Origin of the sequence: Caulobacter vibrioides (assembly GCF_002858865.1) — a bacterium.
Lineage (GTDB): Bacteria > Pseudomonadota > Alphaproteobacteria > Caulobacterales > Caulobacteraceae > Caulobacter > Caulobacter vibrioides.
In genome coordinates this window covers 110006-164503 of sequence record NZ_PJRR01000009.1, presented here as the reverse complement: position 1 = coordinate 164503, position 54498 = coordinate 110006, and the positions used below count along the sequence as shown (strand labels likewise).

Genomic DNA, 54498 nt, shown 5'->3' with positions numbered 1-54498 from the left:
GGAAGCCGGCGTCACCGAGATCTGGCGCGTAGGCGGGGCCCAGGCCGTCGCCGCCCTGGCCTATGGCGCGGGACCCATCCAGCCGGTCGACAAGATCGTCGGTCCCGGCAACGCCTATGTCACCGCCGCCAAGCGCCGCCTTTACGGCGTGGTGGGCATCGACGCCCTGGCTGGCCCCTCGGAGATCGTCGTGGTCGCCGACAACAAGAACAATCCTGACTGGATCGCCGCCGACCTGCTCAGCCAGGCCGAACACGACCCAGCCGCCCAGTCGATTCTGATCACCGATGATGAGGTCTTCGCCGCGGCGGTCGAAGAGGCCATCGCCGAGCGCCTCAAGACTCTAGCCACAGGCGAGGACGCTGCGGCCTCGTGGCGCGACCACGGGGCGGTGATCATCGCCCCGTTGGACGAGAGTCCGACCCTGGTCGACGCCATCGCGCCCGAGCACGTCGAGTTCGCGCTCGACAATCCTGAGCGCCTGTCCGACCGGGTGCGGCACGCCGGCGCGATCTTCCTGGGCCGTGTCACGCCCGAAGCCATCGGCGACTATGTCGCGGGCTCCAACCACGTGCTGCCGACCAGCCGCGCGGCGCGGTTCCAGTCGGGCCTGTCGATCTACGACTTCATCAAGCGCACCTCGATCGTGAAGTGCGATCCAGCCTCGTTCGCCGTGCTCGGACCGCACACGGTGGCCCTGGCCAAGGCTGAAGGGCTGCCGGCGCACGCCTTGTCTGCGTCAGTGAGGTTGCCAAGCGGCGACTGACGCGCGAACCTCCTGCGCCAGATGAGCACCGACGCCCGCGCCAACCACCGGATCAAGTCGATCGAGATCGACGAGGAAAGCCTCGCGGCCGCTTCGCGCGACCAGGAGCAGGAGCGCCAGGTCGCGATCTTCGATCTGCTTGAGGGCAACTACTTCGAGCCCGCCGAAGCCGGCGAGGGCCCCTACGATGTGCGCCTGTCGCTGATCGAGAACCGCCTGGCGTTCGACATTGCAAGCGCCGGTCACGCGCGCCGCCACCTACTGTCGCTCTCGCCGTTTCGTGGCGTGATCAAGGACTATTTCCTGATCTGCGACAGCTACTACTCGGCCATCCGCAACTCTTCGCCCCAGCAGATCGAAGCCTTGGACATGGGGCGACGGGGCCTGCACAACGAGGGCTCCAACCTCCTGCGCGAGCGGCTGGAGGGCAAGGTCAAGACCGACCTTGATACGGCGCGTCGCCTGTTCACCCTGATCTGCGCGCTGCACTGGCGGGGCTGACCGTGCCCCAGTCGTTGCCGGACGCGGTGCTGTTCACCTGCAACTACAACCGCGTGCGCTCGCCGATGGCCGAGGGGCTGTTCAAGCGATTCTATGGGACGCGAGCCTATGTCGACTCCTGTGGGCTCAAGTCTGATCCGGCCGGGGAGGGGATCGACCCCTTCGTTGTGGTGGTCATGGACGAGCTGGGTCTGGATGTCTCCGATCACAGGCCCAAGACGTTCGCGCAGCTTGAGGACGACAGCTTCGATGTCGTCGTCTCACTGACTCCGGAAGCGCAGCATCGGGCAGTCGAGCTTTCCCGTGATCGGGCGGTCGAGATCGAGTACTGGCCGACTCACGACCCCACCCTGACAGACGGCTCCCGCGAGGCGCGCCTAGAGGCCTACCGCGAGGTCCGGGACGCCTTGGCGGCGGCGATCAAGCGACGTTTCGGCGCGCCATCGACGTTTGGGGGGTAATTGCGTTATAGAGGCGCCTCGCCGCGAACGGCTCGTCCCGACAACCCTGTCGGGCGTACGCTCGCGGCTATCTGATTCGTCCCTTTGAGAGGCCTGATGGCTAAGGAAGAACTGCTCGAGTTTCCCGGCACGGTCAGCGAATTGCTGCCGAACGCCACGTTCCGCGTGAAGCTGGAAAACGATCACGAGATTATCGCTCACACCGCCGGCAAGATGCGCAAGAACCGCATCCGTGTTCTGGCGGGCGACAAGGTCCTGGTCGAGATGACCCCCTACGACCTGACCAAGGGCCGTATCACCTACCGCTTCAAGTAGGACGCCGATGGCTCCGAAGACGGCCGCCCCAGTGGCCGCCGGGCCGGCGCTGGTGCTGGCCAGCGCGAGCCCCCGGCGCCTCGATCTGCTCGCCCAGGTCGGCGTTACGCCCGACCGGGTTGATCCCGCCGACATCGACGAAACCCCGCTTCGCGACGAGACGCCCCGCCGTCACGCGCTCCGACTCGCGCTCGAGAAGGCGCGGGTGGTCGCTGCGCGCGCGCCGGGCGATTTTGTCCTGGCCGCCGATACCGTGGTGGCTGTGGGCCGCCGTATCCTGCCCAAGGCCGAGACCGAGGCGGATGTCCTCTATTGTCTCAAGCTCCTGTCGGGCCGGAATCACAAGGTTCTGACCGGCGTCGCGCTGATCGCGCCCGACGGCCGCGCGGCCACCCGGCTGGTCGAGACCAAGGTCGGCTTCAAGCGCCTGTCCGACGCTGAGCGCGACGGTTACGTCGCCAGCGGCCAATGGCGGGGCAAGGCCGGCGGTTACGGCGTCCAGGGCCTGGCGGGCGGATTCATCACCGACCTGCAGGGCTCCTACCCCAGCGTGGTGGGTCTGCCGCTCTATGAGACCCTGAACCTGCTTTCCGGACTGGGTTATCGCCCATGAGCGCCAAGGCTGCCTCCGTGCGTCGCGCCTATCTCTACAAAGGGGTGGGGGAGACCGTCGGCGTTGTGACGCTGGACGGGCGTCCCGAGCGGCTGATGATCGAATGGCCCGATGACGATCCGCTGGACGCCGAAGGCGTTCACGGCGTGGCCCGGGTGCGCAAGATCGAGAAGGCCTTCTCATCCGCCTTTGTGCAGTTGCCGGGCGGCCGGGATCTCATCCTGCCGCTTCGGCCAGACATGCCGGCCTTGGTGGAGGGCGGCGTCGTCGAGATCGAGATCAAGACCCCGTCTCGCGCGGACAAGGCCGGTGTGGCGCGCTTCGTGGCCGAGGGGCAGGGCGAGCCTCGGGTGCTGGCCCAGGGGCCATCGATCGAGGAGCGGCTGCGCCAGATCGTGAAGGCCGGTTCGCCGACGACGGGCGAAAAGGCCCTGCTCGCCGTCGAGGAGGCCGAGGGCGATGCGCTAGCGACGGTGTTCAGCCTGCCCGGGGGCGGGGACATCGCCGTGGAGCCGACTCGAGCTCTCACCGCGATCGACGTCGATCTGGGCGCCCGCGACGGCGCCGACTCCAAACGCGCCGCGCGCCTGGCCAACATGGCCGCCATCAATGTCGCCGCCCGTGTTCTCAGGCTGAAGGGCCTGGCGGGAATCATCATTTTCGATCTGGTCGGCCGGGGGCATGACGCCCAGGCCCTGACGACGGCCGCCCGTAACGCCTTTGCGCCTGATAATCCTGGCGTGGGAATCGGGCCCATCAGCAAGTTCGGGACGCTTGAGATGATCGTGCCTCGGCGAGCACCGCCGATTCTCGATCGGCTGCTCACGAGGGACGGCGACGTCGAGCCGCGCTATGTCGCGCGACGCCTGGCGCGCGCGCTGGAGCGTGAGGGCAGGGCGGACCCGGGAGGGCGCTTGACGGCCCTCTGTGCCCCCGCCGTCGCCGAAGCGTTCCAGGCCGAGCTGGACCAGGGCGTCGCCGAGCGCCTGGGTCGGCGGTTCGTTGTCGAAGCCGCGCCTGCATGGCCTGTTGAACGATTTGAGGTGTCCGCGAGATGAGCGCGAAATGTCCCATCTGCGCCAAGCCCGTTGATTCCGCGTTCCGCCCTTTCTGTTCGAAACGCTGCGCGGACGTGGATCTCCAGCGCTGGCTGAGCGGTCGCTACGTCGTGGTGGGTGGGGACGACGATGAAGAAAATCCGCCATCCCAAGACATCAACAGGGAATGATAAAACGGCGCTGGACATCCTTTCGCGCCTCCCCTATAGACCCGGCTCCTCGCTGCACGGCGAGGTCGCCAAGGCGGTTTCACCCCGCCAAAGCCCGGATGCCTGGGTAGCTCAGTTGGTAGAGCAGCGGATTGAAAATCCGCGTGTCGCTGGTTCGATTCCGGCCCCAGGCACCACCTTCCCTTCCAGTGTCGACGTCTAACGTTCGAGGGGCGTTGATTTTCAACGCCTGTCGTCCCGCGACGTTCAGGGCCGATCGTTCACAGCGAACGCTTTTGACGGCGCGGGTTGCGCGTCACAAATGGCGATCAGGCCTTTCGTCGGCGCCCTCAGTGGCCGAGCGCGTCGCCGAAACGGGAGAGAAGATGGGCGGTGCTGTTCTCTATCGCAGCGCCCCTTAGCCCCAACGTATCGAACGCCGACGAACTGCGCAGCATCGCCAATCCATGCAGGCCGGACCAGATGAAGAGCGCGTCAAGAACGATGGCCTCTTCAGCCAAGCTCCGCCCCTGCTCAGCGGCCTTTCGCCGGAGCGCGCTGAGCAGCATGTCGAATGCGTGGCGCGCCTTGGCCATCATTTCTGGATGCGTGTCGGTGCTTGGCAGAGGGGTGGCGAACATGAGCTGATATTGCAGGGGATGCTTGGCGGCGTACGCAAGATAGGCTTCGCCCATGAGGCCCATGTCGCGGTCCGGATCGCTGCTCTTGGGGTGCGCATCAAGATGGCGGGCGAACTCCTCGAAGGCGCGCGCGACGACTTCGGCCAGGATGTGGTCCCGGCTTGGAAAATGCCGGTAGGGCGCCTGATGCGACACCCCGAGCCGTCGCGCCACGTCCCGCAAGCTTAGCCGCTCCACGCCCTCATGCTCGATAATGGCCAGCGCCTCCTTGAGGCAGGCCTCTCTCAGGTCTCGTTCCGGTCTCGGCACTCTCGGCCTTCCGCTGCAGATCTCGACGAGAAAAATGCACGTGCCTGTTGACGCTGTCTACTCACGCTCCATATTGTCGTGTTGACACTGTCTACTAGGAGGTCTGTGATGCAGAAGCTGAGTTTGCTTGCGATCTTGTGCACGCTGAGCGCGACGTCGGCTTTCGCCGGCGACTTGACGGTGAAGGTGAGTGGCGTCGCCGGGGCCACGGGCCAAGTTGGATGCGGGCTTCACGCCAGTGGGGCAACCTTTCCGATGGGCCAAACGCCAGCCCAGGTCTGGGTTCCCGCCAATCCCGCCGGTGTGACGTGCCGCTTCGAGGGGGTGGCGCCCGGCGCCTATGCCGTCGCCGTCTCGCATGACCTGAACGGCAACCGAAAAACGGACACGAACTTCCTTGGCATGCCCACAGAAGCCTGGGGCGTTTCCAACAATGTTCGCCCGGGCTTGCGGGCGCCGCGCTTCGATGAGGCGCGCTTTGCCGTTCCGGCTGAAGGCGCGACGATTTCCGTGCGGATCGCCCGATGAGCAAGTCAGTTCAGAAAAGGTCACCACGCTATGGCGCGACCGCGCTGGTCACCGGCGCATCCGACGGGATCGGCGAGGCCTTCGCACGTGAGCTCGCACGGCGCGGCTACAACCTCATCCTCGTCGCGCGCCGGGAAGACCGGTTGCGCGCCCTGGCGGACGCGGTGCAATCCAAACACGGCGTTCAAGCGCGCGTCATCGCCGCCGATCTCGGCAGGGCCGAAGACGTCGAGCGCGTGATCGCTGCAACCGCCGCCGAAGATGTCGGCTTGTTGGTGGCTGCGGCGGGTTTTGGAACGTCGGGCGCGTTTGTCGAGCAGCCGATTGAGCCCGAGCTCGACATGATTGACGTCAATTGCCGTGCGGTCGTTGCGCTCACCCATGCCTTTGCGCGGCGCTTCATTCGACGCGGCGCCGGCGGTATTGTGTTGTTTGGATCGCTGGTTGGCTTTCAGGGCGTTCCGCGTGCCGCCAACTACGCAGCGACCAAGGCCTTTATCCAATCCTTTGTTGAAGGCTTGCGCCCAGAGTTAAAGCAGTTCGGCGTTGACGTGATCGCCGTGGCGCCGGGGCCGGTCGCCAGCGGTTTCGCCGCCCGGGCCAACATGGTCATGGGCGCTGCTGCAAAGCCTGGACGTATTCCGCGCGAGGCGCTGGCGGCCTTGGGGCGCAAAACCACGGTGCGTCCGGGGTTCTTGTCGAAAGCTCTCGAGGCGCTGTTCTTTGGGCTGCCGCGCGGCGCGCGCACTTTGATCATGACGCAGGTCATGAAATCCATGGCGCGCGGGACAGCGGACGGCATGCCCTCACCCCCGGGGCGATAGACGCGGCGGCAATTGCTCCAAGCTGTGAATTCCGTACCCGACGCCGGCCGAAACCGGAGAGGAAGTTTGGCGGGCGAGGCGGTCATCGGATGCAGTGGCGAAGCTTCGCCCAAGGATGATCCTGTTCGGGTGGGAATCTTGCTCATCATCCCGGGTGGTCGTCTGTCCGACGACCTGGGCCAGTGAGCGGGCTTTGGCGCCAGGCTTCCGACAGGCAAGACAGAATATGGCCTATGGGCGGGATCGAAGTCTCGCCCCGGCAATCGTACGGCCGCCCAAAAGATGACAGCCACGTGACAGCCACGTGACGGCGCGGCGGCGCGGTCCGCAAAATTGAAGCCATGGCTATCCGTCAATTCTTTGATCCGTTCGATTCCGACCCCGGTCGCATTGCCCGGCGCCCGCCTCGCGTCATCGGCGGCCCCGCTTGTTTCCGCCGTACGGACCTCCCATCTGCCGTGCAGACAGGCGCCTTTCTTCAAAGACCCGCGTTTTGTTGCCTTGCTGCAATGCAGCATGGTTTTTCTCTTTGGTAGGGAAAAACCGCCCCGAAATCCGGAAAACCGTTTTGTGCACTGCGGCAAACGCCAGGGGGGCGGGGGCGTGACGATGAATTTGTGCCCAAATGAGACCCTTGACGGTACGAAAAGGGGTTGCCAAAGGACCCCAGCCGCAATTCTAACATTGCGGTAAGACCGGAGCCCCAAAAGGGCGTCGGTTGCACGCGCTTCGAAACGATCCTTCTGGAGGCTGGTCCTCGTGAGGGGCGTAACGGGTCGAGCGCAGCGAAGCGGGTCCGCTGGGGGGGAGAGCTATCGAGCTCCAGGCGGACTATTCAGAGTTAGGGTGGAGACGCTCTCGCGCGACGACCCTCGGTCCAAACGTGCTAGACCAATCAGGAACTGGCGACAGATGCTCGACATTAAACGGAAGACCCCCTTCATCGCTCTCGTCGGCGCCATGGCGCTGATGGCGAGCGCCCCGGCTTTTGCCCAGGACGCCGCGGCTCCCGCCGCCGCTACTGCTGAAGCTCAACCGGCCACCGACGCCGCCGCCGCTCCGGCCGCGGACGCCGCCGCCGCCGCCCCGGCTCCCGAAGCCGCTCCGGCCGAAGAGGCCGCTGCGCCGGCCGCTCACTCGCTGACCCCGATCGGCATGTTCATGCAGGCCGGCGTCGTCGTTAAGGTCGTCATGATCGGCCTGGTGCTGGCCTCGGTTTTCTCGTGGGTGCTGCTGCTCACCAAGATTTTCGAGTTCGCCGCGCTCAACAAGCAATCGGACAAGTTCCTGGAAGCCTTCCGCGGCGCTCGCTCGATCGCCGACATCGCGCGCATCAGCTCGTCGGAAGAGTTCGAAGGCAACCCGATGGCCGACATGGCCGCCGCCGCCTCGCAGGAAGTTGAGCTGTCGCGTCAGGCCGGCCTGGCCGTCGCCGGCGAGCACCGCGACTCGACCCTGAGCCGCGCGACCTACGCCATCAACGCCGTTCAGTCCTCGCTGGCCAAGCGCCTGTCGGGCGGCATGGTGTTCCTGGCCTCGGTCGGTTCGGGTGGTCCGTTCATCGGTCTGTTCGGTACCGTGTACGGCATCATGACCTCGTTCATCGGCATCGCGAACACCAACACGACCAACCTCGCCGTCGTCGCGCCGGGTATCGCTGAAGCCCTGCTCGCCACCGGTATCGGTCTGTTCGCCGCTATCCCGGCCGTTATCTTCTACAACTACTTCCAGACCCGCATCTCGGCCTACGGCACGCGTTCGGAAGGTTTCGTTGCTGAACTGATGAACGCCATCTCGCGCCAGCTCGACAAGGGGGCGTAACACCCATGGCCGCCAAGCTTTCAGGCGGTGGGGGCGACAGGTTCAACGTCGAACAGAACAGCGAGATCAACGTTACGCCCTTCGTGGACGTTATGCTGGTGCTCCTGATCATCTTCATGGTGGCGGCTCCGCTGGCCTCCGTGTCGGTCGAAGTGAACCTGCCGCCGGCGGTGGCGAAATCCTCGCCGCCTCCATCCAAGCCGGTTTACGTCTCGATCAAACAGTCGGGGCAGCTCTACCTTGGTGACAACGAGACCAGCATCGATGAGCTGGGCTACGACATCACCAAGAACATGGGCCGTCGCGATCCGAGCAAGGAGCGCATCTTCATCCGGGCCGACGAAAAGGTTCGCTACGGGGCTTTCATGGAGGTGATGAACACCCTCCAGGATAACGGCTTCTATAGCGTGGCGCTCGTCGGACGGGATGATAGCCAGTAGGGGGTGATGCATGGCTGATCAAAATACGCCCGAGCATCGCCGCTACGATCCGCTCACGTCGGAAGGCCCACGTCGCAAGAAGGGTTTCGGTGCCTTTGGTATCTCCCTGACCGTCGTGGCTGGTCTGCACGCGCTGCTGTTCGCTTATCTGGCGAAGCAGAAGTTCGAAGCGGTGTTCCAGGAGTACTCGGACGACGCGACGGTTGTGGAGCTGCCTCCGCCGCCGCCGCCGCCGCCGCCACCTCCGCCGCCGCCGCCGCCGACCAATGAACCGCCGCCGCCTCCGGCCGTGGTTCAGCCGCGCCCGCCGGTGGCTCCGCCGCCGGACGTGACGCCGCCGCCGCCGCTGCCGATCCCGCCCGTTGAAAAGCGGGTGGAACAAACGGCTCCGCCGGTGATCTCGCCCACGCCGCCGGTTCCTTCGAACCCGCCGGCTCGTGCGTCGGTCATCACGCGTCCCGACTGGGCCCGTAAGCCCTCGGGTGAAGACATGGCCCGGTACTATCCGGACCGTGCTCAGCGGATGGAAGTCAGCGGTCGCGCGACGATCTCGTGCACCGTGACGGCTAAGGGCACTCTGGAAGGCTGCTCGGTGGTTTCCGAATCGCCGGCGGACATGGGCTTCGGCGATGCGGCTATCCGCTTGTCGCGCCTGTTCCGGATGAAGCCCAAGACCCTCGACGGCGCGCCCGTCGACGGTGGCCAGGTGACCGTCCCGCTGGTGTTCCAAGTCCCGCAATAGGGCCTGGATCACAGCGAAAGTTAGGGAACGCCCCGGAGTTTCGACTCCGGGGCGTTTTCCGTTCAAAACATCGGGATCGGTGCTTGATCCCGAAGGGCGATCCCACTAAAGACAACGCCTCGCGATGAGCCGGCTTAGCTCAGTTGGTTAGAGCGCTAGATTGTGGATCTAGAGGTCCTCGGTTCGAGCCCGAGAGCTGGTACCATCGCAAGTCCTTGAAAAGCCCGGCCTAGCCGGGCTTTTTTCGTTTCTGACCTCGGTGTCTGCGGCGCTGGTCGTTCACCTTCTCGCGGGCGCTTGACGACCTGGGCGCTGTCTTGATGGCCCAGCGATCACCCGCTGGCCTCAAGGGGATGTCGCGGCCAGGCCGGCCAGTCGGCCCGCCAGACGAAGATCGTCCACGAAAGAGCGGTAGGCGTTTTCTCTCGCCGCAGCGTCAGGCAGGCGCAGCAGGTACGACGGATGAAAGGTCACGAGCCCCTGGACCCCGTCCGGCAAGGGAAGTGGGCGTCCTCTGGTTTCACGGACAGGCGTTGGCCGCCCCATGACGCCGAAGGCGGCGGTCGCGCCCAGCATCACGATGACCGTCGGCCTGACCAATCGCCGCTCCGCGTCCAGCCACCATCGACACGCGCTCACCTCGCCCTGGGTGGGGGTCTTGTGGAGGCGGCGTTTCCCGCTGAGTTCATGCTTGAAGTGCTTCACCGCGTTCGTGACGTAGGTCTGCTCGCGCCGCACACCCACCTCGGCGAGCGCTCGGTCGAATATCTGTCCTGCAGGACCCACCAAGGGGCTGCCCGCGAGATCCTCCTGATCGCCGGGCTGTTCGCCGACAAACATCAAGGGCGCGCTGGGCGCCCCGTCACCCGGAACGCCCTGAGTCGCCTCCCGCCACAGATCGCAGCGCCGACAGACGCTGACGCCGGCGCGCACGGCGTCCAGAGTGGTCGGCGCACCAGCGTTGTAGGGCGCATCCCGAGCATGGCGCTGCGCGGCCTTCAGAGCGCGTTCTGACGGGGGACGCGGCGGCGTCGTGACCATGGCGGCCGCGCGATCCTGGGCGGCTTCGATAAGGCCTGGAATGAGCGCGGCCTCTGGGAGGTTTCGCCAGTACCGCTTGGGCATTTCCTGGCGCATCTGGCGTGGGTTGAGACGGGCCGGATTGAAGATCGACGCGTAGTAGGTTCGCCAGAGCGCTTCCTGGGCGTCTTCGGACGGCGCGTCGGCGGGATCCGCGCCCTCCGAAACCAATAGCCGCTGCCCGTTCCAGGCCACGCAGACGTCGGGTGTCAGGATGGTCCAGTTCATGTTGGAGAAGCGGCGTGCGAAGAAGGGCGCCGTAGCCTCGGTCACCCGGTGGGCGGGTTCGAACCAGGCCGCGTAGGTTTCCTTGGCTGCGTCCTCCACCCGGCGAAAGCGGACGAACGCCTTCATCTTGTGGGCGGCGCGGCTGACGGCCTTGGCCATGTCGCGGGCGCGCGCCATGTCCTGATCGGCGGGGTTCTCGATCAATCGCGGCTCGCGCTCCAGTCGCCAGAGAATGCGGTAGAGCAGGGCGAACCGATCCAGCGACCGGTTCAGCACGACCTGTTGAGCCATTTCCATGAAGGCGGCTGGAACGACGAACGTCGTTGCCGCGTCCGTCACCGGCTCAGCATTGTCGAAGAGCTCGCGCTCCACCGTCCAGACGAGCGATTCGGGACGCGCGCCCTGGGCCCGCAGGACCCTGGCGGCCCTTCGCCAGCCGGCGAAATCGACTTCTGAGGCGAGGCGAACCACTTGCATCAGAACAGGCTCAACTGAACGGCCGGGCTCAGGACGGCCTTCAGGTCGTCGCGGTCGGTCAGGGCGCCGGGACGCCAGTCGGCCGTCACGACGAAAGGTTTGGCGCGTTTCACAACAGCGCCGACCCGCTTCAGATCGTCGAGCGTCAGCCGGGTGACCCGACGGGCGACAAGCACTCTGGCGACGGCCTTTGCGCCCAGGCCTGGGATCCGGAGGAGCGTCTCCTTGTCCGCGATCTGGACGTCGACGGGGAACCGGTCTCGATGCCTGAGCGCCCAGCTGGTCTTTGGGTCGACCGACAGGTCGAGGTCCTGGCCGGCCGCGACGATCTCGGACTGCGCGAAGCCGTAGAACCGCATCAGCCAATCGGCCTGATAGAGACGGTGCTCTCGGAGCAGCGGAGGTCGGACGAGCGGCAGCCGGTGGCTGGCGTCAGGGATGGGGCTGAATGCCGAGTAGTAGACGCGGCTGAGCCGATAGGCGCCGTACAGGTTGGCGCTGCGGGAGAGGATATCTCCATCCTTGGCCTCGTCGGCGCCGACGATCAGTTGGGTGGACTGGCTCCGCGCAAAGGCGCGACGGCGGGCCTTTCGCCCTGGCTCGGCATGGTCGTCGATGGCCAGTCGCATGCGCCCCATGGCGCGCTTGATGTCGGTGGGGTCTTTTTCGGGCGCCAGGGCCTTCAAGCTGTCATCGCGCGGCAGCTCGATATTGATCGACACCCGATCGGCGTAGAGACCCGCTTCCGCCGCGAGCTCGGGTGAGGCCTCGGGAATCAGCTTCAGATGGATGTAGCCTCGGAAGTCATGCTCGAGCCGCAGCGACTTGGCCACCCGAACCATCTCTTCCATCGTGTAGTCCCCGGATCGGATGACACCCGACGACAGGAACAGGCCCTCGATATAGTTGCGCTTGTAGAAGTTGAGGGTGAGATCGACGACCTCCTGCACGGTGAACCGCGCCCGGGGCGTGTTCGACGAGATCCGGTTGATGCAGTAGGCGCAGTCGTAGATGCAGAAGTTGGTCAGCAGGATCTTCAGCAGGCTGATGCAGCGTCCGTCGGGCGCATAGGCGTGACAGATGCCCATGCCCTCCGTGGAGCCTACACCCTTGCCGTTCAGTGAGTTGCGTTTGACGGCCCCGGAAGATGCGCAGGATGCGTCATACTTTGCGGCGTCGGATAGAATGGCGAGCTTGCGCCGAAGATCGAGAACGGCCATGTCGAGCACGGTATCGTTCTTGATTTGTTCAGAAAAGGCCTAGGGTGCAACATCCTCACTAGGCTGGATGTCGCACCCCGAAGTCGCAGCGAGAGACCAGCGCCCGAAGGGCCGGCCCCTCTCTGAAGGCTTAGCCGTTGACGGCGTCCTTCAGTTGCTTGGCCGGCGTGAAGCCGACCTTCTTGCTGGCGGCGATTTCGATGGTCGCGCCGGTGGCCGGGTTGCGGCCGGTGCGGGCCGGCTTAGCCTGGACCTTGAACTTGCCGAAGCCGGGGATCGAGACTTCTTCGCCCTTCACGGCGGCGTCGGAGATCGACTTGAAGACGCCGTCGATGATGGCCTTGGCCTGGGTCTTCGTCAGTTTTTCGTCGGCGGCGACAGCGGCGTCGACCAGATCGGAAACGTTCATCTTCTCAAGCTCATTCCTGTGAATCAGGGAAGTTCGAGCCTGACGACGCCGATCGCGTTTGTCACCCGTTAGGAAAGGTTAAAATGCCGATTCACGGGGACAAAACGCCCGTGGGGCGGGGTTTTTTTGCGATTGAAGCGCCTCGCGGACGCGGAAGGAGGGCGTGAAAGGTCTACAGGACCGGAAATCGAGGACGCTCGGACCATGCGACGCGTACGATTCTCCTCCTCTGAAAACCAAAAGACCCCGCTGTTCGCGGGGTCTGTCGGTCCGTCTTGCAAGGTCCAAGAACAGGGCTAGCGGGCCCTCAGGGGGCGTCGTCGTCCACCATGGCGCGGACGAGATCCACCACGCGGCGACGCAGGCGCCGGTCGGCGAGACGCGGGAAGAGGCTGGCCAGCTCGAGGCCTTCGGGCGTCGACACGAACTCGGTCATGCGCTGAGCAAACCCGTCATCGACGCCGCCGTCGGTATCTTCGAGTCCTTCAAAGAAGTACGACACCGGCGCCTGAAGCAGTTTTGCCGCGTCATAGAGCTTGCTGGCGCTGATGCGGTTCGCGCCCCGCTCGTACTTCTGAATCTGCTGAAAGGTGATGCCAAGGGCGTCGGCAACCTGGGTCTGGCTAAGACCCATCATCTTGCGACGAATTCTCAGCCGGGCCCCAACGTAGAGATCAACGGGATGGGCTTGTTCGGCTGCGGGTCGATCGTTCATCCGCGTTTATTTCCTTCGATACCGGTAAACGGCTGTCCGTAAGTCTTAACGGATATAGACCGAGCTTGGCTGCGTCGTCACGCGCGGGGATGCACGGAACGGGTCTTCGCGCTGAAGTGTCGCGCTGTATGGTTTATCTTTATGGTTGATCTTCAGGCCTTACGCGTTGTTTCGGGCTTGACGTCAGGGGTCTCTAAAGGTGTGTGGCGCGCCATGAAACTTCGATCAGGCGCGCGCATCGCCGTGGCGGGAGCCGGGGCCTTGGGATCCGCTGTGGCCCTGCGGTTGGCGCAACGGGGTTTCAGGGTGACGGTCTTCGACCCATCGCCAGGCGACGCGAACGCGTCCAGTGTCGCGGCGGGCATGCTAGCGCCGGTGAGTGAAGCCCTGTTCGACCCCGCTTCGCGCAACCACCTCGATATCATGAAGCGCGCGCGGGACCTTTGGCCCGACGTCGCGCGTGCGCTTGGCCTTGGGCTGGAGCGGGATGGCGTGCGGATCGAGGGCTCCGACGCCTGGCGAAACGAGGTCGCCTCGCGCCTTGGGGCCTTGGGCGAGCCTGCGGGCGTCTTCATCGCAGAGGACTGGCGCATCGACGCGCGAGCGGGGCTGTTGGCGTTGCGAGGGGCCGCCAGCGAAGCCGGCGCCGTGTTCCGAGCGCTTGCGGTGCGTGGCTTCGAGGCTGGCGTGCTTGAGCTGGCGGATGGCGGGCAAGAGTCTTTCGACACCCTGATCCTGGCCACGGGGCCGGGGCTTCGACAGGGGGAGATCGCTCCGGAAACCAGGATGCTCTCGCCCATCAAGGGGCAAATCCTGCGCTTGGCGGCGTGCGACGACGACGGCGCGCCGGTGGTTCGCGGGGAGGGCGTCTACCTTGCGCCTGGGGCTGTCCTGGCGGTCGGAGCGACCATGGAGCACGGTCGAGACGACCTGACCCCCGACCTTGAGGCGACCCTTGGCCTTCGACGAGCGGCGGCCACGTTGCGTCCAGACCTCGATCTGGAAAGCGCTAAGGTTGAGGTTGGGGTTCGTGTGACCACGCCAGATGGCCTCCCCCTGGTGGGGTGGAGCCGGATGCCGGGGGTGATGCTCGCGGTTGGGGCTCGCCGGAATGGCTGGTTGTTCGCGCCGCTTGTGGCTGACATGGTCGCGGCTTATCTGACGGGTGATAACCTGGGCCCGGACGCTGCCGCCATGGATGCGCGGCGCTTCGAGAAGCCCGAGACCTAAGCAACAAGAACACGCAGGGGAGTAGGCCAATGTCCGGATTCTGGTTGACCGAGGAGCAAGAGGCCATCCGCGAAGGCGTGGCCAAGGTTTGCGCGGCGTTCGATGATGAGTACTGGCGCCGCACCGACGAGACGGGCGAGTTCCCCGAGGCCTTCGTCGCCGCCATCGCCGAAGGCGGCTGGCTGGGCGTGGCCATGCCGGAAAGCGTGGGCGGCGCGGGTCTTGGCCTGACCGAAGCCGCCGTGATGATGCAGACGGTCGCTCAGTCCGGCGCCGGCTTTTCGGGCGCCTCGGCGATCCACCTGAACATCTTTGGCCCGATGCCGCTGGTGAAGTTTGGCTCCGATGAGCAGCGCAACCGCCTTCTGCCGCGAATCATCTCGGGCGAAGACAAGATGTGCTTCGCCGTCACCGAGCCGAACTCGGGCCTGGATACCTCGAGCCTGGAAACGCGGGCGGAGAAGGTTGATGGAGGCTATCGCCTGAACGGCCGCAAGATCTGGACGACCGGCGCCCAGCGCGCCAACAAGATCCTGATCATCGCCCGCACGACGCCCAAGGACCAGTGCGCCAAGCCGCACCAGGGCCTGTCGCTGTTCTATACCGATCGCGAGAACATCGAGGCCAAGCCGATCCCGAAGATGGGGCGCAAGGCTGTCGAATGTAACATGCTCTTTATCGAGGACCTGTTCGTCCCGGCGCAGGATCTGGTCGGCGAGGAGGGCAAGGGCTTCCAGTACCTGCTGCACGGTCTGAACCCCGAGCGGGTGCTGTTCGCCGTCGAAGCCATCGGCCTTGGCCGCGCGGCCCTGGCCAAGGCGACCACCTACGCCAATGAGCGGATCGTCTTTGGTCGTCCGATCGGTCAGAACCAGGGCGTGGCCCATCCGCTGGCCAAGTCGTGGGCCGAGCTGGAGGCCGCCAACCTTTTGGCCTTCAAGGCCGCCTCGCTCTATGACCAGGGCAAGGAGTGCGGGGCCGAAGCCAACGCCGCCAAGTATCTGGGCGCCGAGGCCGGGTTCCACGCCTGCGAGGCGTCGGTGCTGGCGCACGGCGGCATGGGCTACGCCAAGGAGTACGACGTCGAGCGCTACTTCCGCGAGGCGATGATCGCCCGCATCGCGCCGGTCAGCCGCGAAATGATCCTGAACTTCATCGCCGAGCGCGTTCTGGGCCTGCCCAAGAGCTACTGACACGGAGATGGCCGGGCCGCGGGAAGGCTTGCGGCCCGGCCTCCGCTTCAGCGCCGGAGGTCGGGCGTCTGCGTCAAGGGGCTGTCAGGCGCCCGCGCTGAAGCGGATGGGAATACGGACGGTTGCGCCATCGACCGGGTCGCCGTTCTCGGTCTGTGGCGTCATCTTGAAGAACCGAGAGATTTTCAGCGCTGCGCTTCCGAAGCCCTCGTCGGCCGGTGACTCCGCCGCGACCACGCAGTCCCGGACCGTTCCGTTGAGCGCGACCATGCAGTTCAGGGTCACCTGTCCTGATAGCCCCCGGCGCTGGGCGCTTTCGGGATAGTAGCGAGCCATCTCATCGGCCGAGGGAATCCGCTGCCAGTTGGCGCGCGTGATCACCTTGGGTGGCGGTTGGGGCGGCGATGGCGGCGTCGTCGCGGTGGGCGCCAGGGTGGTGACCGGGCCAGTTGTGGCGGGCCCCTCCGCAATGATACGGGGATCGGCGAAGAGCGGCGGCGGGGTCTCAAGCGGCGTCGGCACGGGGATGTGCAGTTTCGGTGCGGCGGCCGCTGGTGGAGGCTTCTGCGTGGGCGGCGGCGGGGGCGGCGGCTTCGGCGTGAGAGGCACGGTTTCGACGATGAAGCCGGTGTCCGGCGACATGGGCGGCAGGGGCTGGGTCCACTTCTGATAGGCGAGATATCCGATCAGCGCGATATGCAGCGCACCGGACACCCCCAGCCCGATCAGCAGCACCTTGGCGGGTTTGGGCGGCTGGTTGTCCCGTCCAGGGATGCCGAAGCCATTGGGATTCAGGGCCAGGGCCATATCTATCTCCCACAGGAAACTACGACTGTAGGATCAGGTCAGCATGGGGTGTGGCGATTGTAAATTGACAATCGTAATCCAAATTGCGATTTTTCTTACGCCCGTAAGATGCGGAGCGGCGTGCGCTCTGGTCGCACCCCTCGAAGAACGTGGTTAATCGTGGATTAACTATGATCGGCGACTCCTGAGCACATGCCCGCCGTCAACTCCCTCCGCAATGTCGTCGAGTCGGCGATCCAGCGCGCGTCGAACGCGACCGGGGTCGACTTCACGTTCCTGATGGGTACAGCGAAACGCGAGAGCGGATTCAATCCCGGCGCCAAGGCCAGGACGTCATCGGCGTCCGGCCTCTTCCAGTTCGTCGACCAGACCTGGCTGGCGACCCTCAAGAAGCATGGCTCCAAGTACGGTTACGCGCGTTACGCCGACCTGATCAGCCAGGGCGCCGACGGCCGCTATCGGGTCGAAGGCGACGAGGCGCGAAAGGCGGTTCTGGGGCTGAAGATGGATCCGCACGCCGCCTCCCTGATGGCGGGGGAGCTGGCGTCGGATCACGCCTCCTACCTGCGTGGCCGGGTCGGGCGCACGCCCACGGCGGGAGAGCTCTACGCCGCGCATTTTCTGGGGCCGCAGGGCTCGGCGCGCCTGATCCAGGCCGTCTCGGTCTCGCCCGGCGCCAACGCTGCGGCGATGTTCCCGGAAGCCGCCCAGGCCAATCGCTCCATCTTCTATCGTGACGGCCGTCCCACGACCGTCGGTGAGCTTTATGCCAACCTGACCAAGACGGGCGGCGCCTCGCGCGTGGCCGATCCCGCGCCGGGGCGCGGCGCGTCTGACGATCAGGGGTTCATCCAGTACGCCACCGGACGCCGTCTGGAACGGATCCGGCAGCAGGAAGCCGTGGTGGACCTGATCCTGCGTGGCTCCCAGGACGTCAATAGCCCCTTCGGCGACAGCGGCGGCGGCATGGGCGCTGGGCAACGCATCGCCAGCTCGATGTTCTCAGCCGAGATGCTGCGTGTGCTCGCCGAGGCCAATGACAAGGTCAAGCAGCGCTGACCCTGGTCAGGGCCGCCACCTGATCTTCTGAAAATCCCAGTTCCCGGAACACCGCCGCCGTGTCCGCGCCGAGCTTGGGCGCAGGGCCGCGCGGACCGTCTGGCGCGCCAGGGAAACGGGCCGGCGCCGCCGGCGCCTTGAAGGTCCCGCCCGCGCCGTCCGGCGTGTCGACGAAGCAGCCGGCCGCCTCGGCCTGGGCGTCCAGCGCCAGTTCGCGCGGCGTCTGATAGGGCGCCCAGGTGATGTCTCCCGCGTCGAGCGCAGCGGCGGCGGCGTCGTAGGTCATCGACCCGAAGGCCTCGTCGAAGATATCGACCAGCGCCTGGCCATGTTCGCGCCGAGCCTTGGCGGTGGCGAAGCGCGGATCGTCGACCAGTTCAGGCCGTCCGGCGGCGGCGGCGATCTGCGGCCAGTCGACCGAGCCCTGACGCGGCAGCAAGCAGATCCAGCGGCCGTCGGAGGTCTTGTAGAAATTGGCCAAGGGCTGCACGGCTTCGCGACGGCCGCGCGTGGAAGCCAGTTTCCCGAACCGGAGCTGGATCGCCATGTCCGACCCGATCGCATAGACGCCGGTGCGCAGCAGCGAGGTCTCCACCAGTCGACCGACGCCGGTCCGGGTACGCTCGTGAACCGCCGCCAGGATGGCTGACACGGTCGCCAGAGAGGTCACATGGTCACCCATGCCCGTCCGGATCGGAAAGGGTTCGGTTCCCTTGGGCGCGGTGATCGCACCGACGCCCGCACGGGACCAGAAGGCGGCGACGTCCATTCCCGGTTTGTCGGCGTCCGGACCGGTCAGGCCATAGCCCGAAAGGCTGCAGTAGATCAGGCGCGGATTGACGGCCTTGAGCGCTTCATAGTCCAGGCCGGCCCGAGCCAGGGCCGCCGACCGCACATTGGTCAGGAAGATATCTGCGGTGGCCACCAAGGCCTTCAGCGCCTCGCGCCCCATATCGCTGCGGATATCCAGCACAACGGCCCGCTTGCCGCGATTGTCGAGTTCGAAGACGGGATTGGCGTCCTGGTCCGAGCCGATGGTGTCGAAGAACCGCCGCATCGGGTCGCCCTCCGGCGACTCGACCTTGATCACGTCCGCGCCCCAATCGGCCATCACGCCGGCGGCGCCGGGGGCGGCGATGTAGGTCGCCAGTTCGACGACGCGCAGGCCTTCCAGCATCGCTCCCTCCCATATGTTCTCGTTGCTTACGAGGATGGGCGAGGGGGCTTGCCGAGGGAAGGCTTACTCTGCGGAAAGGGCGCTGTTTCAAAAGTTTAGGGCGTTCTTCGATACGATCACCGTTTCACACGGATCGGAGAACGCTCTAGGCGGCGACCTTGGCGGGATCGGTCCGTTCCAGGGCGGCTGCGTCGGCCAGAGCACGCGCCACACCGGCCACGCTGACAGGTTTGCGCAGCACGATCTCAGCGCCGGCTTCCAGGAACTCGGCGGCCTCTTCGGCGTCGCCATCGATGACCGCGACGATCGGGGTTTGTCGGTTCGGGCCATCGCCCTGACGCAGCGAGGAAGCCGCTTCCGGGCCGTCCATCACCGGCATGCGGTGATCCAGCATCAGGAGGTCGAACTCGGCGATCTTGGCTAGGTCCGCCGCCCGTCTGCCGTTGGCGGCATGCACCACCTGGTGGCCCAGCTGCTCCAGCACCGCACGGAGCATGGCGGCGTTGAGCGCGTCGTCCTCGGCGATCAGGACCCGAAGGGCGCGGGGCGCCCCGGAGGCCTCCGCTACGGCGGTGTCGAGCGCTTCTGCCTGTTCGTCCTTCGCGCCGAGATCGAAGGGCAGGGTGAGGGTGAAGCAGCTGCCGACGCCCACCGCGCTACGCGCCTCCAGCGCACCGCCCATCAGCCGCGCCAGCTGACGCGACAGCGACAGGCCAAGGCCCGCCCCGTTCACGCCCGCGCCGGTGCGCTCGACGCGCCGGAAGGGTTCGAACGCCTGTTCCAGCTCTTCAGTGGAGAGGCCCGGTCCGGTGTCTGCGACCTCGATGGCGATCCGGTCGTCGCGGAGTTCCAGCCGCACTTCGACCCGGCCGCGAACCGTATACTTGACCGCATTGCCCAGCAGGTTCGAGACGATCTGGCGGGTGCGTAGCGCGTCGGCGATCGCAGCGCCCTTGGCGCGCTCTCGGAGAAGCGGGTCGACGTGGACCGAGAGCTCCAGACCCTTGGCCGCCGCGTGCGGCTTGTCCAGCAGGGCCAGATCCTGAACCAATCGAACCGGATCGAAGGGACGGGCGTCGACCTGAAGCCGACCGGACTCGGCGGTCTCGGAATCGAGGGTGGCGTTCAGGACGGCGATCAGGTCCTGGGCCGCGTCGAGGGCGGCGTTCAGCTGTTCGCGCGAGGGCGCCGCGCGGCCGCCTCGACCGGCCGCGGCGGCCAGCACGTGCGTGACGCCGGTCAGGCCGTTGCGGATTTCATGACTCAGCGTCGCGACGATGTCGGACTTCGAGCGCGCGGTCCGTTCGGCCGCCTCCAGCACCCGCAGACGCTCCACCACGAGCTGCTCGTGGGAGATCGCCAGGTCGTGCTGCCGGCGGAACATGCGGTTGAGGATCAGCGCCAGTGTCATCGCCAGGGCGGTGGCGCCGAAGGTCAGTTCACCGGCGTGGCGACTGTCGGCGGTTGAGAACTGCGCCAGCAGCGGGCCAGCGGCGGCCAGCGGCGCAATGATCAGCAGGCCCGGCAGATAGGGCGCGGCGAAGAAGGCGCAGAGCACGGCTCCGGCGGTCGCCAGCAACAGCAGTGTCTCGCGCGCGGGGCCGGCGTTATGGGCGAAGGCCGAGATCTGCATCACCGCCAGCGCCCAAAGGACGCCGCAAAGCACCTGAACACGGGCTCGCCGGGCCAGATCTTGCGACGGTTCGTCGCGAATCCAGCTCACCGCCGCGTAGAAGACGCCCCAGTTGATCGCGAAGATCGCAAAGCTGGCGGTCATCCAGAGGGGATTGGCGGCGAATGAACCGACCCAGACGAACAGGGGCAGACTGACGGCGAAAACACCGAGCGCGTAAGGCAATAGTGCAGCCTGGGCGTCCAGGGCTTTGAGCACTTGGGCGCCGTCCGTCGGTGTCACTGCTGGGCGGCGCTCGGCGAGCAAGGTCGCGCTCCTCTCGGTTGAGAGGGGAGATTAGTCGAGCGTGGTTTGCACCCCGTTACGGCTTATCGTTAATCCACAGCTTCCTGGCTCAAACAATCATTAAGCCTAACCGTCGAGGATGCGACTCTACGCATAGCTCCCAGCGGGCGAACCATGGCCACCACACGCGCAGCACTCACCGACGCCGACATTCGCATGCTTGTGAAGGGCGCGACGCCCGACGAACGCGCCCTTGCGGCGCACAAGCTTTGTCGGAGCATCGATCGCTCGGTCCTCTCAGAGGAGGAGCGAGAGGTCGCGCACGACATTCTTCGCGTAATGGCCGCCGACGCCGCCGAGCTGGTGCGTCGGGCCATGGCGGTAACGCTCAAGAACTCGCTGGCCCTGCCGCCGGATGTGGCCAACAGGCTCGCCCGCGATGTCGAAAGCGTCAGTCTTCCGATCATCAGCTTCTCGCCCGTCTTCACCGACACCGACCTTGCCGAAATCGTCAAGGTCGGTGGGCCTGTGCGCCAGATGGCGGTCGCCAAACGCCCCAAGCTGTCGAGCAAAATCACGACCCTGCTGGTCGAACAGGGCACGGAGGACGTGGTCGCAACGGTCTGCGCCAACGACAATGCGCGCTTCTCGGAAGTCTCGCTGCAAAAGGCGCTCGACCGCTTCGCCAAGTCCGAGCAGGTGCTGCAGGCCGTGGCCTATCGGTCGGCCTTGCCGCTGGCGGTCACCGAACGCCTGATCGACATGGTCGGCGAACAGCTTCGCGACCATATCCTGACCAGCCACGCGCTGTCGCCCGAACGCACCATGGAGCTGATCCTCGGCGCCACGGAGCGCGCGACGATCGACCTAGTCGATCAGGCGGGCCGGGCGGCGGACCCCAAGGCGTTCGTCGCTCACCTCAACAAGATGGGGCGCCTTTCGCCTTCCTTGATCCTGCGCGCCCTGGCGCATGGGCACATGAGCTTCTTCGAGTGGGCCGTCGCTGAGTTGGCGGGTGTCCCGCACCACCGCACGTGGTTGATGATCCACGACGCAGGCCCCTTGGGCCTCAAGGCGATCTGCGAGCGGGCGGGTCTGCCCTCGCGTCTCTACTCGGCCTTCCGGGCTGGTGTGGATGCGTTCCACGGACTGGAGTTCGACGGCGGCGCGCATGATCGCGAGCGCTTCCAGGAGCACATGATCCAGCGCTTCCTGACCTCGTCCCATATCGCGTCGCGCGAGGACAGCGAGTATCTGCTGGAGCGGATGGATCGCAGCGCCAGCAAGCGCCGCGCGCAGTCGGCCTGAGTCTCCAGAACCTAACAGTTGTTCGAAAGGGGTCTGGGCAAGCGTCGTCGCGGGCGCCAGACTTCTCGACATGGCTGAGTCATCCCTGAGCGCGATCCGCCCCGCTGCGACCATACTGCTACTTCGAGATGTGCCGACGTTCGAAGTCCTGATGGTCAAGCGGCACCACCAGATAGATTTCGCGGCAGGCGCCCTGGTCTTTCCCGGCGGCAAGAGCCATCAGGGCGATAGCGACCCGCGCTGGCGTGATCTGGCGATCGGCTTCGACGTCACTGACCAGGACGGCGCGGCCTTGCGCATCGCCGCGCTTCGCGAGGCCTACGAAGAAGCCGGAATCCTGCTCGCTCGCGACCGTGACGGAGCGTTCTATGCGGGGGAGGCGGCCAAGGACATTCGCGCTGCCGTCGCCGAGGACAAGGTCGCCTTCATTGATGTCATCGAGGATCTCGGGCTGAAGCTCGACCTTGCGGCGCTGACGGTTTTCGCGCGCTGGATCACGCCCAAGCTGATGCCCAAGCGTTTCGACACATGGTTCTACGTCGCCCATGCGCCGCTGGCCCAGCAGGCGATCTGCGACGGCCACGAGGCCGTGGACGCCGAGTGGATCGCGCCGGCCAGGGCTCTGGAGTTGGCGGCCTCGGGCGAGCGGAAGGTTATCTTTCCCACGCGCATGAACCTGCAACTGCTCGCCGAAAGCCAGGACCCTTCGGACGCCGTCTCTCGCTCGACCAGCCGCCCGTTGGTGACGGTCGAGCCCTGGGTGGACGGCGCCGTCCTGCGCATCCCCGAAGACGCCGGGTACGGCGCCGTGACCGAGCCTCTGGACGCCCTCTAGTTCTGGATCGCCGGCCCGGTGGCGTTGACCCAGGTCACGACCTCGCCCAGCACCTGGGCGACGGCCTGGTCATAGGCGGGAACAATCGCCGAGACGCGGTTGTCGTCGGCCTTGACGCGGGCCTCGAAGACCTGGTCGCTCACCAGCGTCCGGTCCTGGTTGCGGTTGAGCACGCCGCGCACGCGCACGACCACCTCTGGCGCGCTCTTGGGGCCATTGACGTACTGGGCCTCGAAGGTTTGGACCTCCAGGCGCAGCACGAGGTCCGCCTTGGCGATCTCGCCCCGGCCAATCAGGCGCGCGCGCCCCGGATCGGTCTGGAAGGCGCTCGCCACCGCTTCTTCGAACAGGACGAAGGCCGGCGAGACCCAGCGCGCGTCGGCGATATAGGCGACCTCGCCGCGGGTGCTGGTCAGCAGGCGATCACCCGCCGAGGCGCGGGTGAACGTGGTCGGCGCCTTCAGGACGCTGAACACTGCGCCCTTGGGGCCCTTGGGGACGCTGACGTCCGCCTGGCCGAAACGATAAAGGGTCGCCGGCTCGCTTTCCGGGAAGACGCTGATACAGGCCGAAAGGCTCAAGGCGAGAGCGGTCGCGGCGACGGCCTTGGCGACACGGCGCGGCGCTTTGCGGTTCATCGGGCTCACGGCTTGACCTCCACTTCCTTGGCGGGCGCCTTGCCGACAACGCCGCGGGGGTTCTGTTCAACCTCGCCGACCAGGCGGTCCAGCGACTCGGCGGCCGACTGCAGGGTGACGATGGCGGACGACAGCTGCGGCAGGCCGGTGGTGGCGAAGTCGCTGGCGGGGCCTTCCAGTTTCGTGACCATGCCGCGCGCGTCCTTGGCCGTCGCCCTCAGTTCGGCGGCCGCGTCGCCAAGCTCCTTCAGGGTGCGCTTGGCGTCGCCATCGACCAGGGTGTTGGCGCTGTTCGACAACTCGGTGATCGATTGCGCCGTCTGGTCGATGCTCTGCAACGCTTTCTGGGCGTCCGCCAGGATCTCCTTGCGGTCGCGCATTTCCTGCGTGACGGCCTGGACGTTGGTCAAGGTCGCGCCGAAGCTCTTGATGTTGCGATCGGACAGCACGCGATTGACGCGGTCGAGCGCCTCGATGGTTCGGGTCAGCACCGTGCCGCCGCCTTCGAGCAGATCGGAAAGGGCGCTGCGCTGGGTGCGGATGACGGGCACCTTGCCGGTCTTCACGGTGTCCTTCAGCAACTCCTTGTTCGGCGCGCCGGCGGTGATCTGCACATAGTTCACGCCGGTGATGCCCTGCGGCTCCAGCGTCGCGTAGCTGTCGACCTTGATCGGCACGTCAGACGTCACCCGCACGCGCGCGATCACGCGGTTCGTGTCGGTCTTGTCGAGCTCGATCCGGGTGACTTCTCCGACCTTGATGCCGTTGAAATGCACCTCGCCGCCCTGGGACAGGCCGCGCACCGGACCGACGAACAGGATGTCGTACACGTCATAGTCGCGGTTGAAGCTCAGCTTGGCCAGCCAGACCGCGAAGATCACCAGACCCATGAAGAGCGCCAGCGATATGGCTCCGACCAGGGCGTAGTTGGCGTTTCTTTCCATCAGTCGTCGGTCCTCGACTTGGCGTGTTCCTTGGCGGCCGCGGCGGCGCGTCCTCGGGGGCCCAGGAAGTACTGTTTGATCCAGGGATGGTCTGAACGCTCGAGTTCACCAACCGGCGCCACGGTCACCACCTTCTTGTCGGCCAGCACCGCCACCCGGTCGGTGATCGTGTAGAGGCTGTCCAGGTCATGGGTGATCATGAAGACGGTCAATTCGAGGCTGTCGGAGAGGTCCTTGATCAAGGCGTCAAAAGCTTGGGCCCCGATGGGATCAAGGCCGGCGGTGGGCTCGTCCAGGAACAACAGTTCCGGGTCCATGGCCAGCGCGCGCGCCAGGCCCGCGCGCTTTCGCATGCCGCCCGACAGTTCGGCAGGCTTCAAGGTCGCGGCTCGAGCGGGAAGGCCCACCATCGCGATCTTCAAGTCGGCGATCGCCTCGACTTCGCTGCGCGGCAAGCGCGTGTGCTCATAGAGCGGCGCGGCGACGTTCTCGCGCACTGTAAGGTTCGAGAACAGCGCGCCTTGCTGGAACAGGACGCCCCAGCGCCGCTCGACCGACGACCACCGCCGACGCGAGGCGACACGCATGTCGCCGCCGAACAGCCGCACATGCCCGTCATCGGGGGTCTTCAGGCCGATGATGCTGTTGAGCAGAACCGACTTACCCGAGCCTGAACCACCCACGACGCCCAGGATCTCGCCCTGCTCGACCTTCAGATCGAGGCCGTCGTGCACGACGTTGTCGCCAAAGCGCGACACCAGGCCCCGGACCTCGATCGGATATCTTTCAGCGTCGGGGGTTTCGGCGCCCGGCGCGTCGAACGCGGGGGCGGTCATATGTCCAGCTCCATGTAGATCAGGGCGAAGACCGCATCGATCAGGATGATGGCGAAGATGGCGTGCACCACCGCCGCCGTCACGCGACGACCCAGGGATTCGATGTCCTTGCCGACCTCCATGCCCTGGCGGCAGCCGATCGCGGCGATCACCATGGCCATCACCGGCGCCTTGGACAGGCCGATCCAGAAATGGGTGGCGCCGACATAGTCCACGATCCGCTGCAGGAAGAATGTGGGGGACAGGTCCAGCACGCTCCAGACGACGAGAATGCCACCGGCTAGGCCGGCGATCGTCGCCACGAAGGTCAGCAGCGGGATGGTCAGCAGCAGCGCGGCGAAGCGTGGCAGGACCAGCGCCTCATAGGGATCCACGCCCATGACCTGCATGGCGTCGATTTCCTGGTTCATCTTCATCGAGCCGATCTCGGCCGCGAAGCTGGAAGCGGACCGACCGGCGAGCAGAATGGCGGTGATCAGGATGTTGAATTCGCGCATCACCGAGATGCCGATCAACTCGACCGCGTAAACCTGCGCGCCGAAGTCGGTCAGCATGTTGGCGCCCAGCAACGCCACCACCGCGCCGATGAAAAAGGTTGTGGTCGCGATGATCGGCATGGCGTCCAGCCCCGCACGCTCGCAAAGCGCTACGATGGGCGCCCAGCGAATTCTGTGTGGAGAGACGATGCTGCGGCCGAGCGCCACCAGGAGGTGGCCCAGAAAAACCAGGGTGCCATAGCCGTCCGCGAACAGCCCGAAGACCCCGCGCCCGATCCGCTCCAGCAGGGCGTAGAACCCGGTTGGCCGGGCGGCGCGTTGAGGTTCGACCTGGATGGCAGCGCCCACCAGTTCCAGCAGGCGCAAGACCTGCTTGCGAGCGATGATCCTGTCTGACTTCAGTCGATCCCCCGCCGCCCGCAGGATCGCATAGGCGCCGGCGGTGTCGCAGCGGTTGACGCCGGTAAGGTCAAAGCGCAGATCGCGACGGTCTTCGAGCGCCTCGGCGAGGCGAGGCCCGGCGTCAAACAGGCCCCGCGCCGTCCAGTCCCCGGCGAGTACGGCGACCAAGCCTCCGTCCTGTTCGGTAAGGGTGAAGTCCGCCGGAAGCGCCATGAAGTCCTTGGGGTCTGGTCCCGGTTATATCCAAGCCCACGCAAGGGCCTGACAAGCCCAAAACGCGCCAAAGCGCAGCTTGGTTCTCACTATGGCGAAGATTGGGAGACGGTGCGGCCACGGGGCGCATCGCGCCAAACTTCAATCTTGGTTAACAGATTCCGTTCACCAACATGGTCAACCAATTCTTACCAGCGAGTCGGAGTCCCCTGGCATGAGCGCCAACGCCAAGCTTGATCAGCGCATGGCCTTCATGCGTTTTGACGAGCGGTCTCGCGCCCATCTGCGAGCGATCAAGCCCGTCATTGACGCCGAGATCGGGGCCGCTCTGGGCAAGTTCTACAGCCAGGTGCGGTTGTTCCCCGACACGCGCGTGAAGTTCCGCGACGACGGCCACATGGCCGGCGCCGAACGCGCCCAGGCGGCGCACTGGCGCCGCATCGCTGAGGCCGGCTACGGCGAAGGCTACGTCCGCGACGTCGAGCGCATCGGCCGCTCCCATGCCGACGCCGACATTGCGCCGCAATGGTATATCGGCGGCTACGCGGTTGTGGTCGAGGAAGTGATGCGAGCCCTTGTGGCCAAGCGGGCCAAGGGGCTGTTCAACAGCGCCAAGTCGGACGCCGAACTGGCCGACGGGCTGTCGGCGCTGATCAAGGCCGCATTCCTCGACATGGATCTGTCGGTCTCCACCTACATCGATGTTCTGCTGGAGGAGCGCGAGGCCCTTGAGCGTGAACGCGAGGAAGCCGAGCATCGCCAGGCTGCGGCGGTCAAGGCTGTGGGGGAGGCGCTGGCCCGCCTGGCCGCAGGCGATCTTTCGGCGCGGGTCGAGGGCGATCTGTCGCCGGAGTTTTACGGCCTGAAGGCTGACTTCGAGCAGGCCACCTCCGCCCTGACCGAAGCCATGAGCGCCGTTGAGCGCGCTGCTGGCGGTATCCGCGCCGGGGCGGACGGTATCGCCCATAGCGCCGAGGATTTGTCGCAGCGCACCGAGCAGCAAGCCGCAACGCTTGAGCAGACCGCAGCGGCGGTGGAGGAGCTGACCAGCGCTGTGGGCAAGACCGCCCGCGGCGCGCGCGAAGTCTCCTCACGGGTCAGCGAGGCCTCCGCAGAGGTCGAACGTTCCGGCGATATCGTCACGCGTGCCGCCGAGGCCATGACGAAGATCGAGGCTCAGTCGCAGCAGGTGAACCAGATCCTGGGCATGATCGACGAAATCGCCTTCCAGACCAACCTGCTGGCCCTGAACGCCGGGGTCGAGGCTGCGCGCGCTGGCGACTCGGGCAAGGGCTTCGCGGTGGTCGCTCAGGAAGTGCGGGCCCTGGCCCAGCGCTCGGCGCAAGCCGCGAGCGATATCAAGTCTCTGATCACCCAGAGCAGCCGTCAGGTCAGCGAGGGCGTGGACCTGGTCGGCCAGACGGGCGAAGCGCTTCGTGGCATCCACGAGAAGGTCGGCGGCATCGACGAACTGGTGAACGCCATCGCGGCGTCCGCCAGCGAACAGGCCACGGCCCTCGGCCAAGTGAACGCCGCCGTGACTCAGCTCGACCAGGTGACCCAGCGCAACGCCGCCATGGTTTCGCAATCGACCGACGCCACCCACGCGCTCCGCGTCGAGGCGGCCGATCTGTCGAACCGCGTCGGGGCTTTCCGCCTGGGGGCTCGGTCACAGCCGACCCATCAGGAACAGCCCGCCGAGAATCCCGTACACGCCGCCCGCGCGCGCGTCGCCGCCTTCGCCCGGCCCGGGCGCTGATCCGCAAGGCCACTCGGCGTTTGACTGAGGCTTGGCGGTCGCCCTAGCGAGGCGGCGGCGCCGTCGAGGCGCGGTGGATCAGCGTGAAGGGCAGCAGTTCGTCCACAGGGCGCTCTGTGGAGGCGCCGCCCCGCGAGCGTTCGATCAGCAGCTTTGCGGCGACCGAAGACATCTCGGCGACGGGTTGGCGCACGGTGGTGAGCTGAGGTCGGCTGAACCGGGAGCTGGGACTGTCGTCGAAGCCGGCGACTGAGACATCGCCTGGCGTCATCAGGCCCGCGTCCGCGATCGCGGCGATGGCGCCCAGCGCCATATCGTCATTGCTGGCGAAGATGGCGGTGGGGCGCTCTGGCAGCGCCAGCAGCGCCTTCGCCTGTTCCAGGCCGGACTGGAACGTGAAGTCGCCTTGCCTGACCCAGAATTCGGGAACGGAAAGGCCCTTCGCGCGCATCGCCTCCAGATAGCCGTCGCGCCGCGCCTGGCTGGCGCCATAGCGCGGTTCGCCGACGATGAAGCCGATGCGTTTATGGCCCAGGCCGATCAGGTGATCGGTCATCTCGCGGGCGGCGGCGACGTCATCCATATGGACGCGCGGACCCAGACCCTCCGCCCGTTCCGGGCCGACGCGGACATAGGGCGTGCCCGCCCGGTCGAGGAGCTCCAGCACCACGGCGTTGTCGGAGGAGGGCGGGGTGAGGATCACACCGTCTGGCTTCAGGGCGGCCAGCAACGCGGCGACCTCCTGACGGACCTGAGGCCCCTCGTGGTCGATCAGTTCGATCAACAGGTGATAGCCCGCGTCACGACAGACCAGGGTGGCGCCCAGCTGAATACGGCTGAGATAGTCGGCGCCGCGTTCGCTCTGCCAGTGGTCGATCGTCAGCGCAGCGTCGACAAAGACGGCGATGACAAAGGATCGGGACCCGGCAAGGCTGCGCGCCGAGAGATTGGGGCTGTATCCCAGCTCGCTGGCGGCGGCGAGCACGCGTTCACGCATGACGGGCCGGACGTTCGGCTCGTTGTTCATCACGCGCGAAACAGTCTTGATCGAGACGCCCGCCTTCGCGGCGACGTCGTAGATCGTCACCGAACTCATTCGTTGGCCCCGACTTCCTTGAGACTCATGCCCATCGCAGACAGCCTAGTGCGTCTAGGCGGAGGAAGGAAACTCCTCGATTGAAAGCGCTGCCAGCCCTTGTGTCGCGGCGTTTGGCTCGCCAGTGTGGGGGTGAACGCGACGATAGATCGCGCGGGGAGGTGAGATGCGGCCTGATGATGTGGCGCGGCCCAAGGAGCCGGTGCGCGCGAATTTCATCGCCGCGTACACCCTCGCGCAGATCGCGGCCTTCGTATCCTTCCAGCCATTGCTGCAGGTCCTTCTGCCCCTGAAGGCTGAAGCCATCGATCCGGCCGGCAAGGCGATCGTTCTGGCGCAGGTGGCGTTCTATGGGGCCATTGCGGCGAGCATCGCCAACCTGCTGGCCGGGGCGATCAGCGACCGCACCACCTCGCGCTTCGGGCGGCGTCGCCCTTGGATGGTGGTGGGCGCGCTGGCGGCCTCCCTGGCCTATCTGGCGATCATGCACGCCAAGACGCCGGCTGCGCTGATCGGTGGCGTCATTCTGTTCCAGCTGGCGTTCAACCTCTGTTTCTCGGCGCTGATGGCGGTGATGCCCGACCGGGTTCCGGACACCCAGAAGGGTATGGTCGCGGCCTTTTTGAGCCTGGGAAACCCCATCGGCACCGCGATCGGCGCGGTGGTGGTCGGTGGGCTGCTCGTCACCGAAAGTTATCGGTACGCGGCGATCTCCGCAGCTTTGCTGCTGGGGTTGGCCCCCTTCGTGATCCGGCTTCGCGATCCGCCGCTGCCCAAGAGCGCCGTACCGCCGTTCAACCTTCGGGCCTTTGTGGCGGGTCTCTGGGTCAGTCCTCGAAAGCACCCGGACTTCGCCTTCGCCTGGCTGGGGCGCTTTCTGGTGCTGGTCGCCTTCAGTCTGGTGCAGAGCTACATGCTCTACTTCCTGAAGGACGAGGTCGACTATCCGCATCTGTTCCCCGGCCGCCGGGCCGAGGAAGGGCTGGCGATCCTGGCGGCGGTGTCGACCGTCTTCAACGTGATCTGCGCCATGCTGGGCGGCGTGCTGTCCGACCGCCTGCGTCGCCGCAAACTCTTCGCGTTTGGGGCCGCCCTCACGGTCGCGCTGTCGCTGATCGTGTTTTCGATGTCCCCCGGCTGGCCGCTGCTTGTGGTCGCGTTCATCGTCTATGGCTGCGGCGTCGGATGTTTCTCGGCGGTCGACATCGCCCTGGTGACCCAGGTGCTGCCGTCGCAACGCGACGCGGGCAAGGATCTTGGCGTCATCAACCTCGCCAACACGCTGCCGCAGGCCTTGGCGCCGGCGCTGGCGGTGTGGAGCCTTGGACCCACGCACGGCGACTTCAAGATGTTCTTCCTGGTGGCCAGCGCCCTCGCGCTGGCTGGCGGACTGGCGATCCTGCCGATACGAGGGGTGCGCTGACTTTCGCCGCGCCTCAAGAGTTCGCCTTGCCTCGGTTTCACCTCGTCTCGGATCCGGATGATCCGGTTGTCGCGCCCTTTCGGGCGATCAAGGAGCGCGATCTCGTCGGCCGCGAGGGCTTGTTCATCGCCGAGGGCGAGACGGTGCTGCGGGCCTTCACGCGGGACGCGCCCCAGAGGGTGGTGTCGCTGCTGATCGATCCCAAGCGGCGTGAGAAGCTGGCGGATGTCTTCGCGGGCCTGCCCGAGTCCACCCCCATCTATCTGGCGGAGCAGGGGGTCCTGGACGCGATCGCCGGCTTCCACCTGCACCGGGGAATCCTGGCGGTGGGCCGCAAGCCGCCGGCGGTCGCCGCCCGCGACCTTCTTGCGAGCTTGCCGGCGCGGGCGATGGTGCTGGTCCTTTGCGGCATCGCCAACCACGACAACATGGGCGGCATCTATCGAAACGCCGCAGCGTTTGGGGCGGATGCGATCGTCCTCGACGCCGATTGCTGTGATCCGCTCTACCGAAAGGCTATCCGGGTCTCGGTGGGCGCGGTGTTGTCCGTCCCGACCGCACGGCTTTCGCGGGACGAGTCGATCGCGGATCTGCTGGACGCCACCGGCTTCGAGGGGCTGGCGTTGAGCCCCTCTGCCGACGAGATCCTCGCCACGCTCAAGCCCGCGGCCCGAACCGCTGTGCTGCTGGGGACCGAAGGACCTGGTCTTTCGCCGGACGTCATGGCGCGCGCGCGTCGGATCGGCATTCCGATGGCCAACGGCTTCGACTCGCTGAACGTGGCCACCACCAGCGGGATCGTTTTGCATCACTTGCGGTTTCTTGGGGGTTAGCAAACCGGTTTCCCAAGGCGCCGCGTCGGTCTTAGAGTCGCGCCAAGACAGCGGACAGGTCGTGGATTTCATGATGAATCGGCGCGGCGCCTTGAGCGCCTTTGTTTCGGGCGTCCTCGGACTCTGGTCGGCGGGCGAAGCGAGGGCAGAAAAGATGGCGAAACCGGAGATCTCGCCGCCGGACCCGACCGAGACCATGCTGCTTTGGCCGAACGGCGCACCGGGCGGCGACGGCGTCGACGTCGAGGAGAAGATCCTCGAGCGAGGCGATCCGAAGGGCTTGCGAGATAGGGCCCAGGTTCACACCCGGGTTCCGAAACTGGTGGTGTTTAGACCCAAGACGCCAAATGGCGCGGCAGTGATGCTGATCCCCGGGGGCGGCTACGAGCGCGTCGTTCTGGACAAGGAAGGCTATGAGACGGCGCGGTGGCTCTCCGCGCGTGGCTACACCTGTTTCGTCCTGTTTTATCGCCTGCCGGGCGACGGCTGGGCCGCGGGAGGGGATACGCCGCTGCAGGACGCCCAGCGCGCGATCCGCCTGATCCGCGCCCGGGCCGCCGCCATGGCGTTTTCGGCCGACCGCGTGGCTGTGATGGGCTTTTCGGCGGGTGGGCATCTGGCCGCCAACCTTACGACCCGGTTCGACGTTGCAACCTACACGCCGTTTGACGCGGCGGACGGGCTGCCGGCCAAGCCCAATCTGTCGGCGCTGATCTACCCCGTGATCACGCTTGATCCCGCGTTCGCGCACGGCGGGTCCCGCAAGCAACTGCTAGCCCGGCAGGACACGCCCGAGCGGGTGGCCGCGTTGTCCCTTGAAAAGCAAGTGCGTGAGGGGCTGTCTCCCGTGTTCCAGCTTCATGCCGCGGACGACAAGGCTGTGCCGGTTGAGAACTCTCTCCTGATGTTCTCCGCGCTGAAGGCCCAGGGCGTGCCCACGGAGATGCACATTTTCGAAGAGGGCGGCCACGGATTTGGCCTGCGGTTCATCTCGGGCAAGCCGGTGGCGGCCTGGCCGGGCCTGTTCGAGGCTTTCGCCAAGCGTCACGGGCTTTAGCACTCAGCCCTTTCGCGCGCCTCCCAGGCGGCGATCTCGGCGTCACGGAAGCGCAGCCATTCGGCCCGCAGCACGGCGGGGCGCTTGCCGTGACGCTCGTCCATGAACTCCGCGCCGACGACACGGTCGGTGCGGAAGGTGCGGAATGCGCCCCGAAGCTCGCACCAGGCGATAATCATCCGGATCGTCTCGCGGTAGCCGACCGTCACAGGCCAGATCACACGATCGCTGATCGCGCCGGCCTCGTCGCTGTAGTTCAGGCGGATCTTGCGGCCGGCGTGGATCCACGCGCGGACCTGGGCGACATCAATCTTGTCCGTTTGCGGCTTCCACGCCGGCGCGGCGGCGGCGGCCGGTTCCAGCACGTAGGGACGCAAGCGATCGGGCACGGCGGCGGCGATCTTGCTGATCAGATCCCGCGCGGCCTTGGCCAGAACCGGATCGCCTCGGCCGGCCACCCACTGCGCCCCGAGCACCGCCGCCTCGATCTCGTCGGGCGTCAGCATCAGCGGGGGCATGTCGAATCCCGCATCGAGCACATAGCCGACCCCGGCCTCTCCGCGAATGGGGGCGCGCTGACCCACCAGGGCGGCGATGTCGCGATAGACGCTGCGCTTGGAGGTCTCCAATTCGGCGGCGATGGCGTCGGCGGTGACCGGCGCGCGGCTGCGGCGCAGGATCTGGATGATCTGGAAAAGGCGTTCGGCGCGTCTCATGGCTTCACTATCCAGGATCGTTGCTGACAGCATGCTGGCAGGAGGCTGGCGGTAGCAAGTCGTCATCGCGACATTCGAGATGGAGGGGGACGATGATCACGCTGTACGCCACGGGAGCCGGCTTTGGATTGCCAGAGATCAGCCCGTACGTGACCAAGACCGAGGTCCAGCTGATGATGGCGGGCCTGGACTACCGGAAGACAAACGGCAGCCGCGACACCGCGCCGAAAGGGCAGTTGCCCTGGATCGAGGACGCCGCCCAGGCGATCGCGGATTCGACCTTCATCCGCGTACACATCGAGCGGAAGTACGACGTCGACCTTGATTTCGGCCTGACCGGTCGGGAGCGGGCTCAGGCCTGGGCGATCGAGCGCATGATTGAGAACCAGCTCGGTTGGGTGTCGACCTATTTCCGCTTTCTGGAGCCCGCAAACTTTGAAAGGGGACCTGCGCGGGCGTTCGATCAGGCGCCGGGCCACCTGCGTGACGAGCTTCGGCAGGGATTGAGAGAGGCGGTCGCGGCCAATATCCGCGCGGTCGGCGTCGGGCGTCACCTGCGGGAGGAGGTCGCCTGGCTGGGCGGCCTGTCGCTCAGAGCCTTGGACGAACTCCTGGAGGACAAGGCTTACCTGATGCGGGATGCTTATCCCGTCGGCGTGGATGCGACCGCGTTCGCCATGCTGGCGGCGATCATGACCCCGTTCTTCGACTCGCCGCTGCGCCGTCAGGCCGAGCGCTATCCGCGTCTGGTGGCCTATGTCGGTCGAATGATGGAGCGCTTCTATCCAGCGCATCCCTGGGGCCTGCGCCAAGCGGCCTAGCTGCCGAAGCCGCGAGAGTTGCTTACTCTGGCTCTGGGGAAGGGCGAAAACGCTATCTGACGTTGTTTTTCGATCAGTGTTACGCCCCGCGATAATTCGTCGCACAAATCAAGGCCTTGCGGTCGGCGCCCCGCGCATGCTGACTTCGACGGAAGGAATCAGGGGGTTGAGATGTCGGATAAGCTGGCGCCGGCGAGCGTTGAAATGGTGTTGAGGGCGATCTCTGCGGAGATGTCGCTGGCCGCCGTCGCCTGCGGGCATCTGGACGTGGCGCTGGGCAAGATCCTCGAGGTCGTGCCGGACGAGCACCGCCTCTCGGTCATGCAGGAACTACATACGGTCGATTTGCTGGCGCAGCACATCACGGCTTTGACCGACTTCACCGGCAACCTGTCCCAGCAACACGGGCAGGGCGTTCTTGAAGTGAACGACTCCCTGAACGCCATCACCCTGGGCGATGTCGCCGCCCGGCTGCGCGCGGCGATCCAGGGCGAGGACTGATCGCCGACCTCCCTGGAGGCAGGCAGGGGCATCTGTCTTCCTTCGGAGCTGGCGCTTGTCGGATTTCCGTTCGTCTGCTCGTCCTTGGGTGTCAGTAGCCCCGGAGGGTGGACATGCGTCCCGTCATCACCGCGTTCAAGGCCTCTCCCGATCGCGGCCGTGGGCTGGCCCGCGACATGGCGGTGCGCTGGGCGCTGGAGGAGATCGGTCTGGACTATGACGTCCAGCTCCTGACCTTCGAAGAGCTGAAGGCCTCCGCGCACAGGGCGCTACAGCCGTTCGGCCAGATCCCGACCTTTCAAGCCGATGGCGTCGCCCTCTTTGAGTCCGGCGCCATCGTCCTGCATATCGCGGAGCAGGGGCCCGGTCTCCTGCCGGTGGAAGCGGCGGCCAGGGCGCGCGCGATCGCTTGGATGTTCGCGGCCCTGAGTACGGTTGAGCCGCCCATCGTTGAGCGTTCCATGGCGATCCTCCTGGAAAGGGAAGAGCCCTGGTTTACGGCTCGCCAAGCGCTTCTGGATCGACGGGTCCGTGGTCGGCTTGCTGAGCTATCCGCGCGGCTGGGAGATCGGGAGTGGCTCGAGGGCGACTTCAGCGCCGGCGACCTGATGATGGTCGCCGTGCTCCGTCGACTGAAGGGCGCAGATCTGTTGGAGGGCGAACCAAGGCTCGACGCCTATGTCGCGCGCGGCGAAGCTCGGCCCGCATTTCAGCGCGCCTTTGCGGCGCAGTTCGCGGTCTTTGAGGCCTCAGAGGGCGTTGCCCCCTAGATCACCGTCCTGATGTGGAAGGCTGCAGCGGGCGGACCTCTAAACTGCGTCGATCGGCAGTTTCAGATAGCGGACGCCATTGGCTTCCGGCTCCGGCAACCGCCCGGCGCGAATATTGACCTGGACCGAGGGCAGGATCAGGCGCGGCATGCCCAGTGTGGCGTCGCGCGCCTGACGCTGACGCACGAACGCGTCCTGCTCGACGCCCTCGCGGACATGGATGTTGGCGGACTTCTGCTCGCCGACGGTCGTCTCCCAGTGCACCTCCGTGCGACCGGGCGCCAGGTAGTCGTGGCGCAGGAACATCCTGGTTTCGTCCGGCAGCGCCAGCAGGCGGCGCACGGAGGCGAACAGGGTGGCGGTGCTGACCGGCGGTCTCACGGGGCAAGCCAGTCGGGATCTGACGGCCGATCCGCCAGGCTAGGCCGATGTCGCTGCGGCGCGATCGAGCAAGGCTTCGACCTGCGGCGTGAACGGCTTGCCGGCCTTCTGGTCGGCGAGCACGCCCAGGTCGACATAGTCCCGCCACGCGGCGATCTGGTCGCCCCGGAACTCCAGAACACCCGCATAGGGCAGGGCCATGCGCTTGCCGTCAGCGGTGCGATACTCGTCGACGCCTTCCAGGAACAGTCGGTCGCCCGTCTCGGCGTGGGCGAAGATCCGCCACTGGATGTCGTGCATGTCGGCCTGCAGTTTCCGCAGCAGCTTTTCAGCCGCCGCCTTGCCCCGCACCGGCGGCAGGCTCGGCGCGGCGTAGTGCCAGACGATGTCATCGGTCATGTGCGAAAGCACCGTCTCGATATCGTGGGCCTGCCAAGCGGCGATCACCCGCGAGAGAATGGGAAAAAGTCGGGACATGAGCGCCTTGGTGTTACGAGAGATGAACTAGCGGGTCGCCGCGACTAGCTGGGCGGTCTTGGCGGAGTCGAGGTATTCGTCGAGGCGCGTTATCTTGCCGTTCTCGACTCGGACGACGACACAGGCGTCCATAGCCCATCGTTCCCCGTTCGGCAGGGTGGCCTCCAGGACATGCTGCTGAACGAAGCCGTCAGGCAGGGGCGCGATGCGCTGCACCCGATAGGTCCGATCGGGCAGGGTCCTGACGAACCAGGCCAGCGACTTCAGGTTCTGGTCGACGGTCTGTTCGATGTGATCGATGTTGTGCCAGATCTTGGCGTCGGGGGCGTAGAAGGCCCGAACGGCCTCGGCGTCGCCGGCCTGGATGGCCGCGACGAAGCGCTGGGCGAAGGCCACGTAGTCGATCTGAGACAAGAGCCTCTCCTAACGGCCGGTGCTGACGCGGTCGCTGGTCAGCGCACGCCGCATGGCCAGTTCCAGGCCCTTGGGGTCGCGGGCCAGATGGGCGCGGACGTCGATGGCCATGAAGTCTGTGTCGACCTCGTCCGCCTCGCGCTTCAGCGCCTTCAGGCCGGCCTGGGCGATGGTGGCCGGCGCCTCCTTGAAGCCCTCGACATGGCTGGCCATGCGGGTGTCGACCGAGCCGACATTCAGCGCCAGCACGTGGGTGTTCTGGGGCGCCAGTTCGGCGCGCAGGCAGGTGGTCATGGCGCGCGCGGCGAATTTCGAAGGACTGTAGCCGCCCATGCTGGGCACGGCGACGAGGCCGCCGGCCGACAGCACGTTGACGATCGCGCTCCGCGGCGCCCTGGCCAGGATAGGCGCGAAGGCTCGGCTCATCGCCAGCGGGCCAAAATAGTTGACCTCCATCTCCTGGCGGGCGGCGCTCATGTCCTGTGCGCCCATCAGGGTCTGCATGGTGAAAGCGCCCGCGTTATTGACGAGGATCGTCACGTCCGGGCACTGCGCGGCCGCCGCTGAAATTGTCTCCGCGTCGCTGACGTCAAGCCGCAGGGCCGTCACCCGGTCCGGGGCCTCGGCGACGAGGTGCGCGGCGCTGGCCGGGTCGCGGGCGCCGACATAGACCTTCGTCGCGCCGGCCGCGAGGAAGGCGCGCACAAAGGCCTCGCCAATTCCGCGATTGCCGCCGGTGACCAGGATGATGCTGTCCTTGATGTCCATGGGCGCCGTCTCCTCCCTCATGAAGCCCGACGAGCGACCGGGCTCTTCGTCCCTGTTCGCTGGCGGTCTAGCGGAAGCCTAGCACCACGGTCTTGTTATGCAAGTAACTGGGGCCGTCGTGTGCGGCGCGCAAGGCCGCGCGGCGACTGAAGCGCAACCGCCAAAGGCGCGGTTTCCCGAGGCCTAAAGTCTGCACAAAAGAAGAGGAGAATGGTGGATGCGACAGGGATTGAACCTGTGACCCCCTCGGTGTGAACGAGGTGCTCTCCCGCTGAGCTACGCATCCGCCGTGTGGAGGGCCCCGGAGGGACCGATCCGCGAGAGGACGGGGGCTATAGCCCGGTGTTCGGCGCGGGGCAAGAGGTCAAAAGCGTGATGCAGGCCTCGGGCACGTCCAAAAAGCTGTGGATGACCAGATCCGCGCCCAGGGTCTCGACCGGATCCTCGGTGTAGCCGAACGAGACCAGCACGCCCGGGACGCCCGCGTTGCGGGCCCCGAGCGCGTCATTGATGCTGTCGCCGATCATCACGGCGCGGCTCACGTCTCCGCCCACGGCCGCGACGGCGGCGGCGACGTGGCGGCCGTCCGGCTTGGCGGCGGGCGCCAGATCAGCGCCGATCACCGCTTCGAAGAACGGCGAAAGCGCCACGGCGTCGAGCAGCGCGGTCGACAGGTTGGTGAGCTTGTTGGTGCAGACCACAAGCTTGGCCCCGGCCGCCTTGAGGTCGCTCAGGACCTCGACCACGCCGGGGAAGGGCGCGCTCTCGTCGGCTATGCGGGCAAGGTAGACGTCGATGAACCGCTGGACGAGGGCGGGCGCCTGCTCGGCGTCGAGCGGCGCGCCGGCGGCGGCGAAGCCACGCTCCAAGAGGGCCCGCGCGCCTCGGCCCACCATCAGGCGCACATCGTCGAAGGGCAGCGGCGGCAGCGCCTCCTGGGCCAGGATGATGTTCAGCGCGCCCACCAGGTCGGGCGCGGTGTCGACGAGGGTGCCGTCCAGGTCGAAGGCGATGGTCGCCCCGTTCAGGTCATGAAGCGTGCTCATGGGTCTGGCCTTTCGGCCAATTGCACGGCTAATGCAACTTTGGTTCGCCTCCAGGGAGTCGCCGGGACCATGACCGAGTCCGTTTCCAAGCCCGTTCGTCCGCGCGCCGCCGTGATCCTGGCCGCCGGGCAGGGCACGCGGATGAAGTCGCCGACGCCCAAGGTGTTGCACCGACTGGCCGGCCGCACCTTGCTGGACCACGCCATCGACGCGGCCGAGGGGCTGGGCTGCGAGCGCATCATCGTCGTGGTGGGCGCCCACAGCCCGCAGGTCGGTGAGAGCGCTCGCAAGCGTCTGGGCCCCGACGCCACCGTGATCCAGGATCCGCCGCTGGGCACCGGACATGCGGTTCTGGCGGCTAAGGACGCCCTGGCGGACTTCCATGGCGACGTCGTCGTCACCTACGCCGACTGCCCGCTGACGACTGCTCCGGTGATCGCGCCGCTGTTCGACCTGATCACCAACGGCGCCCACGTGGCAGTGCTGGGCTTTGAGGCGCAGAACCCGACCGGCTATGGCCGCCTCATCCTGGCGCCGGGTCATGTGCTGCTGCGCATCGTCGAGGAAAAGGAAGCTGATCTGGCGACCAAGCAGGTCAAGCACTGCAATTCCGGCGTGCTGGCCGCTGACCGCGCGGTTTTGTTCGACCTGCTGGCCAATGTCCGCAACGACAACGCCAAGGGCGAGTACTATCTGACCGACGTGGTGGGCCTGGCGCATGAGCGTCACCTGTCGACGCGCGCGGCCTTCGCCCCTGAAGCGTCGGTGCAGGGCGTCAACGCCCAGGCCGAGCTCGCCGCCGCCGAGGCCGTCTGGCAGCAGAACCGTCGCAAGGCGCTGATGGTCGACGGGGTCACCATGCCCGCCCCGGACACCGTCCATCTGGCCTGGGACACCCAGATCGCCGGCGGCGCGGTGGTCGAACCGTTCGTGGTGTTTGGACCCGGCGTCAGCGTCGCCAGCGGCGCGGTCATCAAGGCCTTCAGCCATTTGGAGGGCGCGGTGGTCGGCGAGGGGGCCCTGATCGGTCCCTATGCGCGCCTGCGGCCCGGCGCCGAGATCGGTGCGGAGGCGCACATCGGCAACTTCGTCGAGGTCAAGAAGGTCAAGGTCGGCGCGGGCGCCAAGGCCAACCATCTCAGCTATCTCGGCGACGGCTCGGTCGGCGAGAAGGCCAATATCGGCGCCGGCACGATCTTCTGTAACTACGACGGCTTCGAGAAGTTCGAGACCCACGTCGGCAAGGGCGCGTTCATCGGCTCCAACAGCGCCCTGGTCGCGCCCGTGCGGGTGGGCGACGGCGCGATGACCGGCTCGGGCTCGGTGATCACCAAGGACGTCGAGGACGGGGCGCTGGCTCTGTCGCGCGCCGACCAGACCAGCAAGGCCGGTTGGGCCACCAAGTTCCGGGCGATCAAGCAGGCCCAGAAGGACAAGAAGAAGGACAAGAAGGCATGAGCGCCGACGACCAGAAGCGCATTTCGGGCGAAGCCGCCGCCGAGCTTGTCGAGAACGGCATGGTGGTCGGCCTGGGCACCGGCTCCACGGCCGCCTGGTTCGTCAAGGCGCTGGCCGCGCGCGGCCTGAAAGACATTCGCGGCGTGCCGACCTCGGACGCCACCGCCGCCCTGGCCCGCGAGCTGGGCATTCCGCTGGCGGCGCTGGACGATGTGAAGACCGTCGACCTGACCGTGGACGGCGCCGACGAGATCGGTCCGGGCCTGTCGCTGATCAAGGGCGGCGGCGCGGCGCTGCTGCGCGAGAAGCTGGTCTGGGAAGCGTCGACCCGCTGTGTCGTCATCGCTGACGCGGCCAAGCGCGTGCCGGCCCTGGGCAAGTTCCCGCTGCCGATCGAGGTGGTGCGCTTTGGTCACGTCCACACCGGCTATCGTCTCGCCGACATCGCCGCCGAGTTCGACCTGCCGCCCCCGCGCCTGCGTACGGCCGAGCGTGGCATGGTGGTCACCGACGGCGGCAACCTGATCTACGACATGGCCTCGGGCAAGATCGAGGATCCCACGGCGCTGGCTGCGGCGCTGAAGAGCGTGACCGGCGTTGTCGACCACGGCCTGTTCCTTGACCTCGCCGATGAGGCCCTGGTGGGCACGGACGAGGGCGTGGTGCGCCTGCAGCCCTGACGTCCTACATAAGCCGACCCGTTTCGCTTCCGGAGGCCGATGATGGCTGACTACGACTTTGATCTCTTCGTCATCGGCGCGGGCTCCGGCGGCGTGCGGGCCGCGCGTCTCGCGGCGCTGAGCGGCGCCAAGGTGGCCGTGGCCGAGGAGTATCGGGTCGGCGGCACGTGCGTGGTGCGCGGCTGCGTGCCCAAGAAGTTCATGGTCTACGCCAGCGAGGTCACCAGCCAGCTGAAGACGGCCAAGGGCTATGGCTGGACGATCGACGACGCCCGCTTCGACTGGAAGACCTTCCTGCACGAAAAGGACGTCGAGATCGCGCGTCTGTCGGGCATCTACGTCACCAATCTCCAGAAGGCCGGCGCGCACCTGCTGCACGGTCGCGCCCAGATCGTCGACGCCCACACCGTGGAAGTCCTGCCCAAGGACGGCAGCGACGATGCGGGGACCTACACGGCCCGCAAGATCCTGGTGGCTACCGGCGGGCGGCCCGTGCGTCCCGATTTCCCCGGCGCGGAGCTAGGCATCACCTCGGACGAGGCGTTCCATCTGCCGACCCTGCCCAAGAGCGTCTTGGTCGTGGGCGGTGGCTATATCGCCGTCGAGTTCGCGGGCATCTATGCGGGCCTCGGCGTCCAGACGACGCTGCTCTATCGCGGGGCCAACATCCTGCGCGGCTTCGACGACGACGTGCGGATGCACCTGGCCGACGAGCTGGAAAAGCGCGGGATCAAGGTGGTTCTAGGCTGCTCGCACAAGAGCATCGAGAAGATGGAAGACGGCCGGCTGCTGAGCACGCTCAGCAACGACCTGACCTTCGAGACCGAGGCGGTGATGTTCGCCACCGGTCGCGAGCCCTACGTCCAGGGCCTGGGCCTGGAGAAGGCCGGCGTGAAGCTGAACGACAAGGGCGCGATCGCGGTCGACAAGTACTCCAAGACCAATGTCGAGAGCATTTGGGCGGTTGGCGATGTCACCGACCGGATCAACCTGACGCCGGTGGCGATCCGCGAGGGCGCGGCCTTCGCCCAGACCGAGTTCTACGGCAACCCGACGACCTTTGATCATGACCTGGTCGCCTCGGCGGTGTTCTCCCAGCCGCCGGTCGGCGCTGTGGGCATGAGTGAGGCCGAGGCCCGCCAGGCGTTCGGCAAGGTCGACATCTATCGCTCGATCTTCCGACCGATGAAGGTCACCTTCTATGGCGGCCAGGAGCGGTGCCTGATCAAGCTGGTGGTCAAGCAGGATGATGAGCGCATTCTCGGCGTCCATGTGGTCGGTCCCGACTCGCCCGAGATCATCCAGATGGCCGCGATCGCCGTGAAGATGGGCGTGACCAAGCCGCAGTGGGATTCCACTTGCGCCGTCCACCCGACCCTGGCTGAGGAACTGGTCACCATGCGGGAGAAGTACGTTCCGGCTGAAGTCGGCGGAGCGGGATGATCCAAGCGACCGTTCCGGAGCCCCGGACCCGGTGGCTGGGCGCGCTCGCCGTCTTCGCGATGGTGATGACGCCGCTCGTCGGCTACCTGATCCCGCTCTGGTATGCGGCGGTGCTGAGCCTGGTCGGTCTTCTGGCCGCGCCGACCCTGGTGCGCTCCAGAGCGCCGCTCTTGCCGATGCTGGCGCTCGTGATTCTTGTCGGATGGGCGCTCATCAGCCTGAATTGGAGTCCCGCCGCGCCGCATCTGGCCGACCTCAAGCGCGACAAGGACGTCGAGAAGTTCACCGCCTTGAAGCTGGTCCTCCAGTTGGCGCTCTATGGCGCGGCGGTCGCGGCTCTCGCGCAGATGTCTCACCGCTCGGCCCGTCTGGCGGGCAGGGTGATGCTGGTCGGCGTGGCCTTCCTAGGCTTGATCACCTTTGCCGATGGCGTGCTCAAGGCGGCGATCTATCAGGTCCTGCACAATCTGACCGAGGAGCCGATCCGCCCGGACCTGGCGATGGTCAAGGTGTCCATGGCGACCTATCCGGCGATCCTGCTGTTCTGGCCGTGCGTCCGAATCCTTGACGCCTGGAACTTTCGAGGACGCAATATTGCGATCGCCCTGATCGCCGTGTGCATCGTGGCGGGCGCGCATCTCACCGGCGCCGACGCGCCAATAGCGGCGCTGATCCTCGGCGGCGTCGCCTGGCTGGGAACGCGGGTCATCGGCAAACCGTTCGTGCGCGGGCTGATTCCGGCCGTGTCGGCGCTCTTCATCTTCGCGCCGATGGTCGTGCTTTGGGGCGTACGCTCTGGTCTGTTCGCCTGGCTGTACATGATCGCGCCGGCCTCTTGGGATCATCGCCTCAATATCTGGGCGTTCACCGGCAATTTGATTGTCGAGCACGCCCTTCGTGGCTGGGGCATCGACGCCAGCCGGACCTTCGGACCCGCCATCCCGCTGCACACCCACAACGCCGCCCTGCAGCTCTGGCTGGAGTTGGGAGCCTTGGGAGCGGCGATGGCGGCGGCGTTCTTTGCTTGGGTCCTTTACCGTATCGTCGGCTGGACGGGCGAAAGTCGGCGCGACGGCGCGATGGCGGCGGCGGTGACCGTTTCCTATCTGGTGATCGGCGGGTTGAGCTTCGGCGTCTGGCAGGAGTGGTGGCTCGCGCTTGGCGCGCTGGCCGCGATCGCTTGCGGCGTGGCGCAAAAATCCAGCGCGCTCAGGGCCTAGCGCGACAACGAATGTTCGCGTTGGAGGAGCTCAAGGGCCTCTTGCCGCATGATTTTGCCTTTTCCTTCCATTTGCGGTATCTACCGCGCCCTTTGTAGTAATCGAGCCTCGACATGACCGCCCGTTGGACCCCCGCCGCCTGGAGAGCCAAGCCCGCCAAGCATTTGCCCACCGACTATCCGGACATGGGCGCTGTGGAGCGGGTCGAGCAAACCCTTCGCCAGATGCCGCCGCTGGTGTTCGCCGGTGAGGCGCGCCGGCTGAAGAGCCAGTTGGGCGAGGTGGCTGAGGGCCGGGCGTTCCTGCTGCAAGGCGGCGACTGCGCCGAGAGCTTCAAGGAGTTCCACGCGGACAACATCCGCGACACCTTCCGCCTGATCCTGCAGATGGCGGTGGTCCTGACCTTCGCCGGCGGCAAGCCGGTGGTGAAGGTGGGCCGGATCGCCGGCCAGTTCGCCAAGCCCCGGTCGGAGCCGATCGAGGTCCAGGGCGATGTGACCCTGCCGTCCTATCGCGGCGACATCATCAATGGCATGGACTTCAACGAGGCCGAGCGGGTTCCCGACCCCGACCGCCTGCTGAAGGCCTATGGCCAGTCGGCCGCGACGCTGAACCTGCTGCGCGCCTTCGCCAGTGGTGGCTACGCCGACCTCTACAACATCCACCGCTGGACCCTGGGCTTCGTCGGCGACAGCCCGCAGGGCGCGCGTTATCGCGAACTGTCGGAGAAGATCAGCGAGGCCCTGACCTTCATGTCGGCCGTGGGCGTCACGCCCGACACCCAGCCCGACCTGCGCCGCGTTGAGTTCTTCACCAGCCACGAGGCCCTGCTGCTGGGCTTCGAGGAAGCCATGACCCGCGTCGATAGCACCTCGGGCGACTGGTACGACACCAGCGCCCACCTGCTGTGGATCGGCGAGCGCACTCGCCAGCTGGACGGCGCCCATGTCGAGTTCATGCGCGGCGTGAAGAATCCGATCGGCCTGAAGTGCGGTCCGACCATGGAGGGCGACGACCTTCTGCGGCTGATCGATGTTCTGAACCCGCACAACGAGCCGGGCCGCCTGACCCTTTATGGTCGCTTCGGCTCAGACAAGATCGCCGACCGCCTGCCGCGCCTGATGAAGGCGACCAAGTCGGCGGGGCGTTCGGTCGTCTGGGCCACCGATCCGATGCACGGCAACACGCTGAAGGCCTCGACCGGCTACAAGACCCGTCCGTTCGACCGAATCCTGTCCGAGGTGAAGAGCTTTGTGGAGATCGCCCAGGCCGAAGGCGTCCACCCTGGCGGCGTACACCTGGAGATGACGGGGCAGAATGTCACCGAGTGCCTGGGCGGCGCCCGCGCGGTGTCGGAGACGGACCTGGCCGACCGCTACCACACCCACTGCGATCCCCGCCTGAATGGCGAGCAGGCGCTGGAGTTGGCCTTCCTCGTGGCTGAGAAGCTGAAGGCGGCCCGCGACGACCAGCGCCGTCTGGCCGCAGGCTGAGACACGTCCTCGGCGGGCGCGCAGCAAGTCCGCCCGCCGAGATCAGCTCAGATCGGCCAGGGCGCCGTAGCGTAAGCTTTGGCGCGACTCTCCGGGCGGGTTCTTCCAAGAACACTGATAGGTTTGCATTGCAGCACGCGGCGTCTTGACCGGTCGCGCGGGCCTCTCCAATGGTTGCTACCAAGGGAGAGACGAATGCGTTTGCGTCAGAAGATTAAGCGGGAAATCCGGTTTCTGAAGGGACTGTCGCGCACGCTAAAGCGTGTAAAGACGATCGCCCCGGATAGTCCCAACTTGATCTGCGACGATCTCGAGGCCGCCGTCGACAAGTGGGGGCCACGTCCGGCCATCACGTTCGAAGGCAAGACGATCACCTATGCCGATCTGGACGCCATGGCGAACCGCTATGCGCACTGGGCCAAGGGCCTGGGTCTGACGCGCGGTCAGACCGTCGCGCTCTTCATGCCCAACCGGATCGAGTATCTGGCGATCTGGTACGGCCTGACCAAGGTCGGGGTCGCAACCGCCTTGATCAACAACCAACTGACCGGCGCGGCGCTGGCCCACTGCCTGACCATCTCTCAGGCCATGCATTGCATTGTCGACGCTGAGACCTCGCCCTGCTTCGAGGACGTGAAGGGGCAACTCGAGCGGCACATGCAGCAATGGGTGCTGGGGCCTGTTCACGATGACCAGCGCGACCTGCTGAAGGCGCTCAAGAGCTGCAGCCAGTTGCGCCCCGATCGTGAGACCGCCCGGGAGGGGCTGACCGCCTCCGATACGGCGCTCTACATCTACACCAGCGGCACGACCGGGCTGCCGAAGGCCGCGCGCATCACACACATGCGCGCCCAGCTCTATATGCGCGGGTTCGCCGGTTCGACCGGCGCCAAGGACACCGACCGCATCTACATCACCCTGCCGCTCTATCACGCCACCGGAGGGCTTTGCGCCTTGGGCGCGGCGCTGCTGAACGGCGGCTCGGTCGTTCTGCGCAAGAAGTTCTCGGCGACGCACTTCTGGCCCGAGATCGTGGCCGAGCAGTGCACCATGTTCGTCTATATCGGCGAGCTGTGCCGCTATCTCGCCAACCAGCCCGAACACGAGCTGGAACGCGCCCACAAGCTCCGCATGATCTTCGGCAACGGCCTGCGCGCGGACGTTTGGGACGACATGCTGGACCGCTTCAAGGTCGGCGACGTGCTGGAGTTCTATGGCGCGACCGAAGGCAATGTCTCGTTCTTCAACTTCGACGGCAAGCGCGGCGCGATCGGTCGCATCCCGAGCTATCTGCGCAAGAAGTTCAACATTCGCATCGTCAAGTTCGACGTCGAGACCGAGACCCCCATCCGGGGGGCGGACGGTTGCTGCATCGAGGCTGGGCCCGAAGAGGTCGGCGAGTGCATTGGCCATATCGGCAGCGACGCGCGCTCGAACTTCACCGGCTACGCCGACAAGGCCGCGACCGAGAAGAAGGTGCTGCACGACGTCTTCGAAAAGGGCGACGCGTGGTTCCGCACCGGCGACCTGATGAAGGTCGACCACGACGGCTACATCTATTTCATCGATCGCATCGGCGACACCTTCCGCTGGAAGGGCGAGAACGTCGCGACCTCCGAGGTGGCTGAGCGGCTCGCCGGCTTCGAGGGGGTCCTGGAGGTCAATGTCTACGGCGTGAAGGTGGGCGACCTCGACGGCAAGGCGGGCATGGCCTCGCTGGTGACCGAAGGCGACTTCGATCTTGAGGCGTTCGCCAAGTACGTCGACGAGGCGCTGCCCAGCTATGCCCGGCCGCTGTTCGTGCGGCTGCAAAAGGCGATCGAGACCACCGGCACCTTCAAGTACCGCAAGATCGATCTGGTCAACGAGGGCTTTGACCCGTCCAAGACCAAGGATCCGCTGTACTTCCGCGATCCGGCCAAGGGCTATGTGAAGATCACCAAGACGCTCTGCGCCAAGATCGAGGGCGGCGGCTTCAGGCTGTAGCGGACGCCATGATGGCCCGTCTTCGCATCCGACTCCGCGCTCCGGGCGTAGTCGTATCGCAAAGGGCGCAGGAGGTGGCAATATGGTGGAGCTCAAGGTGAGCCGGCGCGCCGGCCTCGCCGCCTTGGCGGCCACGGTGACGGCGGCGTGTTCGCCGCTGTCGATCTTCGCCACCGTCACGCCCAAGGACGCCGCCCGCCGTGAGGCGAAAGGCGCGCGCTACACGGACGGCCCGCGCGGCGGCGTCGACATCTATGCGCCGCCGATCGCGCACGGACCGGCGCCGGTCGCGGTGTTCTTCTATGGAGGCTCCTGGGACAGCGGCCGCAGGGGCGACTATGGCTGGGCCGCGCGCGCGATCGCCGCACAGGGATTTCTCACCCTGGCGCCCGACTATCGGCTTTACCCCGAGGTGCGGTTTCCCGACTTTCTGGATGATTGCGCCAAGGCGGTGCGCTGGGCTGTGGACAACGCCGCAGCCTTGGGCGGTGATCCTGAGCGGATCGTGCTGATCGGCCATTCGGCGGGGGCTTACAACGCGGCCATGCTGGCGCTGGATCCGCGTTACCTGCATGGCGTCGGGGTCGATCCCGGGGCCGTCCGGGCGTTCGCAGGTCTGTCGGGGCCCTACGACTTCCTGCCGCTGAAGGGGGCGATCACGGAGCGGACCTTCGGGCGCGCGGCCGATCTGGCGGCGACGCAGCCGGTCAGTTTCGCTCGCGCCGATGCGCCGGCCGCCTTCCTGGCGACGGGGGACAAGGACACCACGGTCTATCCGCGCAACACCCGCAAGCTGGCCGCCGCCCTGCGTGACAAGGGCGCCAGGGTCGAGGAGCGGCACTATCCCGGCGTCGACCACGCGGGCGCTGTGCTGGCCCTATCGCGCCCGTTCCGGCGCAAGGCGACCCTGCTGACCGACATGACCGCCTTCCTGAAGGACGTTACCGCCTAACCACAAGTCTGGCCGTTCAGCTTGCGCTGGTAGGCCTCGACTAGGCTCAGATAGGGCGGCAGGAAGGTGTGCAGCGCCACCGGCTTGCCGTCCGTCGTGGTTCCGGCGACGCCCGCGCGGATCTCGAAGTGCAGGTGGATCGTCGTCGGTGTGCCGCCAAAGTCGTTCGAGACCTTGCCCAGCTGCTGGCCCTTGGCGACGCTGTCGCCTTCCTTCACGGCCAGGGTGGCCATCTGCAGGTGCAGATAGCGATAGGTGTAGTGCGGCGCGGCCTGGCCCACGAGCGTCACCGAGTAAGACCCGATGTCGGTGATCGTCCCGGCCTCGGCGGCGAGGGCCCAATGCTGGTTCTTCTTGCAGGTGGCCGGCCGAATGTCCTGACCCTGGTGACCCGTGCCCGAGCCGGCGCACATCGGATTGGTCCGCGATCGCGCCTCGCAGAAGTTGTCGCGCCAGGGCAGGGTGTAGTTGAGACTGTCGCACTGGCTGGGCTTGCCGGGCGGGCCCATGCCGCCGCCGGGGCCATAGACCTGCGAATTGGGGAAGCCAGCCTCGGCCAGGGGCCAGCACATGTTGGGCGACCAGACCGTGCGGTCCAGATAGCCGGGGCCCTGGCCGGGCGGAAGCGCGCCTGCCGGTCCGTGATCGAAGCTCGCCGACGAAGGCGCCGGCGGCCCGTCGGGCTGTGGCGCGGGATCCGGGCTCGGCGGAATGGGTTCGCTGCCCAACTGCTCGGCGCCGCCATCGGCCGGCGAGTCGTCGGGCTGCGGCGGTCCAGGCTCGGGGGAGGGCGGCTTGGGCGTTTCGCCCGCCGCCGGCTTGGAGGTGTCGTCACAAGCCGCCAGCGGCGCCAGGGCGAGCGCGGCGATCAGCAGGAGGGGAGCGGTGCGCATCTCAGCCTCCCAGTCCGGCGGCTTGCCGCGCGGCCTTGCCCATCACCACGGCCGTGGTCTTGCCAACCAGCCCCAGCACATAGTTGTCGTCGACGCAGCGCGGATCGCCCGCCGAGTCGCAGCGGATCTCGACGGTGTAGAGGACGCCGAAGCGCACGAAGCTGGCCAACTGACCATCGACGGTGCGCTGCACGGTCAGCATTTCGGGGCCGCTCTCGACCTTCAGCGGTTTGCCGGACGGAACCGTCGTCGTCGTGCCGCTGAGCGACACCCCGCCGCCCAGGGTGTCGGCGGTGATCGTGTAGTAGTCGCCGAAGCTGTAGATCCGCGCCCCGGCCGTCAGTTTGGGATCGCGCGGCAGCAGGATCGGCACGGCGGTCTTGTCGACCTGCTCGCGGTTCAGGTTGGCGGCGAGACTCTCACCGACATTCGCCGACTGGCGAAGGCCGCCCACCGCCGCCTGCCAGTCGACGGCGCCCCGCGGGCGGGCGACGAACGCGGCGATCGCCGGGCGCGACGCCGGCGCCGGCGCGGCCGTGTCAGGCCGTGTCTGGGCCTGGCCCGCCGAGATCCAGGTCGCCCCCGCGACCAGTGACACGGCGCCGAGACCCGCCGCCGCCCACGCTCTTCCATGACGCATGTTAGTCCCCACCGAACCGCGTTCTTTCAAACCTTAACGCGAAGTGAGCGTGTTGTTAACCTTTGTTGGTGGATTGCGGCGCGATTGAACCCGCGCGGGTTCGTGGCTATATGGCGGAACCTGTTTTGGGGCCTTGTGTGTGGCGGCCCAGAAGACTCCAGTTCATTCAAAGGGATAAACTTCCCCGCCATGCTGCTCACCATGCTGAAGGCCAAGCTGCACCGCGCCACGGTGACCCAGGCCGACCTCGATTACGAAGGCTCGATCGCGATCGACCGCGACCTGCTGGACGCCTCGGGCATCCTGCCCAACGAGCAGGTCGACGTGCTCAACATCACCAACGGCGCGCGTTTCACTACCTACGCCATCGAGGCGCCGCGTGGCTCGAAGGTCATCGGCGTCAACGGCGCGGCCGCCCGTCTGGTGCAGAAGAACGATCTGGTGATCGTCGTCACCTACTGCCAGATGCCCGCCGAGGAGGCGCGCAACTACGCCCCCACCGTCGTCCTGCTAGACGAGGGCAACCTTATCAAGAAGGCGGCCTGATCAATGACGCGCCCCACGATCCTGCGCGGGGCGCTTGTCGTTCTCGCTGTCGCCGGCCTTGCGGCGTGTTCGCCCAAGCTGCCGGACGGCGTTGATGACACCGTGCTGGCCCAGTCCATCGGTCGCCAGATCGGCTCGGCCTCGACCTGCGTGGTTATCGCTGACGCCGCCAACGGCCGGATGGTCTGGCGCGGCGGCGGCTATATCACCTGCGCGCGCAACCTGCCGACCTGCGATGGGGTCGTGACCACGGCCGAGAAGCTGTTGCAGGACAATCTGGGCAAGCCTGCGCGCTTCTTCAGCTGCGAGAGCGGCACGGCCCCGGGCGCCACTGTCGGCTGGGCGATCGGCCCGGTGCCGACCGGCGAAGGCAAGCCCGCGCGCAACCTGACCTATGTGGCTGTCATGGAAGGCGATCGCGCCCTGCCGGGCCTGGAGATCAAGGATCGCGTCGAGCAGGCCTTCAAGAAGGCCGGCTTCTGATCCCGACCGCCGGGTGACGTCAAAGAACCAGCCGCCGCCCGGATGTCCGGGCGGCGGCTTTTTCATGCGCTACTTGCTGACTTCGTAGACGGCGCTGACGTCGATGCGGACCTTCAGCTCGCCGGCGGCGATGCTGGTGGCGTCGCCCATCTCGCGCTTGGCCATGGCGAAGACCGGCATGGGCGGGGGAACGGGCGAGTAGCCGCCGCCTTCGCTCAGATTGACCAGGCGAACGGCCTTGTAGCCGGTCGCGCGGCCATAGAGCTCGGCCTTGGCCTGCAGCGCCTTGACGGCTTCCAGCCGCGCGGCGTCCTCGGCCGCTTGCGGGTTGGCGAGGCCAAAGCTGATGCCGTTGACCGTATTGGCCCCGGCGCCCACCGTGGCGTCGACCGCCGCGCCCAGCTTGGCCAGGTCGCGCACCGTGATCGTCACCTGGTTCGAGGCCTGGTAGCCGGTCAGCTTGGGCGGCTGGTTCTGCTCATAGGCGTACTGGGCGTTCAGGTTCAGGTTCGAGGTCTGGATGTCGCGATCGGCGATCCCGGCCTTCTTCAGGGCGGCCATCACCTGGTTCATCCGCGCGCCGTTGGCCTTGAGGGCCTCGGCCGCCGTGGCCGCGTCGGTCTGGACGCCCAGATTGATCGTGGCCATGTCCGGCGCCACCAGGGTCTCGCCCGAAGCCGACAGGTTGAAGGTGGTGGCCTTGAAGGCCGCGTCGTTGCTTTGCGCCAACGCCGGAGCGGCGGCGCCCAGCAGCAGCGCGCCACCCAGCAGGGCGGGCAGGGCGATGGCGGGCAGGCGGCGGGCGGTGTGGGTCATCGATCGTTCTCCAGGGGCTGTCCGGCGCAGAAAGCGTCGCCGCACGGCTATGGTTCCTTCGTGACAGCTCCAACCTGAACCGGAGCTTTAAGCCGCGTTCGGCTCATGCTAATCCGCCGGCTCGCGTGCGCTTCGGCGCAACTCCGCGCGGGCCTGTAGCTCAATGGTTAGAGCCGACCGCTCATAACGGTCTGGTTGGGGGTTCGAGTCCCTCCGGGCCTACCAACTTTCTAAATTCTCTCGACAAAACAGTGGCTTGTCCGGCCGCAGAAGGCTGGATTCGATCTTTTATGTTCATTAAATGTTCCAGTTCTGCCCGTGACTCAAAGATTCCCCTGATCCGGCGTCAAAACCGGTCGCCCCCTCCATCACACCCCGTCGACTCTCCGCCCGCTCCCAGGCACATTTCTTAACGGCGGGGTTGTTCCGGAGCGCTGTCGCGGCTGCGACGCGGGACCCGGAGCGCCCTTGAGCCGTCATTCCCTCGATCCCGGGCTAGAGGAGGCCTCGATGGACATCGATCCCGATCGCCTGCGCGCGATCGTGGGCGCTCTGGGCGGCGTGGCCGTCTATGGCTGCGTGCAGATCGGCGCGCTGGGCGTCGTCGAGCGCGGCCTTTTGGTGCGGCTGGCCTGCGCGGCCGCCTCGGCGATGATCCTGGCGGGCTTTCTGGTGCGCGTGGCGCTGCCGCTCATTCCCTGGCCGCCGTTGCGCGAGACCTACCTGTTCGGCTTCGTCGTCGGCGCGTTCAGCTGGGAACTCCTGCCCATCGTGTTCCGCGCCGTGCGCCGGCGGGCCAGCGAGCGCCTGGAGCGTCCGTGATGGGGTGAGCGCTCGCGCCTGTCGGGTCAGGCGCGCGCAGGCCGGCTGGGGCAGTTTTTGGCGATGAAGTCGCCATGGGCGGGCAGGGCGTCGATCGCCCGGCTCATGATCTGGCGCAGATTGGCCAGATACTCGTCGAGCTGGGCGTCGGTGACGACGCCCGTGAGGGGATGGAACGCCTGAGGGACAACGCCTTGGCCGATCAGGACCTGGATCCAGCTGGCTTCCTTGAAGAGGTCGTCGTCCTGGTTGAACAGGCGACCCGACTGGGAGAAGAGCGCGATCCGCGCCTTGAGGCTGTCGGGCATGTCCATCTGGCGCACCGCCCGCCAGAACGGCGTGTCCTCGCGCGTGGTGGCCTTGTAGTGCAGCACCAGAAAGTCGCGGATATACTCGTACTCCAGGGCCGTCTGGCGATTGTACTCGGCGATCTCGATCGGGTTGAAGCCGCGATCAGGGAAGAGCGCCAGAAGCCGGTTCAGGGCGGACTGCACGAGGTGGATGCTGGTCGACTCCAGCGGCTCCATGAAACCGCTGGCCAGGCCCATGGCCACGACGTTGCGGTTCCAGAACCGCTTGCGCCGGCCCGTCGTGAACCGGAGCTGCCTCGGCTCGGCCAGCGGCGCGCCGTCCAGATTGGCCATCAGCACGTCGGTCGCCCGGGCGGCGTCGATATAGTCGCTGCAGAACACGTGGCCGTTGCCGGTGCGGTGTTGCAGGGGGATGCGCCACTGCCAGCCGGCCTCACGCGCCGTGGCGCGGGTATAGGGGGTGAGGGGCGTGACCGAGGCGCAGGGGACGGCGATGGCGCTGTCCATCGGCAGCCAGGCGCGCCAGTCCTCATAGCCGCTTTTCAGGGTTTCCTCGATCAGCAGCCCCCGGAAGCCCGAGCAGTCGATGAAGAACTCGCCGCCGACCTTGCGCCCGTCCTGCAGGGTCAGGCTCGTGACGAAGCCGCTTTCGGCGTCCTGGTCGACCCCGACAATGCGCCCTTCGACGCGGGTGACGCCTTGAGCCTCGCTGTAGCGGCGCAGGTATTGGGCGTAGAGCGCGGCGTCGAAGTGGAAGGCGTAGGCGAGTCCCTCCAGATAGCCGCCGCAGACCTGGGTGATGCGGTCGAAACGCCCGGCCTTCGCCGCCCGGGCGTTGAGGGAATAGTCCCACAGGCTCTCATCATGTCCGGCCTGGCGGCGACGTAGCCAGTAGTGATGGAACGGCGCCATGCCCAGGGGGCGGCCGATGGGGCCGAAGGCGTGGAGGTAAGACTGGCCGACCGTGTGCCAGTCGACGAACTCGATCCCCAGCTTGATCGTGCCGTGGGTGGCCGCGAGGAAGTCGTTCTCGTCCAGGCCCAGCAGGCCGTTCAGCAGCCGGATGGCGGGAATGGTGGCCTCGCCGACCCCGACGATACCGATCTCGTCGGACTCGACCACGGTGATGGCGACAGAAGGACCCAGCGTGCGCGAGAGCAAGGCCGCGCTGATCCAGCCGGCGGTTCCTCCGCCCACGATGGTCACGGCCTTGATCGCCGTATCGGTCATTCGCGTCCTGCCCAGGCCCGCCTCTCTGCTCGGAGGCTCTCATAAAAAAGACCCCGCCGGAATGATCCGGCGGGGCTCCGAGACTGCAGGAGGAGGCTTGGGGATTAGAAGCGGTACGACACGCCGACCATGTAGGTCGCGCCATACTTCTGATAGTCGATCGTCTGGCGCTGATCGTTGTTGTCGTAAGTCTTGAAGGGCTCGTTGGTGATGTTGTTGGCCTGCAGCAGCAGGGACAAACCGTTCATCGGGCCGTCGCGGAATTCGTAGCCGATCTGGGCGTCGACAACCGACTCCTTGTCGACCGTGCGGAAGACGCGCGCGGCGCTCAGGCCGGCGACTTCACCCAGGAACTTGCCGCGATAGCGGTTGCTGATCCGGGCGTTGAAGCCGTTCTTTTCATAGTAGAACGTGGTGTTGACGACCGTCTTGGACAGACCCGGGATGGTGATCGGGTTGGTGCCCTTTTCCAGCGTCACCTTGCTGTCGGTGAACGAGCCGCTGATGATCAGGCCGAAGGACTTCAGCGGTTCCCACAGTAGTTCGCCCTGCAGCGAGGCCGACAGTTCCAGGCCGCGGATGTAGCCGCCGTCGCCGTTGTCGGGACCCGAGACCAGGCCGATCTTGGTGCCCAGCTGCGCCTGCTGCGCGGTGCTCAGCAGGAACAGATAGTCCGAGAAGTCCTTGTAGGACGAGGAGTTGGAGTTGACGAAGTTCGACAGCTCCTTGTGGTACACGGCGGCCGACAGGTAGGCCGAGCGACCGAAATACTTCTCCACCGCCACATCGACGCCGTCGGCGATGTAGGGCCGCAGGTTCGGGTTGCCGCCGTTGGCGCTGAAGTACGAGTTGTTCGGATCCGTCGAGGTCAGGCGCGAGGTGTTCTGGTTGAACGACTGGCTGGCGCGCAGTTCGTCCATCCGGGCCCGGGCCAGGGTGCGGGCCGCGCCCACGCGGATGTACAGCTCGTTGCCCGCGTCGAACGTCAGGTTGAGGCTCGGCAGGGCGTAGGTGTACTTGGCGCCGTCGTCGGTGACCGTCGGGCTGGCCGGCGCGGACGGGTTGACCGCGACGCCCTTCGAGAACTGGTCGGTGCGAACCACCTGCAG

57 protein-coding genes, 4 tRNA genes and 3 pseudogenes (2 of these 64 only partly in view) are annotated in these 54498 nt (G+C 66.5%); 38 read left to right on the top strand and 26 right to left on the bottom strand.

Going from position 1 to position 54498, the window contains the following annotated elements; translation table 11 throughout:
* The 8 genes from hisD to CVUC_RS06045 all read left to right on the top strand — a co-directional run.
* A protein-coding gene (gene hisD / locus CVUC_RS06080; RefSeq protein WP_096033724.1) for a histidinol dehydrogenase crosses the window boundary here: on the top strand, positions 1-766 show its 3' portion. The gene continues 521 nt to the left of window position 1, outside the view; only the last 766 of its 1287 coding nucleotides appear in the window; the start codon falls outside the window, past its left edge; it ends in the stop codon at positions 764-766.
* Positions 767-787: 21 nt separating this feature from the next.
* Positions 788-1267 carry a UPF0262 family protein gene (locus CVUC_RS06075; RefSeq protein ID WP_096033723.1) on the top strand — a complete coding sequence of 160 codons (480 nt, stop codon included), beginning with the start codon at positions 788-790 and terminating at the stop codon, positions 1265-1267.
* Between the two features lie 2 nt (positions 1268-1269).
* Entirely contained in the window at positions 1270-1728 is a 459-nt protein-coding gene (locus CVUC_RS06070; RefSeq protein ID WP_010920202.1) for a low molecular weight phosphatase family protein, read from the top strand.
* A gap of 96 nt (positions 1729-1824) precedes the next feature.
* Entirely contained in the window at positions 1825-2043 is a 219-nt protein-coding gene (infA, locus tag CVUC_RS06065; protein WP_004617696.1) for a translation initiation factor IF-1, read from the top strand.
* A 7-nt stretch (positions 2044-2050) separates the two neighbouring features.
* Positions 2051-2656, top strand: coding sequence for a Maf family protein (locus CVUC_RS06060; RefSeq protein WP_012640472.1), 606 nt, complete (start codon positions 2051-2053; stop codon positions 2654-2656).
* Positions 2653-3714, top strand: a complete 1062-nt coding sequence (locus CVUC_RS06055) for a ribonuclease E/G (protein ID WP_096033722.1) — start codon at positions 2653-2655, stop codon at positions 3712-3714. Before CVUC_RS06060 ends, CVUC_RS06055 begins: the two co-directional genes overlap by 4 nt.
* On the top strand, positions 3711-3884 hold the full coding sequence (locus CVUC_RS06050) for a DNA gyrase inhibitor YacG (protein WP_096033721.1): 174 nt from the start codon (positions 3711-3713) through the stop codon (positions 3882-3884). The genes CVUC_RS06055 and CVUC_RS06050 overlap by 4 nt, the downstream gene beginning before the upstream one ends.
* A gap of 100 nt (positions 3885-3984) precedes the next feature.
* Positions 3985-4060: transfer RNA gene (locus tag CVUC_RS06045), tRNA-Phe, on the top strand.
* Between the two features lie 153 nt (positions 4061-4213).
* Here CVUC_RS06045 and CVUC_RS06040 read toward each other — a convergent pair.
* Positions 4214-4813: a TetR/AcrR family transcriptional regulator gene (locus CVUC_RS06040; protein WP_096033720.1), complete on the bottom strand. Its 600-nt coding sequence runs from the start codon at positions 4811-4813 to the stop codon at positions 4214-4216.
* 87 nt (positions 4814-4900) lie between these two features.
* On the opposite strand from CVUC_RS06040, the gene CVUC_RS06035 reads away from it, so the two are divergent.
* From CVUC_RS06035 to CVUC_RS06010, 6 genes are all read left to right on the top strand, one after another.
* Complete coding sequence (locus CVUC_RS06035; protein WP_024265794.1) at positions 4901-5341, top strand: DUF2141 domain-containing protein; 441 nt, start codon at positions 4901-4903, stop codon at positions 5339-5341.
* Positions 5338-6165, top strand: a complete 828-nt coding sequence (locus CVUC_RS06030) for an SDR family NAD(P)-dependent oxidoreductase (RefSeq protein ID WP_096033719.1) — start codon at positions 5338-5340, stop codon at positions 6163-6165. Before CVUC_RS06035 ends, CVUC_RS06030 begins: the two co-directional genes overlap by 4 nt.
* Before the next feature lie 912 nt (positions 6166-7077).
* Positions 7078-7986 carry a MotA/TolQ/ExbB proton channel family protein gene (locus CVUC_RS06025; protein ID WP_010920195.1) on the top strand — a complete coding sequence of 303 codons (909 nt, stop codon included), beginning with the start codon at positions 7078-7080 and terminating at the stop codon, positions 7984-7986.
* 5 nt (positions 7987-7991) lie between these two features.
* The gene (locus CVUC_RS06020; protein WP_010920194.1) at positions 7992-8426 is read left to right on the top strand and encodes a biopolymer transporter ExbD; all 435 of its coding nucleotides are present in this window, start codon (positions 7992-7994) and stop codon (positions 8424-8426) included.
* 10 nt (positions 8427-8436) lie between these two features.
* Positions 8437-9168 (top strand): energy transducer TonB, encoded by a 732-nt coding sequence (locus CVUC_RS06015; protein ID WP_012640470.1) that lies wholly within the window; start codon positions 8437-8439, stop codon positions 9166-9168.
* Positions 9169-9296: 128 nt separating this feature from the next.
* Positions 9297-9373 (top strand) — tRNA-His (locus CVUC_RS06010).
* A 140-nt stretch (positions 9374-9513) separates the two neighbouring features.
* On the opposite strand, the gene CVUC_RS06005 is transcribed toward CVUC_RS06010, so the two are convergent.
* The 4 genes from CVUC_RS06005 to CVUC_RS05990 form a co-directional block, all read right to left on the bottom strand.
* Entirely contained in the window at positions 9514-10953 is a 1440-nt protein-coding gene (locus CVUC_RS06005; protein WP_096033718.1) for a UdgX family uracil-DNA binding protein, read from the bottom strand.
* Positions 10953-12182, bottom strand: coding sequence for a putative DNA modification/repair radical SAM protein (locus tag CVUC_RS06000; RefSeq protein ID WP_096033717.1), 1230 nt, complete (start codon positions 12180-12182; stop codon positions 10953-10955). The genes CVUC_RS06005 and CVUC_RS06000 overlap by 1 nt, the downstream gene beginning before the upstream one ends.
* A 121-nt stretch (positions 12183-12303) precedes the next feature.
* Complete coding sequence (locus CVUC_RS05995) at positions 12304-12582, bottom strand: HU family DNA-binding protein (RefSeq protein ID WP_010920190.1); 279 nt, start codon at positions 12580-12582, stop codon at positions 12304-12306.
* Between the two features lie 307 nt (positions 12583-12889).
* Complete coding sequence (locus tag CVUC_RS05990) at positions 12890-13297, bottom strand: helix-turn-helix domain-containing protein (RefSeq protein ID WP_010920189.1); 408 nt, start codon at positions 13295-13297, stop codon at positions 12890-12892.
* A gap of 213 nt (positions 13298-13510) precedes the next feature.
* Between CVUC_RS05990 and CVUC_RS05985 the strand changes: the two genes are divergently transcribed.
* Together CVUC_RS05985 and CVUC_RS05980 are read left to right on the top strand one after the other, a co-directional pair.
* Positions 13511-14527, top strand: coding sequence for an NAD(P)/FAD-dependent oxidoreductase (locus CVUC_RS05985; RefSeq protein WP_096033716.1), 1017 nt, complete (start codon positions 13511-13513; stop codon positions 14525-14527).
* A 29-nt stretch (positions 14528-14556) separates the two neighbouring features.
* Complete coding sequence (locus CVUC_RS05980) at positions 14557-15720, top strand: acyl-CoA dehydrogenase family protein (RefSeq protein ID WP_096033715.1); 1164 nt, start codon at positions 14557-14559, stop codon at positions 15718-15720.
* 84 nt (positions 15721-15804) lie between these two features.
* Here the strand turns inward: CVUC_RS05980 and CVUC_RS05975 are convergent, their stop codons facing one another.
* Positions 15805-16527 (bottom strand): energy transducer TonB family protein, encoded by a 723-nt coding sequence (locus CVUC_RS05975; RefSeq protein ID WP_096033714.1) that lies wholly within the window; start codon positions 16525-16527, stop codon positions 15805-15807.
* Positions 16528-16719: 192 nt separating this feature from the next.
* Between CVUC_RS05975 and CVUC_RS05970 the strand changes: the two genes are divergently transcribed.
* Entirely contained in the window at positions 16720-17586 is an 867-nt protein-coding gene (locus tag CVUC_RS05970; RefSeq protein WP_012640469.1) for a transglycosylase SLT domain-containing protein, read from the top strand.
* On the opposite strand, the gene CVUC_RS05965 is transcribed toward CVUC_RS05970, so the two are convergent.
* Together CVUC_RS05965 and CVUC_RS05960 are read right to left on the bottom strand one after the other, a co-directional pair.
* The gene (locus tag CVUC_RS05965) at positions 17573-18763 is read right to left on the bottom strand and encodes a CaiB/BaiF CoA transferase family protein (RefSeq protein WP_096033713.1); all 1191 of its coding nucleotides are present in this window, start codon (positions 18761-18763) and stop codon (positions 17573-17575) included. The two genes, CVUC_RS05970 and CVUC_RS05965, sit on opposite strands and share 14 nt — an antisense overlap.
* 145 nt (positions 18764-18908) lie before the next feature.
* Complete coding sequence (locus CVUC_RS05960; RefSeq protein ID WP_096033712.1) at positions 18909-20702, bottom strand: hybrid sensor histidine kinase/response regulator; 1794 nt, start codon at positions 20700-20702, stop codon at positions 18909-18911.
* A 153-nt stretch (positions 20703-20855) separates the two neighbouring features.
* On the opposite strand from CVUC_RS05960, the gene spbR reads away from it, so the two are divergent.
* Complete coding sequence (gene spbR, locus CVUC_RS05955; RefSeq protein ID WP_010920182.1) at positions 20856-21989, top strand: pole-localized protein SpbR; 1134 nt, start codon at positions 20856-20858, stop codon at positions 21987-21989.
* Positions 21990-22059: 70 nt separating this feature from the next.
* The gene (locus CVUC_RS05950; protein ID WP_010920181.1) at positions 22060-22824 is read left to right on the top strand and encodes an NUDIX hydrolase; all 765 of its coding nucleotides are present in this window, start codon (positions 22060-22062) and stop codon (positions 22822-22824) included.
* Here the strand turns inward: CVUC_RS05950 and CVUC_RS05945 are convergent.
* Genes CVUC_RS05945 through CVUC_RS05930 form a run of 4 tightly spaced genes read right to left on the bottom strand, consistent with a single transcriptional unit; the run spans position 22821 to position 26354 of the window.
* Positions 22821-23471 (bottom strand): ABC-type transport auxiliary lipoprotein family protein, encoded by a 651-nt coding sequence (locus tag CVUC_RS05945; protein ID WP_096033711.1) that lies wholly within the window; start codon positions 23469-23471, stop codon positions 22821-22823. The two genes, CVUC_RS05950 and CVUC_RS05945, sit on opposite strands and share 4 nt — an antisense overlap.
* Positions 23468-24406: an MlaD family protein gene (locus CVUC_RS05940; RefSeq protein WP_010920179.1), complete on the bottom strand. Its 939-nt coding sequence runs from the start codon at positions 24404-24406 to the stop codon at positions 23468-23470. Before CVUC_RS05940 ends, CVUC_RS05945 begins: the two co-directional genes overlap by 4 nt.
* A complete protein-coding gene (locus CVUC_RS05935; protein ID WP_010920178.1) occupies positions 24406-25242 on the bottom strand; it encodes an ABC transporter ATP-binding protein in 837 nt (278 codons plus the stop codon). The genes CVUC_RS05940 and CVUC_RS05935 overlap by 1 nt, the downstream gene beginning before the upstream one ends.
* The gene (locus CVUC_RS05930; protein WP_096033710.1) at positions 25239-26354 is read right to left on the bottom strand and encodes an ABC transporter permease; all 1116 of its coding nucleotides are present in this window, start codon (positions 26352-26354) and stop codon (positions 25239-25241) included. Before CVUC_RS05930 ends, CVUC_RS05935 begins: the two co-directional genes overlap by 4 nt.
* A gap of 214 nt (positions 26355-26568) precedes the next feature.
* Here CVUC_RS05930 and CVUC_RS05925 point away from each other — a divergent pair, with 214 nt between their 5' ends.
* Entirely contained in the window at positions 26569-28113 is a 1545-nt protein-coding gene (locus tag CVUC_RS05925; protein ID WP_164468154.1) for a globin-coupled sensor protein, read from the top strand.
* Between the two features lie 43 nt (positions 28114-28156).
* Here CVUC_RS05925 and CVUC_RS05920 read toward each other — a convergent pair whose 3' ends face one another.
* Positions 28157-29209 carry a LacI family DNA-binding transcriptional regulator gene (locus tag CVUC_RS05920; RefSeq protein ID WP_096033708.1) on the bottom strand — a complete coding sequence of 351 codons (1053 nt, stop codon included), beginning with the start codon at positions 29207-29209 and terminating at the stop codon, positions 28157-28159.
* 166 nt (positions 29210-29375) lie between these two features.
* On the opposite strand from CVUC_RS05920, the gene CVUC_RS05915 reads away from it, so the two are divergent.
* From CVUC_RS05915 to CVUC_RS05905, 3 genes are all read left to right on the top strand, one after another.
* On the top strand, positions 29376-30632 hold the full coding sequence (locus CVUC_RS05915; protein ID WP_010920174.1) for an MFS transporter: 1257 nt from the start codon (positions 29376-29378) through the stop codon (positions 30630-30632).
* Between the two features lie 26 nt (positions 30633-30658).
* Positions 30659-31465, top strand: coding sequence for a TrmH family RNA methyltransferase (locus CVUC_RS05910; protein ID WP_096033707.1), 807 nt, complete (start codon positions 30659-30661; stop codon positions 31463-31465).
* 61 nt (positions 31466-31526) lie between these two features.
* Positions 31527-32522: an alpha/beta hydrolase gene (locus tag CVUC_RS05905; RefSeq protein WP_164468153.1), complete on the top strand. Its 996-nt coding sequence runs from the start codon at positions 31527-31529 to the stop codon at positions 32520-32522.
* On the opposite strand, the gene CVUC_RS05900 is transcribed toward CVUC_RS05905, so the two are convergent.
* Positions 32519-33238: a helix-turn-helix transcriptional regulator gene (locus CVUC_RS05900; protein ID WP_012640466.1), complete on the bottom strand. Its 720-nt coding sequence runs from the start codon at positions 33236-33238 to the stop codon at positions 32519-32521. The two genes, CVUC_RS05905 and CVUC_RS05900, sit on opposite strands and share 4 nt — an antisense overlap.
* Positions 33239-33330: 92 nt before the next feature.
* Here CVUC_RS05900 and CVUC_RS05895 point away from each other — a divergent pair, with 92 nt between their 5' ends.
* The 3 genes from CVUC_RS05895 to CVUC_RS05885 all read left to right on the top strand — a co-directional run bounded on the left by CVUC_RS05895 (position 33331) and on the right by CVUC_RS05885 (position 35330).
* A complete protein-coding gene (locus CVUC_RS05895) occupies positions 33331-34059 on the top strand; it encodes a glutathione S-transferase family protein (protein ID WP_096033706.1) in 729 nt (242 codons plus the stop codon).
* A 171-nt stretch (positions 34060-34230) separates the two neighbouring features.
* Entirely contained in the window at positions 34231-34560 is a 330-nt protein-coding gene (locus CVUC_RS05890; RefSeq protein WP_096033705.1) for a hypothetical protein, read from the top strand.
* Between the two features lie 107 nt (positions 34561-34667).
* Complete coding sequence (locus CVUC_RS05885; RefSeq protein WP_010920168.1) at positions 34668-35330, top strand: glutathione S-transferase family protein; 663 nt, start codon at positions 34668-34670, stop codon at positions 35328-35330.
* A gap of 39 nt (positions 35331-35369) precedes the next feature.
* On the opposite strand, the gene CVUC_RS05880 is transcribed toward CVUC_RS05885, so the two are convergent.
* The 6 genes from CVUC_RS05880 to CVUC_RS05855 all read right to left on the bottom strand — a co-directional run bounded on the left by CVUC_RS05880 (position 35370) and on the right by CVUC_RS05855 (position 38416).
* Complete coding sequence (locus tag CVUC_RS05880; RefSeq protein WP_024265791.1) at positions 35370-35711, bottom strand: hypothetical protein; 342 nt, start codon at positions 35709-35711, stop codon at positions 35370-35372.
* Between the two features lie 39 nt (positions 35712-35750).
* The gene (locus CVUC_RS05875) at positions 35751-36188 is read right to left on the bottom strand and encodes a nuclear transport factor 2 family protein (protein WP_096033704.1); all 438 of its coding nucleotides are present in this window, start codon (positions 36186-36188) and stop codon (positions 35751-35753) included.
* A gap of 27 nt (positions 36189-36215) precedes the next feature.
* A complete protein-coding gene (locus tag CVUC_RS05870) occupies positions 36216-36602 on the bottom strand; it encodes a nuclear transport factor 2 family protein (protein ID WP_096033703.1) in 387 nt (128 codons plus the stop codon).
* A 9-nt stretch (positions 36603-36611) separates the two neighbouring features.
* Entirely contained in the window at positions 36612-37391 is a 780-nt protein-coding gene (locus CVUC_RS05865; RefSeq protein WP_096033702.1) for an SDR family oxidoreductase, read from the bottom strand.
* A gap of 190 nt (positions 37392-37581) precedes the next feature.
* Positions 37582-37656, bottom strand: a tRNA-Val gene (locus CVUC_RS05860).
* A gap of 46 nt (positions 37657-37702) precedes the next feature.
* The gene (locus CVUC_RS05855) at positions 37703-38416 is read right to left on the bottom strand and encodes a phosphoglycolate phosphatase (protein ID WP_096033696.1); all 714 of its coding nucleotides are present in this window, start codon (positions 38414-38416) and stop codon (positions 37703-37705) included.
* Between the two features lie 69 nt (positions 38417-38485).
* Here CVUC_RS05855 and glmU point away from each other — a divergent pair, with 69 nt between their 5' ends.
* From glmU to CVUC_RS05820, 7 genes are all read left to right on the top strand, one after another.
* Positions 38486-39874 (top strand): bifunctional UDP-N-acetylglucosamine diphosphorylase/glucosamine-1-phosphate N-acetyltransferase GlmU, encoded by a 1389-nt coding sequence (gene glmU, locus CVUC_RS05850; protein ID WP_096033695.1) that lies wholly within the window; start codon positions 38486-38488, stop codon positions 39872-39874.
* Complete coding sequence (gene rpiA, locus CVUC_RS05845) at positions 39871-40554, top strand: ribose-5-phosphate isomerase RpiA (protein WP_010920162.1); 684 nt, start codon at positions 39871-39873, stop codon at positions 40552-40554. The genes glmU and rpiA overlap by 4 nt, the downstream gene beginning before the upstream one ends.
* A gap of 42 nt (positions 40555-40596) precedes the next feature.
* Positions 40597-41997, top strand: coding sequence for a glutathione-disulfide reductase (gene gor / locus CVUC_RS05840; protein ID WP_096034787.1), 1401 nt, complete (start codon positions 40597-40599; stop codon positions 41995-41997).
* Positions 41994-43217: an O-antigen ligase family protein gene (locus CVUC_RS05835; RefSeq protein ID WP_010920160.1), complete on the top strand. Its 1224-nt coding sequence runs from the start codon at positions 41994-41996 to the stop codon at positions 43215-43217. The genes gor and CVUC_RS05835 overlap by 4 nt, the downstream gene beginning before the upstream one ends.
* Positions 43218-43330: 113 nt before the next feature.
* A complete protein-coding gene (locus CVUC_RS05830; RefSeq protein ID WP_010920159.1) occupies positions 43331-44710 on the top strand; it encodes a class II 3-deoxy-7-phosphoheptulonate synthase in 1380 nt (459 codons plus the stop codon).
* A gap of 195 nt (positions 44711-44905) precedes the next feature.
* A complete protein-coding gene (locus tag CVUC_RS05825; RefSeq protein WP_096033694.1) occupies positions 44906-46696 on the top strand; it encodes a long-chain-acyl-CoA synthetase in 1791 nt (596 codons plus the stop codon).
* 82 nt (positions 46697-46778) lie between these two features.
* A complete protein-coding gene (locus tag CVUC_RS05820; RefSeq protein ID WP_096033693.1) occupies positions 46779-47648 on the top strand; it encodes an alpha/beta hydrolase in 870 nt (289 codons plus the stop codon).
* Here the strand turns inward: CVUC_RS05820 and CVUC_RS05815 are convergent.
* Both CVUC_RS05815 and CVUC_RS05810 read right to left on the bottom strand, forming a co-directional pair.
* Positions 47645-48541 (bottom strand): M23 family metallopeptidase, encoded by an 897-nt coding sequence (locus CVUC_RS05815; protein WP_096033692.1) that lies wholly within the window; start codon positions 48539-48541, stop codon positions 47645-47647. The genes CVUC_RS05820 and CVUC_RS05815 overlap by 4 nt on opposite strands.
* Position 48542: 1 nt before the next feature.
* The gene (locus tag CVUC_RS05810) at positions 48543-49193 is read right to left on the bottom strand and encodes a hypothetical protein (RefSeq protein WP_164468152.1); all 651 of its coding nucleotides are present in this window, start codon (positions 49191-49193) and stop codon (positions 48543-48545) included.
* Between the two features lie 177 nt (positions 49194-49370).
* Between CVUC_RS05810 and panD the strand changes: the two genes are divergently transcribed.
* On the top strand, positions 49371-49727 hold the full coding sequence (gene panD, locus CVUC_RS05805; protein WP_010920154.1) for an aspartate 1-decarboxylase: 357 nt from the start codon (positions 49371-49373) through the stop codon (positions 49725-49727).
* Positions 49728-49730: 3 nt separating this feature from the next.
* Positions 49731-50210, top strand: coding sequence for a hypothetical protein (locus CVUC_RS05800; RefSeq protein ID WP_012640462.1), 480 nt, complete (start codon positions 49731-49733; stop codon positions 50208-50210).
* Between the two features lie 69 nt (positions 50211-50279).
* Here the strand turns inward: CVUC_RS05800 and CVUC_RS05795 are convergent, their stop codons facing one another.
* Positions 50280-51026 (bottom strand): SIMPL domain-containing protein, encoded by a 747-nt coding sequence (locus CVUC_RS05795; protein ID WP_096033690.1) that lies wholly within the window; start codon positions 51024-51026, stop codon positions 50280-50282.
* 149 nt (positions 51027-51175) lie between these two features.
* On the opposite strand from CVUC_RS05795, the gene CVUC_RS05790 reads away from it, so the two are divergent.
* Positions 51176-51251: transfer RNA gene (locus tag CVUC_RS05790), tRNA-Ile, on the top strand.
* An 87-nt stretch (positions 51252-51338) separates the two neighbouring features.
* Here CVUC_RS05790 and CVUC_RS20330 read toward each other — a convergent pair.
* A pseudogene (locus CVUC_RS20330) lies at positions 51339-51506 on the bottom strand (hypothetical protein); the annotation flags it as partial.
* Here CVUC_RS20330 and CVUC_RS20325 point away from each other — a divergent pair.
* Positions 51495-51755 (top strand): annotated as a pseudogene (locus tag CVUC_RS20325) (hypothetical protein); the annotation flags it as partial. The pseudogenes CVUC_RS20330 and CVUC_RS20325 sit on opposite strands and share 12 nt — an antisense overlap.
* A pseudogene (locus tag CVUC_RS20320) lies at positions 51753-51848 on the top strand (hypothetical protein); the annotation flags it as partial. The pseudogenes CVUC_RS20325 and CVUC_RS20320, both read left to right, overlap by 3 nt.
* A 26-nt stretch (positions 51849-51874) precedes the next feature.
* Here the strand turns inward: CVUC_RS20320 and CVUC_RS05775 are convergent.
* Both CVUC_RS05775 and CVUC_RS05770 read right to left on the bottom strand, forming a co-directional pair.
* Positions 51875-53389 carry a tryptophan halogenase family protein gene (locus CVUC_RS05775; protein WP_096033688.1) on the bottom strand — a complete coding sequence of 505 codons (1515 nt, stop codon included), beginning with the start codon at positions 53387-53389 and terminating at the stop codon, positions 51875-51877.
* A 104-nt stretch (positions 53390-53493) separates the two neighbouring features.
* Positions 53494-54498: the final stretch of a TonB-dependent receptor gene (locus tag CVUC_RS05770; RefSeq protein WP_096033687.1), read on the bottom strand. It continues 1761 nt past the right edge of the window; only the last 1005 of its 2766 coding nucleotides appear in the window; its start codon lies beyond the right edge, outside the window; it ends in the stop codon at positions 53494-53496.

Coding starts and splice junctions, on each gene's coding strand:
- CVUC_RS06075 (WP_096033723.1), top strand. CDS start 788: ATGAGCACCGACGCCCGCGCCAACCACCGGATCAAGTCGATCGAGATC.
- infA (WP_004617696.1), top strand. CDS start 1,825: ATGGCTAAGGAAGAACTGCTCGAGTTTCCCGGCACGGTCAGCGAATTG.
- CVUC_RS06060 (WP_012640472.1), top strand. CDS start 2,051: ATGGCTCCGAAGACGGCCGCCCCAGTGGCCGCCGGGCCGGCGCTGGTG.
- CVUC_RS06055 (WP_096033722.1), top strand. CDS start 2,653: ATGAGCGCCAAGGCTGCCTCCGTGCGTCGCGCCTATCTCTACAAAGGG.
- CVUC_RS06050 (WP_096033721.1), top strand. CDS start 3,711: ATGAGCGCGAAATGTCCCATCTGCGCCAAGCCCGTTGATTCCGCGTTC.
- CVUC_RS06030 (WP_096033719.1), top strand. CDS start 5,338: ATGAGCAAGTCAGTTCAGAAAAGGTCACCACGCTATGGCGCGACCGCG.
- CVUC_RS06025 (WP_010920195.1), top strand. CDS start 7,078: ATGCTCGACATTAAACGGAAGACCCCCTTCATCGCTCTCGTCGGCGCC.
- CVUC_RS06020 (WP_010920194.1), top strand. CDS start 7,992: ATGGCCGCCAAGCTTTCAGGCGGTGGGGGCGACAGGTTCAACGTCGAA.
- CVUC_RS06015 (WP_012640470.1), top strand. CDS start 8,437: ATGGCTGATCAAAATACGCCCGAGCATCGCCGCTACGATCCGCTCACG.
- CVUC_RS06005 (WP_096033718.1), bottom strand. CDS start 10,953: ATGCAAGTGGTTCGCCTCGCCTCAGAAGTCGATTTCGCCGGCTGGCGA.
- CVUC_RS05995 (WP_010920190.1), bottom strand. CDS start 12,582: ATGAACGTTTCCGATCTGGTCGACGCCGCTGTCGCCGCCGACGAAAAA.
- CVUC_RS05990 (WP_010920189.1), bottom strand. CDS start 13,297: ATGAACGATCGACCCGCAGCCGAACAAGCCCATCCCGTTGATCTCTAC.
- CVUC_RS05985 (WP_096033716.1), top strand. CDS start 13,511: ATGAAACTTCGATCAGGCGCGCGCATCGCCGTGGCGGGAGCCGGGGCC.
- CVUC_RS05980 (WP_096033715.1), top strand. CDS start 14,557: ATGTCCGGATTCTGGTTGACCGAGGAGCAAGAGGCCATCCGCGAAGGC.
- CVUC_RS05975 (WP_096033714.1), bottom strand. CDS start 16,527: ATGGCCCTGGCCCTGAATCCCAATGGCTTCGGCATCCCTGGACGGGAC.
- CVUC_RS05970 (WP_012640469.1), top strand. CDS start 16,720: ATGCCCGCCGTCAACTCCCTCCGCAATGTCGTCGAGTCGGCGATCCAG.
- CVUC_RS05965 (WP_096033713.1), bottom strand. CDS start 18,763: ATGCTGGAAGGCCTGCGCGTCGTCGAACTGGCGACCTACATCGCCGCC.
- spbR (WP_010920182.1), top strand. CDS start 20,856: ATGGCCACCACACGCGCAGCACTCACCGACGCCGACATTCGCATGCTT.
- CVUC_RS05950 (WP_010920181.1), top strand. CDS start 22,060: ATGGCTGAGTCATCCCTGAGCGCGATCCGCCCCGCTGCGACCATACTG.
- CVUC_RS05940 (WP_010920179.1), bottom strand. CDS start 24,406: ATGGAAAGAAACGCCAACTACGCCCTGGTCGGAGCCATATCGCTGGCG.
- CVUC_RS05935 (WP_010920178.1), bottom strand. CDS start 25,242: ATGACCGCCCCCGCGTTCGACGCGCCGGGCGCCGAAACCCCCGACGCT.
- CVUC_RS05930 (WP_096033710.1), bottom strand. CDS start 26,354: ATGGCGCTTCCGGCGGACTTCACCCTTACCGAACAGGACGGAGGCTTG.
- CVUC_RS05925 (WP_164468154.1), top strand. CDS start 26,569: ATGAGCGCCAACGCCAAGCTTGATCAGCGCATGGCCTTCATGCGTTTT.
- CVUC_RS05920 (WP_096033708.1), bottom strand. CDS start 29,209: ATGAGTTCGGTGACGATCTACGACGTCGCCGCGAAGGCGGGCGTCTCG.
- CVUC_RS05915 (WP_010920174.1), top strand. CDS start 29,376: ATGCGGCCTGATGATGTGGCGCGGCCCAAGGAGCCGGTGCGCGCGAAT.
- CVUC_RS05900 (WP_012640466.1), bottom strand. CDS start 33,238: ATGAGACGCGCCGAACGCCTTTTCCAGATCATCCAGATCCTGCGCCGC.
- CVUC_RS05895 (WP_096033706.1), top strand. CDS start 33,331: ATGATCACGCTGTACGCCACGGGAGCCGGCTTTGGATTGCCAGAGATC.
- CVUC_RS05890 (WP_096033705.1), top strand. CDS start 34,231: ATGTCGGATAAGCTGGCGCCGGCGAGCGTTGAAATGGTGTTGAGGGCG.
- CVUC_RS05875 (WP_096033704.1), bottom strand. CDS start 36,188: ATGTCCCGACTTTTTCCCATTCTCTCGCGGGTGATCGCCGCTTGGCAG.
- CVUC_RS05865 (WP_096033702.1), bottom strand. CDS start 37,391: ATGAGGGAGGAGACGGCGCCCATGGACATCAAGGACAGCATCATCCTG.
- CVUC_RS05855 (WP_096033696.1), bottom strand. CDS start 38,416: ATGAGCACGCTTCATGACCTGAACGGGGCGACCATCGCCTTCGACCTG.
- glmU (WP_096033695.1), top strand. CDS start 38,486: ATGACCGAGTCCGTTTCCAAGCCCGTTCGTCCGCGCGCCGCCGTGATC.
- rpiA (WP_010920162.1), top strand. CDS start 39,871: ATGAGCGCCGACGACCAGAAGCGCATTTCGGGCGAAGCCGCCGCCGAG.
- gor (WP_096034787.1), top strand. CDS start 40,597: ATGGCTGACTACGACTTTGATCTCTTCGTCATCGGCGCGGGCTCCGGC.
- CVUC_RS05835 (WP_010920160.1), top strand. CDS start 41,994: ATGATCCAAGCGACCGTTCCGGAGCCCCGGACCCGGTGGCTGGGCGCG.
- CVUC_RS05830 (WP_010920159.1), top strand. CDS start 43,331: ATGACCGCCCGTTGGACCCCCGCCGCCTGGAGAGCCAAGCCCGCCAAG.
- CVUC_RS05825 (WP_096033694.1), top strand. CDS start 44,906: ATGCGTTTGCGTCAGAAGATTAAGCGGGAAATCCGGTTTCTGAAGGGA.
- CVUC_RS05820 (WP_096033693.1), top strand. CDS start 46,779: ATGGTGGAGCTCAAGGTGAGCCGGCGCGCCGGCCTCGCCGCCTTGGCG.
- CVUC_RS05815 (WP_096033692.1), bottom strand. CDS start 48,541: ATGCGCACCGCTCCCCTCCTGCTGATCGCCGCGCTCGCCCTGGCGCCG.
- panD (WP_010920154.1), top strand. CDS start 49,371: ATGCTGCTCACCATGCTGAAGGCCAAGCTGCACCGCGCCACGGTGACC.
- CVUC_RS05800 (WP_012640462.1), top strand. CDS start 49,731: ATGACGCGCCCCACGATCCTGCGCGGGGCGCTTGTCGTTCTCGCTGTC.
- CVUC_RS05795 (WP_096033690.1), bottom strand. CDS start 51,026: ATGACCCACACCGCCCGCCGCCTGCCCGCCATCGCCCTGCCCGCCCTG.
- CVUC_RS05775 (WP_096033688.1), bottom strand. CDS start 53,389: ATGACCGATACGGCGATCAAGGCCGTGACCATCGTGGGCGGAGGAACC.